Annotated in this window: 51 protein-coding genes, 1 pseudogene and 1 riboswitch (1 of these 53 cut by a window edge); of the genes and pseudogenes, 10 read left to right on the forward strand and 42 right to left on the reverse strand. The window is 62.9% G+C overall.

Going from position 1 to position 57671, the window contains the following annotated elements; genetic code table 11:
- On the forward strand, positions 1–1026 hold the 3' portion of the coding sequence (gene recQ, locus HFC70_RS06795) for a DNA helicase RecQ (protein WP_168472461.1). 849 nt of this gene lie to the left of the window's left edge; the window shows 1026 of its 1875 coding nt (coding positions 850–1875); its start codon lies beyond the left edge, outside the window; it ends in the stop codon at positions 1024–1026.
- A 123-nt stretch (positions 1027–1149) separates the two neighbouring features.
- Complete coding sequence (locus HFC70_RS06800) at positions 1150–2142, forward strand: substrate-binding domain-containing protein (RefSeq protein ID WP_168472462.1); 993 nt, start codon at positions 1150–1152, stop codon at positions 2140–2142.
- 62 nt (positions 2143–2204) lie between these two features.
- On the opposite strand, the gene HFC70_RS06805 is transcribed toward HFC70_RS06800, so the two are convergent.
- Genes HFC70_RS06805 through HFC70_RS06825 form a run of 5 tightly spaced genes read right to left on the reverse strand, consistent with a single transcriptional unit; the run spans position 2205 to position 7248 of the window.
- A complete protein-coding gene (locus HFC70_RS06805) occupies positions 2205–3473 on the reverse strand; it encodes an ABC transporter substrate-binding protein (RefSeq protein WP_168472463.1) in 1269 nt (422 codons plus the stop codon).
- A 41-nt stretch (positions 3474–3514) separates the two neighbouring features.
- Complete coding sequence (locus tag HFC70_RS06810) at positions 3515–4351, reverse strand: carbohydrate ABC transporter permease (protein ID WP_168472464.1); 837 nt, start codon at positions 4349–4351, stop codon at positions 3515–3517.
- On the reverse strand, positions 4348–5262 hold the full coding sequence (locus HFC70_RS06815) for a carbohydrate ABC transporter permease (protein WP_168472465.1): 915 nt from the start codon (positions 5260–5262) through the stop codon (positions 4348–4350). The genes HFC70_RS06810 and HFC70_RS06815 overlap by 4 nt, the downstream gene beginning before the upstream one ends.
- Positions 5255–6415: an ABC transporter ATP-binding protein gene (locus HFC70_RS06820; protein ID WP_168472466.1), complete on the reverse strand. Its 1161-nt coding sequence runs from the start codon at positions 6413–6415 to the stop codon at positions 5255–5257. Before HFC70_RS06820 ends, HFC70_RS06815 begins: the two co-directional genes overlap by 8 nt.
- Positions 6412–7248: a metallophosphoesterase gene (locus HFC70_RS06825; protein ID WP_168472467.1), complete on the reverse strand. Its 837-nt coding sequence runs from the start codon at positions 7246–7248 to the stop codon at positions 6412–6414. The genes HFC70_RS06820 and HFC70_RS06825 overlap by 4 nt, the downstream gene beginning before the upstream one ends.
- Before the next feature lie 739 nt (positions 7249–7987).
- On the opposite strand from HFC70_RS06825, the gene HFC70_RS06830 reads away from it, so the two are divergent.
- Entirely contained in the window at positions 7988–8365 is a 378-nt protein-coding gene (locus HFC70_RS06830; protein WP_168472468.1) for a hypothetical protein, read from the forward strand.
- Positions 8366–8410: 45 nt separating this feature from the next.
- Here HFC70_RS06830 and HFC70_RS06835 read toward each other — a convergent pair whose 3' ends face one another.
- The 3 genes from HFC70_RS06835 to HFC70_RS06845 are packed head-to-tail and all read right to left on the reverse strand — an operon-like array spanning position 8411 to position 11570.
- Entirely contained in the window at positions 8411–9121 is a 711-nt protein-coding gene (locus tag HFC70_RS06835; RefSeq protein ID WP_168472469.1) for an ABC transporter ATP-binding protein, read from the reverse strand.
- On the reverse strand, positions 9118–10281 hold the full coding sequence (locus HFC70_RS06840; protein ID WP_168472470.1) for an ABC transporter permease: 1164 nt from the start codon (positions 10279–10281) through the stop codon (positions 9118–9120). The genes HFC70_RS06835 and HFC70_RS06840 overlap by 4 nt, the downstream gene beginning before the upstream one ends.
- Entirely contained in the window at positions 10278–11570 is a 1293-nt protein-coding gene (locus HFC70_RS06845; RefSeq protein ID WP_168472471.1) for an efflux RND transporter periplasmic adaptor subunit, read from the reverse strand. Before HFC70_RS06845 ends, HFC70_RS06840 begins: the two co-directional genes overlap by 4 nt.
- Before the next feature lie 951 nt (positions 11571–12521).
- Between HFC70_RS06845 and HFC70_RS06850 the strand changes: the two genes are divergently transcribed.
- From HFC70_RS06850 to HFC70_RS06870, 5 genes are all read left to right on the forward strand, one after another.
- Complete coding sequence (locus tag HFC70_RS06850) at positions 12522–14069, forward strand: ABC transporter substrate-binding protein (RefSeq protein ID WP_246735675.1); 1548 nt, start codon at positions 12522–12524, stop codon at positions 14067–14069.
- A gap of 160 nt (positions 14070–14229) precedes the next feature.
- A complete protein-coding gene (locus HFC70_RS06855) occupies positions 14230–15234 on the forward strand; it encodes an ABC transporter permease subunit (protein WP_168472473.1) in 1005 nt (334 codons plus the stop codon).
- Between the two features lie 13 nt (positions 15235–15247).
- Entirely contained in the window at positions 15248–16168 is a 921-nt protein-coding gene (locus tag HFC70_RS06860) for an ABC transporter permease subunit (RefSeq protein WP_168472474.1), read from the forward strand.
- A 1-nt stretch (position 16169) separates the two neighbouring features.
- On the forward strand, positions 16170–17021 hold the full coding sequence (locus HFC70_RS06865; RefSeq protein ID WP_168472475.1) for an ABC transporter ATP-binding protein: 852 nt from the start codon (positions 16170–16172) through the stop codon (positions 17019–17021).
- Positions 17018–17884 (forward strand): dipeptide ABC transporter ATP-binding protein, encoded by an 867-nt coding sequence (locus HFC70_RS06870; protein WP_210259158.1) that lies wholly within the window; start codon positions 17018–17020, stop codon positions 17882–17884. The genes HFC70_RS06865 and HFC70_RS06870 overlap by 4 nt, the downstream gene beginning before the upstream one ends.
- A gap of 10 nt (positions 17885–17894) precedes the next feature.
- Here the strand turns inward: HFC70_RS06870 and HFC70_RS06875 are convergent, their stop codons facing one another.
- The 6 genes from HFC70_RS06875 to HFC70_RS06900 form a co-directional block, all read right to left on the reverse strand.
- Positions 17895–18521 (reverse strand): thiamine phosphate synthase, encoded by a 627-nt coding sequence (locus HFC70_RS06875; RefSeq protein WP_168472476.1) that lies wholly within the window; start codon positions 18519–18521, stop codon positions 17895–17897.
- Positions 18518–19291: a thiazole synthase gene (locus HFC70_RS06880; RefSeq protein WP_168472477.1), complete on the reverse strand. Its 774-nt coding sequence runs from the start codon at positions 19289–19291 to the stop codon at positions 18518–18520. The genes HFC70_RS06875 and HFC70_RS06880 overlap by 4 nt, the downstream gene beginning before the upstream one ends.
- Positions 19292–19293: 2 nt before the next feature.
- Positions 19294–19491: a sulfur carrier protein ThiS gene (gene thiS / locus HFC70_RS06885; protein WP_168472478.1), complete on the reverse strand. Its 198-nt coding sequence runs from the start codon at positions 19489–19491 to the stop codon at positions 19294–19296.
- Positions 19488–20474 carry a glycine oxidase ThiO gene (thiO, locus tag HFC70_RS06890; protein WP_168472479.1) on the reverse strand — a complete coding sequence of 329 codons (987 nt, stop codon included), beginning with the start codon at positions 20472–20474 and terminating at the stop codon, positions 19488–19490. The genes thiS and thiO overlap by 4 nt, the downstream gene beginning before the upstream one ends.
- Before the next feature lies 1 nt (position 20475).
- Positions 20476–22311, reverse strand: a complete 1836-nt coding sequence (gene thiC, locus HFC70_RS06895) for a phosphomethylpyrimidine synthase ThiC (RefSeq protein WP_168472480.1) — start codon at positions 22309–22311, stop codon at positions 20476–20478.
- Between the two features lie 96 nt (positions 22312–22407).
- Positions 22408–22548, reverse strand: a riboswitch (TPP riboswitch).
- 109 nt (positions 22549–22657) lie between these two features.
- Entirely contained in the window at positions 22658–24859 is a 2202-nt protein-coding gene (locus HFC70_RS06900; RefSeq protein WP_246735669.1) for an EAL domain-containing protein, read from the reverse strand.
- A 291-nt stretch (positions 24860–25150) separates the two neighbouring features.
- Between HFC70_RS06900 and HFC70_RS06905 the strand changes: the two genes are divergently transcribed.
- The gene (locus HFC70_RS06905) at positions 25151–27580 is read left to right on the forward strand and encodes a methyl-accepting chemotaxis protein (protein ID WP_168472481.1); all 2430 of its coding nucleotides are present in this window, start codon (positions 25151–25153) and stop codon (positions 27578–27580) included.
- 364 nt (positions 27581–27944) lie between these two features.
- Here the strand turns inward: HFC70_RS06905 and HFC70_RS06910 are convergent, their stop codons facing one another.
- The 9 genes and pseudogenes from HFC70_RS06910 to HFC70_RS06950 all read right to left on the reverse strand — a co-directional run bounded on the left by HFC70_RS06910 (position 27945) and on the right by HFC70_RS06950 (position 37744).
- Positions 27945–28082 (reverse strand): DUF1127 domain-containing protein, encoded by a 138-nt coding sequence (locus HFC70_RS06910; protein WP_168472482.1) that lies wholly within the window; start codon positions 28080–28082, stop codon positions 27945–27947.
- Positions 28083–28242: 160 nt separating this feature from the next.
- The gene (locus HFC70_RS06915) at positions 28243–28998 is read right to left on the reverse strand and encodes an SDR family NAD(P)-dependent oxidoreductase (RefSeq protein ID WP_168472483.1); all 756 of its coding nucleotides are present in this window, start codon (positions 28996–28998) and stop codon (positions 28243–28245) included.
- Positions 28995–29744, reverse strand: a complete 750-nt coding sequence (locus HFC70_RS27255; protein WP_368669565.1) for a DUF296 domain-containing protein — start codon at positions 29742–29744, stop codon at positions 28995–28997. Before HFC70_RS27255 ends, HFC70_RS06915 begins: the two co-directional genes overlap by 4 nt.
- 141 nt (positions 29745–29885) lie before the next feature.
- Positions 29886–31508 (reverse strand): annotated as a pseudogene (locus HFC70_RS26935) (acyl-CoA synthetase); the annotation flags it as partial.
- A gap of 5 nt (positions 31509–31513) precedes the next feature.
- The gene (locus HFC70_RS06930) at positions 31514–32683 is read right to left on the reverse strand and encodes an acetyl-CoA acetyltransferase (protein WP_168472484.1); all 1170 of its coding nucleotides are present in this window, start codon (positions 32681–32683) and stop codon (positions 31514–31516) included.
- Between the two features lie 38 nt (positions 32684–32721).
- Complete coding sequence (locus HFC70_RS06935; protein ID WP_246735670.1) at positions 32722–33600, reverse strand: IclR family transcriptional regulator; 879 nt, start codon at positions 33598–33600, stop codon at positions 32722–32724.
- Positions 33601–33625: 25 nt separating this feature from the next.
- Entirely contained in the window at positions 33626–34645 is a 1020-nt protein-coding gene (locus HFC70_RS06940) for a TRAP transporter substrate-binding protein (RefSeq protein ID WP_168472485.1), read from the reverse strand.
- Positions 34646–34702: 57 nt separating this feature from the next.
- Complete coding sequence (locus HFC70_RS06945) at positions 34703–36541, reverse strand: TRAP transporter large permease subunit (RefSeq protein WP_246735676.1); 1839 nt, start codon at positions 36539–36541, stop codon at positions 34703–34705.
- A 396-nt stretch (positions 36542–36937) separates the two neighbouring features.
- Entirely contained in the window at positions 36938–37744 is an 807-nt protein-coding gene (locus HFC70_RS06950) for an SDR family NAD(P)-dependent oxidoreductase (RefSeq protein WP_168472486.1), read from the reverse strand.
- A gap of 163 nt (positions 37745–37907) precedes the next feature.
- Here HFC70_RS06950 and HFC70_RS06955 point away from each other — a divergent pair, with 163 nt between their 5' ends.
- A complete protein-coding gene (locus tag HFC70_RS06955; RefSeq protein WP_168472487.1) occupies positions 37908–38606 on the forward strand; it encodes an FCD domain-containing protein in 699 nt (232 codons plus the stop codon).
- Positions 38607–38631: 25 nt separating this feature from the next.
- On the opposite strand, the gene HFC70_RS06960 is transcribed toward HFC70_RS06955, so the two are convergent.
- The 19 genes from HFC70_RS06960 to HFC70_RS07050 form a co-directional block, all read right to left on the reverse strand.
- The gene (locus HFC70_RS06960; protein ID WP_168472488.1) at positions 38632–40059 is read right to left on the reverse strand and encodes a hypothetical protein; all 1428 of its coding nucleotides are present in this window, start codon (positions 40057–40059) and stop codon (positions 38632–38634) included.
- 2 nt (positions 40060–40061) lie between these two features.
- On the reverse strand, positions 40062–41663 hold the full coding sequence (locus HFC70_RS06965) for a GMC family oxidoreductase (RefSeq protein WP_168472489.1): 1602 nt from the start codon (positions 41661–41663) through the stop codon (positions 40062–40064).
- Positions 41663–42115 carry a hypothetical protein gene (locus tag HFC70_RS06970; RefSeq protein ID WP_168472490.1) on the reverse strand — a complete coding sequence of 151 codons (453 nt, stop codon included), beginning with the start codon at positions 42113–42115 and terminating at the stop codon, positions 41663–41665. Before HFC70_RS06970 ends, HFC70_RS06965 begins: the two co-directional genes overlap by 1 nt.
- Complete coding sequence (locus HFC70_RS06975) at positions 42112–42807, reverse strand: phytochelatin synthase family protein (protein ID WP_168472491.1); 696 nt, start codon at positions 42805–42807, stop codon at positions 42112–42114. The genes HFC70_RS06970 and HFC70_RS06975 overlap by 4 nt, the downstream gene beginning before the upstream one ends.
- Positions 42804–43109: a c-type cytochrome gene (locus HFC70_RS06980; protein ID WP_210259160.1), complete on the reverse strand. Its 306-nt coding sequence runs from the start codon at positions 43107–43109 to the stop codon at positions 42804–42806. The genes HFC70_RS06975 and HFC70_RS06980 overlap by 4 nt, the downstream gene beginning before the upstream one ends.
- 8 nt (positions 43110–43117) lie before the next feature.
- Positions 43118–44668, reverse strand: a complete 1551-nt coding sequence (locus HFC70_RS06985) for a multicopper oxidase domain-containing protein (protein ID WP_210259161.1) — start codon at positions 44666–44668, stop codon at positions 43118–43120.
- 324 nt (positions 44669–44992) lie between these two features.
- A complete protein-coding gene (locus HFC70_RS06990) occupies positions 44993–45907 on the reverse strand; it encodes a dihydrodipicolinate synthase family protein (protein ID WP_168472494.1) in 915 nt (304 codons plus the stop codon).
- Between the two features lie 128 nt (positions 45908–46035).
- Positions 46036–47178, reverse strand: coding sequence for a Xaa-Pro peptidase family protein (locus HFC70_RS06995; protein ID WP_168472495.1), 1143 nt, complete (start codon positions 47176–47178; stop codon positions 46036–46038).
- 54 nt (positions 47179–47232) lie between these two features.
- On the reverse strand, positions 47233–48486 hold the full coding sequence (locus HFC70_RS07000; protein ID WP_168472496.1) for an FAD-binding oxidoreductase: 1254 nt from the start codon (positions 48484–48486) through the stop codon (positions 47233–47235).
- A gap of 47 nt (positions 48487–48533) precedes the next feature.
- The gene (locus tag HFC70_RS07005; protein WP_168472497.1) at positions 48534–49250 is read right to left on the reverse strand and encodes a GntR family transcriptional regulator; all 717 of its coding nucleotides are present in this window, start codon (positions 49248–49250) and stop codon (positions 48534–48536) included.
- A 184-nt stretch (positions 49251–49434) separates the two neighbouring features.
- A complete protein-coding gene (locus HFC70_RS07010; RefSeq protein WP_168472498.1) occupies positions 49435–51648 on the reverse strand; it encodes a bifunctional diguanylate cyclase/phosphodiesterase in 2214 nt (737 codons plus the stop codon).
- Between the two features lie 242 nt (positions 51649–51890).
- Entirely contained in the window at positions 51891–52595 is a 705-nt protein-coding gene (locus HFC70_RS07015) for a cytochrome c3 family protein (protein ID WP_168472499.1), read from the reverse strand.
- A 3-nt stretch (positions 52596–52598) separates the two neighbouring features.
- The gene (locus tag HFC70_RS07020; RefSeq protein WP_168472500.1) at positions 52599–53090 is read right to left on the reverse strand and encodes a nitrate reductase cytochrome c-type subunit; all 492 of its coding nucleotides are present in this window, start codon (positions 53088–53090) and stop codon (positions 52599–52601) included.
- Entirely contained in the window at positions 53060–55564 is a 2505-nt protein-coding gene (gene napA / locus HFC70_RS07025; protein ID WP_168472501.1) for a periplasmic nitrate reductase subunit alpha, read from the reverse strand. The genes HFC70_RS07020 and napA overlap by 31 nt, the downstream gene beginning before the upstream one ends.
- Complete coding sequence (locus HFC70_RS07030) at positions 55539–55826, reverse strand: chaperone NapD (protein ID WP_168472502.1); 288 nt, start codon at positions 55824–55826, stop codon at positions 55539–55541. Before HFC70_RS07030 ends, napA begins: the two co-directional genes overlap by 26 nt.
- Positions 55819–56298 carry a ferredoxin-type protein NapF gene (gene napF / locus HFC70_RS07035; protein WP_246735678.1) on the reverse strand — a complete coding sequence of 160 codons (480 nt, stop codon included), beginning with the start codon at positions 56296–56298 and terminating at the stop codon, positions 55819–55821. Before napF ends, HFC70_RS07030 begins: the two co-directional genes overlap by 8 nt.
- A 28-nt stretch (positions 56299–56326) precedes the next feature.
- Positions 56327–56518 (reverse strand): periplasmic nitrate reductase, NapE protein, encoded by a 192-nt coding sequence (napE, locus tag HFC70_RS07040; protein WP_168472504.1) that lies wholly within the window; start codon positions 56516–56518, stop codon positions 56327–56329.
- Positions 56519–56744: 226 nt separating this feature from the next.
- Entirely contained in the window at positions 56745–57413 is a 669-nt protein-coding gene (gene ric / locus HFC70_RS07045) for an iron-sulfur cluster repair di-iron protein (protein ID WP_168472505.1), read from the reverse strand.
- A 43-nt stretch (positions 57414–57456) separates the two neighbouring features.
- The gene (locus HFC70_RS07050; protein WP_168472506.1) at positions 57457–57666 is read right to left on the reverse strand and encodes a hypothetical protein; all 210 of its coding nucleotides are present in this window, start codon (positions 57664–57666) and stop codon (positions 57457–57459) included.
- Between the last annotated feature and the right edge of the window lie 5 nt (positions 57667–57671).

Raw genomic sequence — 57671 nt, forward strand, 5'->3', positions numbered from 1 at the left:
CGCGCCGTGCGTGACGCCAACCAGGATGCCTTTCTTAAGGAAGAGGATCTCTGCCTGGTGGCCACCGTCGCCTTTGGCATGGGCATCGACAAGCCGAACGTGCGTTACGTCGCCCATCTCGACCTGCCGGGCTCGGTCGAGGCCTATTATCAGGAAACCGGACGCGCCGGGCGCGACGGGCTGCCGTCGGATGTCTGGATGGCCTATGGCATGGCCGATGTCATCCAGCGCGGCCGGATGATCGACCAGGGCACGTCGGGCGACGATATCAAGCGTGTCGAACGGGCCAAGCTCAATGCACTGCTGGCGATCTGCGAGACCCCCGGCTGCCGGCGCCAGGCGATTCTTGCCCATTTCGGCGAGGCGCATGGCGGTTCGTGCGGCAATTGCGACACCTGCCTGAAACCCGTCGAGACCTGGGACGGAACCGATGCGGCGATCAAGGCTTTGGCGGCGATCTACCGGACCGGCGAACGCTTCGGCACTGGCCATCTGATCGACGTGCTGCTCGGACTTGAAAACGAAAAGACCGCCCGCTTCGGCCATGTCGACATGCCGGTCTTCGGGGTCGGCAAGGACATTCCCTCCAAGACCTGGCAGTCGGTCTATCGCCAACTCTTGGCTGCCGGTCTCGTCAGCGTCGATCACGACGCCTTCGGGGCGCTGAAGCTGGAGCCGGACGCGCGGGCCGTCTTCAAGCGCGAACGGGAAGTTCGCTTCCGCAAGGACCGGCCGACCACCGGCAAGGCCTCGCGGACCGCATCGGCGAGTTCGACGAATGCCAAAGCCGGGCTGGAAGGATCGGATCTCGAACTTTTCGAGGCGCTCCGCGGTGCCCGCATGGCGATCGCCAAGGAGCTTGCCGTGCCGCCCTATGTCGTTTTCCCGGACACGACGCTGGTTGCGTTTGCCACCGAGCGCCCGACCAGCCGCGACGCGCTGCTTGGTATTTCGGGCGTCGGCCAGTCTAAGCTGGAGCGTTATGGCGATGCCTTCCTGAAGGTGATCCGGGCACATCAGAGATAGGTTGGCAGGAGCCTGTTCACGCTGCGCAAGTCAGGGGCGCTTGAAGGACTTCGGCAAAGAGCCGTTGATAAAATGGTCCTGCCGTGTTTTGTCTCGATCGCCCTTCAATGACGGACCCTTGTGATGATCACCCTCCAGCAGGTTGCCTCCCGCGCCGGCTGCTCGATTGCAACCGTATCGCGCGTCTTGAACCGTACAGGACCGGTCAGCGATGACATGGTCCGCAGGGTCCGCCGTGCGGCGGCCGAACTTGGCTATCGCCCGGCGGGCGGCGCATCGGGCTCGCCGCGACGGCGTCCGGTGGTCGGCGTGCTCATCCCGAGCATCACCAATCCCGTTTTTGCCGCCTCCCTGTCCAGCATTCAGAACCGCATGCTGGTGGCCGGCCATGGCGTTTTGATCGCCCAGTCGGATTATGACCCGGCCCGCGAGCTGGACGCGGTCGCGGCCCTGCTCAACGAACAGCCGACCGGATTGATCCTCACCGTCTGCGATGCGGAGACCAGCAAGGCATTGTCCGACGATCTGCCGCCGACGGTACTTCTGGGCAATGCGCCGACGGGTCGGTTTCCCGCAGCCGTCAGCGCCGACAATCGCCAGGCCAGCCGCGATATCACCGAGCATCTTCTCGCGCTCGGCCATAAGCAGATCCTCTTCGTCTCCGGCCACTTTGCCGCCTCCGATCGGGCAAGGCTGCGCTACAGCGGGTATTGCGATGCCATGGCGGCCGCCGATCTGCCCGGGCTTGAGGCGTTGCAGATCCCCTTTGTCGACGGCTTCGATGCGCTCGATCTGTCCGACGCGCTGTCCCGCTTCGCGCCCTCGGCGATCATCGCCTCCAACGATCTCCTGGCGCTGGGCGTTATTGCGGCACTCAGGCGTCAGGGTCTTTCGGTGCCGGGGGATATCTCCGTTGCAGGCTTCGACGGCATTGCCATCGGCCGGCTGACCCATCCCATACTGACCACCGTCGAGATGCCGGATGCGACCATGGGGGCAGCTGCCGCCTCGCTGCTCCTCGACATGGCCGAAAATGCGGTGGCGCCGCGCCATCTGCAGGTGGCGCACCGCCTGCGTTCCGGGGGCTCGGTGCGCGATGTCCGCAGCGAGGCCTGAGGGTCTGCAACGCAAAACGGCCGCCCCGAAGAGGCGGCCGCTGATTGTCTTCAGGTTTTAGATCAGCTGCGCGGCAGCAGGCTTTCGACTTCGGCGGCTGCGTCGTCGAGGGCTTCCTTCGGCGTGGCCGACTGCTCGATGATGCGCGACATGTTCTCGACGATCGCCTGGGTGACCTTGACGCCGTTGCTGCCCGGGAAGGCGTACCAAGGCTGCATCAGCGGCATCTGCTCGAGACCGGCTCGGAACAGCGGATTTTCCTGGTAGAAGGTGCCGAGATAATCCGGCGACTTGGCGGCCAGTTCGTTGTTCGGGACATAGCCGGTGCCGGGGACCACAACCGAGGCGCCATAGGGGCCGGCGGCGAACTTGGCGAATTTCCAGGCGGCAGCCTGCTTCTCGGCATCCTTGGTGAGGATGACGACGGCATTGCCGCCGGTCGGCAGACGGCCGTTTTCGGGATCGATCAGCGGAATATGCGCGGTGCGCAGGTCGAACTTGCCGCCGACATTCTTGATGGTGTTGCGCAGTGCGCCGGTGGTCTGGAAGGCAAAGCCGATCTTGCCTGCCGTGAACGCCTGCTCGCCGGCCTGCTTGGTCAGAACCGGCAGACCGCCTTCCTTGACCATGCGGTCGAGCACTTCGACGGCCTTCTGGCCTTCGGGACCGTTGAAGGCGACCTTACTTTCGTCGTCACTCAGCATCTGGCCGCCGGCGCCGAACAGCAGCGCGGAGAACATCCAGTCGTCGCCCTGCCAGCGGAAGTCGATGCCTTCATTGCCGTCGCCGAGCGCCTTGATCTTGGCGCCGAGTTCGATCACTTCGTCCCAGGTCTTCGGCGGAACGTCGGGATTGCCGCCGGCAGCCTTCACCAGGTCGGCATTGTAATACATGATCGGGTTGGACGTGGCGAAGGCGAGGCCCACCTGCTTGCCCTTGACCTGGGCGAGCTTCAGAATGTTGTCCGAAAAGCCCTTTTCGGCCATATCGCCCTCGGCGGCGACCAGCGGCGTCAGGTCGACGGGGATGTCGCGTTCGTTGAGCATGCGCAGGCGGTTGAGGCCGATGAAGGTGACGTCGGGCATTTCGGCGGTGCCGGCCTGACGCATGATGGTCTGGATGCCTTCCTCATAGGTGGCCGAAGGATTGGCGAAGGCGATCTTGATGTCCGGATTTTCTTCCATGAACTTCTTGGAGATCGTGTCCATCACGTCCTTGAAGAAGCCGGGCATGGGGTAATGGATGGTCAGCGTCGTTTCGGCATGGGCCGGGATCGAGATGGCCATCAACACCGCGGCTGCGGCGGCGAGGGTCTGCTTGATGCGTTTCATGGCAGGGGTCTCCTTGGGTTGCGACTTGGAATGGCGACCGGTCAGCCTTTGAGGCCGGTCATGGTGATGCCCTCGACGAACCGTCGCTGCGCGAGCAGGAAGGCGACGACAAGGGGAAGGGTGATGATGAGCGTTGCGGCCATCAGCGCGCCGTAATCGTCTCCGGCCTCGGCGGCGCGGAAGTAGAGCAGTCCGAGCGGCGGCGTGGCATAGGTCTGGTTGGTGACGACGATCAGCGGCCAGAACAGGTCGTTCCAGTGGGCGACCACCGAGAAGATCGCAAAGGCGGTCACCGCCGGCCAGGCGTTCGGCACGATGACCCGCGCCACGATGCCGCCTTCCGACATGCCGTCGAGGCGGGCGGCGTGGATCAGGTCGTCCGGCATGGCGCGGAAGAACTGCAGGAACAGGAAGATGGCAAAGACTGAGATCGAAAACGGCGCGACCAGCGCCAGGTAGCTGTTGAGGATCGACATCCGGTCGAAGGCCACATAGAGCGGCAGGGCGGTCGCATGGATCGGCACCAGCAGACCGAGCATGACCAGCGCCATCATGAAACGGGCGGCGCGGAATTTCAGCTTGGCCATGGCATAGGCGCAGGGCACGGCGACCAGGACCTGGATCACCAGGATCAGCCCGCAGACGATGACGCCGTTGAGGAGCAGCGTCTGCATCGAAACCCGCGTCATGGCCTTGGTGAAATTCTCGACATAGGCCCATTTCTCGGGGATCAGCGACAGCGACGACGAGAAGATCTCGCTCTGGCCCTTGCCGGCGGTCGAGATCATGAAGATGTAGGGCGCCAGGAAGATCAGCGCGCCGAGCGACAGCAGCATGAGGCGAAACAGCCGCCCGAAGGTCATGGTTTGCGTCATCATGTGTAATGCACCTGCTTGTCGAGGAAGCGGTATTGCAGGACCATCAGCACCACGAGGATGGCGAGGAACACCACGGTCATCGCTGAGGCGTAGCCGACCTTCAGATAGACGAAGCCCTCGTGATAGATGGTGAAGAGCAGCATTTCGGAGGCCTTGTTCGGGCCACCTTCGGTCAGCGTTTTCACCGTCTCGAACACCTTGACCGAATTGATGACGCTGATCGTCGTCACAAACAGCGTGGTCGGCCCCAGCATCGGCCAGGTGACCAGCCGGAAGCGGTCCAGGGCGGATTTCGCACCATCCACTTCGGCTGCGGCATAGAGTTCGCGCGGGATGGCGGTGAGGCCGGCCAGAAACAGCACCATGTTGAAGCCGACCGACTGCCAGATGCCGATGACCGAGAGGCCGTAGAGAACCGTCGAGGAGGCGCCGAGCCAATTGGGACCGGGAATGCCGACGAGTGCGAGTAGGGCATTGATCGGTCCGATGCTCGGATGGAACAGATATTGCCAGACGGTCGCCATGGCGACCAGCAGCGAGGCGACGGGCAGGAAATAGACGGTGCGGAAGAAATCCCGGCCGCGCGGTTCCGATTCGATCAGCAGCGCCACGCCGAGGCCGAGTGCTATCGACACCGGGGTGACGATGGCGGTGTAGACCGTGGTGTTCCACAGCGAACGGCGGAATGTCCGGTCATGAAAGAGTTCGGCGTAGTTTTCGAAACCGATGAAGCGGAAGCTGCCATAGCCAAGCTCGAAATCGGTAAAGCCGAGCACGATGACGGCAAGCGTCGGCAGGACGATGAACACCAGCATCAGGACGATGGCCGGAGAGGCCAGCAGCCAGGCGGTCCTGGCTTCACGTCGGCCGGCCGCCTCGATCGGCGTGAAATGGGCGACGGCCTCAGCCATGGACCATCTCCCGAGCGGTGCTGAGCGGCTGCGCCGCAAGCCGCCTGCCGTCTTCGGCAAACAGCATGACGCGGGCCGGATCGAAGTCGAGATTGATTGGCTGGCCGGCGACAAGGCCACGGGCCTCTGCCGGCGCCACCTTGGCCAGCACGATGTCGCCGATGGCCGAGAGCCTGGCAAAGACGATGACCTCAGAGCCGAGGAATTCCAGCCGCTCGACCTTTGCCGCCATGGCGCCCTGGCCGTCGGCGCGCAGATGCACGAATTCCGGCCGGACGCCGAGTGTGACGGTCGCGCCCGCCGCCATCGGCTGAGACGAGGCCAGACGCAGCCCGCCGAACTGCACCACGCCTTGTTCGTCGCTCTGGCCGGTCAGAAGGTTGATGCGCGGCTGGCCGATGAAGCGGGCGACCTCGATATGGCTCGGATCGTCGTAGATGACTTGCGGCGAGGCCAATTGCAGCAGGCTGCCGCCGATCATCACGGCGACGCGGTCGGCCATGGACAAGGCCTCGGACTGGTCGTGCGTGACATAAAGCGTCGGCACGCCGGCGCGGCGGTGCAGGTCGACGATCTCGCCGCGGGCATGGACGCGCAGGTTGGCGTCGAGATTGGAGAGCGGCTCATCCATCAGGAAGACGCTTGGATTGCGCACCATGGCGCGGGCAAGCGCGACGCGCTGGCGCTGGCCGCCGGACATCTGGCCGGGCTTGCGGTCGAGCAGGTGGTCGATCTTGAGCGATGCGGCCATGGTCTGGACGCGCGCCTGAATATCGGCACAGATCTGGCGCTGGCCGGGCAGAAGCCCGCCGATGACGGGCAGGCGCTGGGCGGCGGTCAGGTTGCGCATGGCGAGCGGCACGGCAATGTTCTGGCCGGCGGTCAGATGCGGATAAAGGGCATAGGACTGGAACACCATGGCGATGTTGCGGTCGGCGGCGGCCAGATGAGAGACTTCTGCACCGTTGATCTGGATGGCGCCGGTATCGGCATGGTCGAGGCCGGCGACAATGCGCAGAAGCGTGCTCTTGCCGCAGCCGGAGGGACCGACCAGCGCGATGAATTCACCGGCCTCTGCCTCCAGCGACACGCCCTTCAGGATCGCGTTGCCGCCGAAGGACTTGGTGACGTCACGCAGCGAGAAGGCGCTCATTCGGCAGCCTCCGGCGCGTGCTTCGGTTTCGCCTGCGGGTAGACCTCGTGGATAATCTCGTCGATCACATGGGCGGTCAGCTCGGGCAGGGTGACGATCTCGCTGGTCACACCTTCGCCCAGCGTGTGGATGACCGCTCCGACCAGCCGCTCGCCGGGCATTTCGCGCTCCAGCGTGTCGATGATGAAGGCCGAGGAGGGCCCCCAGACCAGCGTGGTGTTGTCGAACTGGCCCTTCCAGGCCCAGTGCAGATGGCCGCTGGCAAACAGCGCGACATCATGAGCGGCGATCAGGTCGTAGAGCCGCTGGCGCGGCGCCGGGCGGATGCTCCAGTAACCGGTATCGCCTTCCTGGGGATCATCGACGAACAGCGGCTTGTGGGTGAAGATCGCCACGCGCCGGCCGTCGCGCCCGCCCAGCACCTGTTCCAGCCATACAAACTGTTCTGCTTCTTCCGCATCGTCAAAGCCGAACAGCAGGCCGTTCAGGCCGATCAGCAGCCAGCCGTCAACCGCTTTTGCCCAGCGATCAGCGCCGACGGCCTCGCGCCAGCGGGCCAGTCGTTCGGCATCGACCGGCTGGTGAGAGCCGGGCAGGTGGCCGACATCATGATTGCCCGGAACGAGCAGCATCGGCGCGGTGACATCGGCCATAAGGCCCATGCAGAAGGTCAGGTCTTCCACGAGATCGGCACCATCGACGCTCAGATCACCGGTATGGATGACAAGATCGGCGTTCTGCGCATTGACCCAGCGGGCCAGCGGCTCCCAATTGCCGTTGAAATGCGGCTTGCTGGGGCTGAGATGGGTATCGGTGATCTGGACGATCTTCATGGGCTTTGGCTCCGCATCGGCTGTGCAAGGGGGACGGATCAATGTCCGACCGCTTTCGCAGCGTCTTTAGTGCCCACATATGTCAGTGGATTGACGGGGGTTTTCAGTCCGTTTTCAGCTTTGTCGCATAAGTGTCAGCATCCGCCCGGCTCCGGGCCTGGACATTAATCACCGCGTCCTTGAGCTGTGTGTCTTGCGCATAGCTGCACTGCAACATTCTGCCTATGAAAACGCCATTCCTCGTTTATACTCAGTTTCATCGAAGCAATGCACCTCCTCCCGCAGAGCTTCGTATCGCAGACGACCCGCTCCTCCTCCCAGGGAAGTCTGCAGGAACGACGCCCTCCTCCCATTAGCGTCGTTCGGTTCTTTTTGGAAAAGCCTGCCGCACCTCCTCCCGCGGCAGGCTTTTTCGTTTGGGCCATGGCGATCCGGTCGAGGACGCCCTTCAGCAACACATCAATTCCGAGTACCGCATGCCCTCGTACGGCCTTGTCGACGCATTTTCGCGCCGGACCAAGTGGCGGCGACGTTTACATATTGATACAAATTTATACACGAAAATACAAAGTACATATAAATAAATAATTGTATTGATTCGAAAAATGTCAATGACGACTTGTCATATATGAGTAATAACTTTGACTGATCTTGAGAATCTTTTTAGATATTGCCCGTCGCGTATTGCTGTCTCGATTATTATGCGGTTTTCCAGATAAAAGATCAGGAGAGTGCTTTCATGACCAATATATCTTCTATTTCCGGTGGGGCCTATCAAAGCCAGAACACCTTTTCCCGGACAGACAAGGACGGCAATGGAAAGGTCACGGAGGAAGAGTTCGTCTCGGCCCGTCCGAAAGCGATGAACGAGACCCAGTCCTCCAAGCTTTACGACAAACTCTCCGGTGGCTCGGAGGAGGGCCTCACCGAAGAGCAGTTGAAGGAGTCCATCGAATCGCTTCGCCCGAGCGCGGCCGACAAGTTCGGCGGCGAGATCGCGGCACGGATGCTGGCATTGCAGCAGGACGCATCCGGCTCGACGGGCAACGAACAGTCGGCGCCGGTCGACTACCTGATGGACTCGCTGGATGCGGTCGCCTCCGACGACGAGGAATGATCATCCCCGCTGGTGGCACGACGACACCAGCGGGACCTTTCCTTGTTACATCGCGCCCGAGCGCCCATTCTCGTAGGCGATCTTGCCGTCGATGAGTTCGATTGTCCGGTCGAACTGGTCGAGGGCCCGGGGATCGTGGGTGACCACCGCCACCGCCGCATTGCGGGTTTGGGCGATGGTCCTAAAGAGATCGATCACCTGGCGGCTGCGCACGCTGTCGAGTGCGGCGGTCGGCTCATCGGCCAGTACCAAGCTTGGATCATTGGCCAGCGCCCTGGCAATCGCAACCCGTTGCTGTTCGCCGCCGGAAAGGCCGGAGGGATGGTTGCCTGTTCGGTGGCCGAGATCGAGACCCTCCAGCAGGTAAACGGCATAGTCGTGGGCCTCGCGCGCCTGGACATCGTCGATCTCCAGCGCCAGCGCCACGTTTTCCGCCGCCGTCAGGAACGGTATCAGGTTGGCCTTCTGGAACACGAAACCGATATTCTTCCGGCGAAAATCACGCAACTTGTCGAGATCGATGCCCGGCGCTGAAACGCGAGTTCCGCGGATGAAGACTTCGCCGTTGGTCGGCGGCTCGAGAAGCCCGGCGATCAGCAGCAGCGTGCTTTTCCCGGATCCGCTCGGCCCGAGAATGCCGACGACCTCGCCCGGACGCACATCAAGCGAAACGCCATCCAGCGCGCGCACGACCGTGTCGCCACTCTCGTAGTGGCGCGCCGCCTGGCGCACGCTCAACACCGGTTCCATTGTCATGAAAGAACCTCCTGGGCGCGCACCTTCAACGCTCGTGAAATGCCAAACAGGCTTGCCGAGGCACAGATGATCGCGATGGCGATGGCAAATCCGGCGACATCAAGCGCCTCGATCACCACACGGCGAGGGAAATAGGGAAAGATCAGATAGGACAGCAGCAGGCCGAGCACGAAGCCACCGGCGCCGATCAGGGCGGATTGCTGGGCGATCATCGCGACGATCACCAAATTGCGCGCTCCGATCAGCTTCAACATGGCAATCTGATGCAGCTTCTCGATGGTCAGCGTGTAGATAATCATCGAAATGACGATGGTCATGACGATCAGCAGCACGCCCGTGAAAGCCAGGATCTGGATGCGCAGGCGCCAGAGTCGCTGGTCGAGCAGAAGGGAGCGCTGTTCGGCGCGGTCGAGGACATTGGCGTCGCCCCAGTCCAGGATCGCGGATCGGACCGCGGCCGGGTCGGCGCCCGGGTCGAGATCGGCCAGAACGGCCGAAATCTTGCTGTCCTGCTGCACCGAACTGGATGAGTCGGAGCTGGGAATGGCCTCACCATTGGCCTGGCGGGCCAGCAGGATCTCCTCGCTTTCGCGTTTTGTGGCGATCGCGGTCGCGTCGTTGATGGTCACGAAGAGCAGCCCGTCGCCGGTGGAATCGACCATGCCACGCGTCAGGCCGACGATGGTGTATTCATCGAGCCCGAGGCAGATCCTGTCGCCCAGTGCAAGCCCGATGCTCTGGTCGGCAATCGCCTGAAAATGGCCGGAGTTCAGGTACGTGCCGGAATGCAGGCTGAGCCATTCACCTTTGTCCTTGGGATAGTCGAGACCGGTGATTGCAGCCCGCCGTTCGGTGCCCTGAAACGAGAATTGCTGGCTGATCTGAATGAAGCGACGGATTCGCGTGACGCCGGGCAGGCCTTCGGCGCGGCGATCCATGGACGAGGAGATCGATGAACTCTCGGCAAACGGCCCCGCCCGCCCGCCTTGCACGATCCATAGATCGGCCCCGATATTGTCGATGATCAGCAGCGCATCGCTGACGATGCCGCGGTAAAGCCCGACCATGCCGATCGAGGCCGTGACCAGGAAGCCGACGCCGGCTGCCGTCAGGAGGAAACGCCCGAAATTGAACCGGATGTCCTTGATCGCCAGGTTCATGTCGGGCTCCCGGGTGTCACCTTCATGCCGGCATAGGCGCCTTGCGGTGCGGTGAGGACGATGTCTCCGCTCTGCGCGCCGCCCGTCACTTCGACACGAGTTCCACCGATCCGGCCAAGTGTGACGGAGCGCCAGAAGGCCCGCCCGCCGGCCACGACCCAGAGTCCGGCGACGCCATCCTTGCGGCTGATGGCGGAAGACGGCACGGAAAGGGCCGCCGCCCGGCTATCGATCGTAATGCGCGCCGAACCGCGCTGACCGATCGCCCAATTGTCGGGCAGTTCGTCGAGCGTGATGTCCACGGTGAATTCGCGGGTTTCCGGATCGACCTCGCGACTGAGACGCAGCACCTGGCCGGAAATCGGACGGTCGGGCTGCGATGTGAAGGTCATGACCGCGCCCTGCTTCTTGCGCACAGAAGCGATCGCACTCTCGTCGAAGCGCACGGTCAGCACGATCGTCGCGGGGTCGGCGATCTGCACGATCTGAGACCCGGGCGTCACCACATCGCCGGGATTGTGATTGCGGGCAATCACCATGCCGTCAAAAGGCGCGCGGATGATCGCGTCCTGCAGCTTCGAGCGGTTGAATGCGGCTGTGGCGCTTGCCGATGCCGCCTGCGCCCTGGACTGTTCGACAGTCGCCGCTGCACGCCGCAGATCTGATTCCGCGGCCTTGAAGTCGGACAATGCCGAATCATAGGTCGACTGCGCTGTGTTTCCCTGCGGCAGGAGCGCCTTTTGTCTCTCCAGCGTCGTGGTAGCATGGGTCAACCCGGCCGCCGCTCGGTCGTGATCGGCCTGTGCGGCTTCCACGGCCCGATCGGCGGCGTCGCGCGATGCTTCGGCCGACGTCAACTGGCTTTCCAGGTCGTCCGAGGCAATTTCTGCGATGACTTGTCCCGATGTCACCCTGTCATTGCGATCGACTGCGACCGTGACCAGCAGTCCCTGGATCCTGGAACTGACCGAACTGCTGTTGATGGCCGACAGCGTCCCCGGCCCGCTGAGGTCGACCGTGAAGGGGCCGGGCGTAAGGGTGGTCAGCGGGACGTCATGCGGCATGAGATAGCGAAAGCCGACAAAGAGGGCGGCGGCGGCCAGCAGTGCGAGGCCGGCGCGAAGCACGGTCTTCGAAGTGTTCCTCGGCCGTGACTGAGGTCGCTGCCGCGCAAGCGGCGGGCTGAGGCCCTCCACGGCCCGGCTGGGGCCATGGGCAACCAAGGGCCTTGCCGAGCGCGCGTCTGCCGATCCCTGCTCGGTCTTGCTCGATTGAATCTCCAGGGCCATTGTCCTGTTGTCCGCTTGATCCGTTGGTCGTTTTTGTCTGGAGAAATTCACGAAACCTTTGCCTTGCCGATGGCCGCTTCCTGGAGAAGTAAAGGCTTGCCGCAGCCGTTGCGCGTCATGTCGTGCTCCCCGTTGGGTGTGGGCTTTGTCTGTTGACCTGACCGTTAGTGCTGCCGCTCTTGCCGCGCGGCCGCCGGGTCAGGTGCCTTGTGGGGCGATGGCAAAGTTGGGCCGTGTTTGTCTTGGCCGGATGGGCGGCCGGTTGCATTTTGTAATGTTACGTTTGCGCGTGTAACGGTTTTTGATGTTCGGATTCGATCCTCCGGACACTTGGGCATATTTTTGTCGTGTTATGGGTAGCGCGAAGACAGCGTCGATCTGCAGACGGGGATGCTGATCCGCATGATCGTCGATTCGTCTTTCTCAACGGGAGGGGGGTGGCGACGATTTCGCCGGACGACCAGGGTCTGTCCGGGGCGGGCAGGATCGTTGCGGTCTCACGATTGAAGCCGCCCTTGACGGCGAAAACCAAGGAAATTGCGGCGGTTCACCCTGTCCTTGGCACCGAAGGCCGGCCGCTGACGGCACGAAATAGGGCTAGAATTGTTCCAATTTAGCCAATTCTGTCGAATTATCGGCTAATTCACAGCGAAATTCGGGCATAAAATCTCTTTACAAGCAATTCTATGCAGGTAAGACGAAAGGAGTGTACCGGCCGGAGAGCTGGGCAGGGGATGACGTCTTGCAATCTGTTTCCTCAGTTTCTCCTCGTTGGTGCCGGGTGCGCTCCTTAAGGCGGCGGACCGGAACTTGCTTATTGCGCGTTTTCACACGCGTAGCGGACTTTTTAAGAAAAACCGGCGGGGCCTCGTTGTACGGGATCCACGCCATCGGGAGAACAACATGAAGTACAAACTTGGGTTTGCCGCAGCTTTGCTCGCGGCCACGTTCATGTCGAGCGCCGTCAGCGCGAAGACTTTCGTATATTGCTCGGAAGCCTCGCCGGAAGGTTTCGATCCTGGCCTCTACACCGGCGGCCAGACATTCGACGCCGCTGCCCATACCGTCTACAGCACGCTTCTCGAATTCGAACCCGGCACGACCAACCCTGTCGCCGGTCTCGCCGAGAGCTGGGAAATCTCGGAAGACGGCACCGTCTACACCTTCAAGCTCCGTCCGGGCGTGAAGTTCCATACCACCGAATTCTTCACGCCGTCGCGCGAACTGAACGCTGACGACGTCGTCTTCTCGATCGATCGCCAGATCAACAAGAACAATGCCTGGAACCAGTATGTTGCTGGCGCCTCCTGGGAATATGCCGCCGGCATGGGCTTCCCGGAACTGATCAAGTCGGTCGAAAAGGTCGACGACCTGACGGTCAAGTTCACGCTGAACCGTTCGGAAGCGCCGTTCCTGGCCAACCTTGCCATGCCGTTCGCCTCGATCATGTCGAAGGAATACACCGACAAGCTCGCTACCGACGGCAAGATGGAACAGCTGAACCAGATGCCGGTCGGCACCGGTCCGTTCACCTTCGTCGGCTACCAGCAGGATGCCGTCATCCGCTACAAGAAGAATGCCGATTACTGGGGTGGCGCGCCGAAGATCGACGATCTCGTCTTCGCGATCACCACGGATGCCGCCGTTCGTTACCAGAAGCTCAAGGCCGGCGAATGCCACCTGATGCCATACCCGAACGCGGCCGACGTTGAAGCCATGAAGGCCGACCCGGCTCTGACCGTCGTCGAGCAGGAAGGCCTGAACGTCGCCTATCTCGCCTACAACACCACCCAGGCACCGTTCGACAAGCCGGAAGTGCGCAAGGCACTCAACAAGGCGATCAACAAGGCAGCGATCGTCGACGCCGTGTTCCAGGGCATGGCAACGCCTGCCAAGAACCCGATCCCGCCGACGATGTGGTCCTACAACGAAGCCACTGTCGACGATGCCTACGATCTCGACGCTGCCAAGAAGGAACTTGAAGCCGCCGGCGTCAAGGATCTGTCGATGAAGATCTGGGCTATGCCCGTCTCGCGTCCCTACATGCTGAACGCTCGCCGTGCGGCCGAAATCATGCAGGACGATTTTGCCAAGATCGGCGTCAAGGTCGAGATCGTATCCTACGAATGGGCCGAATATCTCGACCGTTCGAAGGCCAAGGATCGCGACGGTGCGGCCATGCTCGGCTGGACCGGCGACAATGGCGACCCGGACAACTTCCTCGACACGCTGCTCGGCTGCGAAGCGGTGGGCGGTAACAACCGCGCGCAGTGGTGCAACAAGGAGTTCGACGCGCTCGTCAAGAAGGCCAAGATCACGTCCGACAAGGCCGAGCGCACCAAGCTCTACGAAGAAGCCCAGATCGTCTTCAAGCGCGAAGCGCCTTGGGCAACCCTGGACCATTCCCTCGCCGTCGTTCCGATGCGCAAGGAAGTGACCGGCTTCGTTCAGAGCCCGCTGGGTGACTTCACGTTCGAAAACGTGGATATCGCCGAATAATAGTACTTTTTATCGGTGGCTTGCCGCGGAGTACGTTGCGTATTCCGCGGCAAGTGCTTTATGAAGCGCCGCAAATGAAGTGAATGCACTTCTCCGGGCCACGGTCTGGCCAGCGCCGGTTTCGGGCGAAACAGACCCTATTGAATTGAGCAGGTCCTCCATGTTTGGCTTTTTCTTGCGGCGTCTGGCCGTCATGATCCCGACATTTGTCGGGGTATCGATCATCGCCTTCGCCTTTATCAGGCTGTTGCCGGGCGATCCCGTTGCACTGCTGTCCGGCGAACGGGTCATGTCGCCTGAGCGCCACGCCGAGATCAGCGCGCATCTCGGCCTCGACCGGCCTTTGGTCATTCAATATTTCGATTATCTGGGTGGCGTGCTGACCGGCGATTTCGGGTCGTCGATCGTCTCCAAGAGCCCCATTCTTGATCAGTTCCTGGCGCTGTTCCCGGCGACGGTCGAGCTGTCGCTCTGTGCCATCATCATCGCCATCCTGCTCGGCATTCCGGCCGGGGTGATTGCCGCCATCAAACGCGGCTCGTTCTTCGACCAGTCGATGATGGGTGTTGCCCTGGTCGGCTATTCCATGCCGATCTTCTGGTGGGGCCTGCTGCTGATCATCCTGTTTTCCGGCATCCTGCAGTGGACGCCGGTATCGGGCCGCATTTCGCTGATGTTCTACTTCCCGCCGGTCACCGGCTTCATGCTGATCGATTCGCTGCTGTCGGGCCAGAAGGGCGCCTTCAGCTCGGCGCTCAGCCATCTGGTGCTGCCGTCGATCGTGCTCGCCACCATTCCGCTGGCCGTGATTGCCCGCCAGACGCGTTCGGCCATGCTGGAAGTGCTGTCGGAAGACTATGTCCGCACGGCACGTGCCAAGGGCCTGTCGCCGTTCCGCGTTGTCGGCATCCATGCGCTGCGCAATGCAATGATCCCGGTCATTACCACGATCGGCCTGCAGATCGGCGTGATGCTGGCCGGCGCCATTCTGACCGAGACGATCTTCTCGTGGCCTGGCATCGGCAAATGGATGGTCGATAGCGTCTTCCGGCGCGACTATCCGGTGATCCAGGGCGGCCTGCTGCTGATCGCCGCGATCATCATGATCGTCAATCTCATCGTTGATCTGATGTATGGTCTGATCAATCCCCGTATCCGGCACTAGAAGGAAAGCCCCCATGGCCGATACACTCCCCACAAGCCAGCCCGCCGAAGCGGTATCGACGGCGGCGCTTCGCCGCCAGATGCTGGCAGAGTTCTGGTTCTATTTCTCCGAAAACCGCGGTGCCGTCATCGGCCTGTTCGTCTTCGTCGCCCTGGTCTTCGTTGCGGTCTTTGCGCCGTTCATCGCGCCCCATTCGCCGTTCGAGCAGTATCGCGAATTCGTGCTGCTGCCGCCGTCCTGGCTCGAAGGCGGCAACCTGAGCTACCCGCTCGGCACCGATCCGGTCGGCCGAGACATTCTCTCGCGCCTGATCTATGGCGCGCAATATTCGCTGTTCATCGGCGTGTTCGTTACCACCCTGTCGCTGACCACCGGCATCCTGATCGGCGTGATTGCTGGCTATTACCGCGGCTGGATCGATACGCTCATCATGCGTTTGATGGACATTATCCTGGCCTTCCCGTCACTGCTGCTGGCACTTGTGCTGGTCGCCATTCTCGGACCAAGCCTGACCAATGGCATGATCGCCATCGCGATCGTGCTGCAGCCGCATTTCGTGCGCCTGACCCGTGCCGCGGTGATGGTGGAAAAGACCCGCGACTACGTGACCGCGTCACGCCTTGCCGGCGCTGGCCCGTTGCGTCTGATGTTCCGCACCATCCTGCCGAACTGTACCGCACCGCTGATCGTTCAGGCGACCCTGTCCTTCTCCAACGCCATCCTCGATGCGGCAGCCCTCGGCTTTCTCGGCATGGGCGCCCAGCCGCCGGCACCTGAATGGGGCACGATGCTGGCCGAAGCGCGCGAGTTCATCCTGCGCGCCTGGTGGGTCGTCACTTTTCCCGGTCTTGCCATCCTGATCACCGTTCTCGCCATCAACCTGATGGGCGACGGCCTGCGCGATGCGCTCGATCCGAAACTCAAGAGGTCCTGACATGGCGCTTCTGCAAATCGACCACCTGACCGTCGAATTCGAAACCGCATCGGGCTGGTTCAAGGCCGTCGACGGCGTGTCGCTCTCGGTGGAGCCCGGCGAAGTGCTGGCCATCGTCGGCGAAAGCGGCTCGGGCAAATCCGTGGCGATGCTGGCGGTCATGGGCCTTCTGCCCTGGAACGCCAAGATCACCGCCGACCAGATGCTGTTCCAGGGCCAGGACATCCAAAACATCCCGGCCGCGGAACGGCGCAAGCTGATCGGCAAGGATATCGCGATGATCTTCCAGGAACCGGTCGCAAGCCTCAATCCGTGCTTCACCGTCGGCTTTCAGATCGAGGAAGTGCTGCGCATCCACATGGGCCTCGACAGGCAGGCGCGCCGGCAAAGGGCGATCGAACTGTTCAAACTGGTCGGCCTGCCCGATCCGGCCGAACGGCTCGGCCATTTCCCGCACCAGATGTCGGGCGGCCAGTGTCAGCGTGTGATGATCGCCATGGCGATCGCCTGCGATCCGAAGCTGTTGATCGCCGACGAACCGACCACGGCCCTCGACGTGACGATCCAGAAGCAGATCCTCGACCTGCTGATCTCGCTGCAGATGAAGACCGGCATGGGCCTGATCATGATCACCCATGACATGGGCGTGGTGGCCGAAACCGCCGACCGCGTCATCGTGCAGTACAAGGGCCGCAAGATGGAAGAGGCCGACGTGCTGTCGCTGTTCGAAGCGCCGAAGAGCGCCTATACCAAGGCGCTGCTGTCGGCCCTGCCGGAAAATGCGACCGGCGATCGTCTGACCACCGTCTCCGACTTCATGTCCAATGCGCAGGCTGCGGGAGAAAACGCATGAGCGACACCCTGTCGAACGGCGCCAAGCCGATGCTCGAAATCCGCAACATCACCCGCGACTATCATGTGTCGAACGGTCTCTTCAAACCGGAAAAGGTCGTGCATGCCGTCAAGGGTGTGTCGTTCAAGCTGGAAGCCGGCAAGACGCTGGCGATCGTCGGCGAAAGCGGCTGCGGCAAGTCGACGCTTGCCCGCATCCTGACCTTCATCGATCCGCCAACGTCAGGCGACCTGCTGATCGACGGCAACCTGGTCGATACCCGTCCGGGCCATCTGGCCGCCGAAATGCGCCAGAAGGTGCAGATCGTCTTCCAGAACCCCTATGGCTCGCTCAATCCGCGCCAGAAGATCGGCGACGTGCTGGGCGAACCGCTGGCGATCAACACGTCGCTGTCGTCGGCCGAGCGTCGCGAAAAGGCGACCGAGATGCTGATCAAGGTCGGCCTCGGCCCTGAGCATTATAATCGCTATCCGCACATGTTTTCCGGCGGCCAGCGCCAGCGCATCGCCATTGCGCGCGCCCTGATGCTGAACCCGAAGCTGCTGGTGCTCGACGAGCCGGTTTCGGCACTCGATCTGTCAGTGCAGGCGCAGGTGCTGAACCTTCTGGCCGACCTGCAGGAAGAGTTCGGCCTGACCTATGTCTTCATCAGCCATGACCTGTCGGTGGTGCGCTATATCGCCGACGAGGTGATGGTGATGTATTACGGCGAAGCGGTCGAATACGGCAGCCAGGAAGCGGTCTTCTCTGCTCCCCAGCACGACTATACCAAGCTGTTGTTCTCGGCGACGCCGAAGGCCGACGCCCAGTCGATCCGCGCCCGCATGGCCGCCAAGGCCGAGCGACTGGCCAAGGCTGGCTGAGAACCGGGCTCTACGCTTCCGGGATCAATAACCGGCGCCGCGCTTCGGTGCGGCCCAGCCATTGCCGCGTGCGCTCCTCGGGATCGGCGTTCAGCGTGATGTCGGTGACGACGGCGGCGCTGTCGGCGCCGGCCTCGAACACGCCATCGAGACGCTCTGGATTGAGCCCGCCGATCGCCACAAGCGGCAAGGATCCCACCCTCTGCCGCCAGTCGGCAAGCCTTGGCAAACCCTGCGGTGCCCAGGGCATCTGCTTGAGGATCGTCGGATAGATCGGCCCGAGCGCGATATAGTCCGGCCCGGCGGCAAGAGCCACCTGCAGTTCCGCTTCATCATGGGTGGACAGGCCAAGCTTCAGCCCTGCCGCGCGGATGGCCGGCAGGTCTGCACCGGCCAGATCCTCCTGGCCGAGATGGACGAAATCGCAGCCCTCCTCGATGGCGATCCGCCAGTAATCGTTGATCACCAGCTGGCAGGCGTTTGCCGCGCAGACCACCTTGGCGCGGCGGATGTCGGCACGAATTTCAGCCTCGTCGCGATCCTTGATGCGCAATTGCACGAGCCGCACGCCAAGCGGCACCAGACGCTCGATCCAATCGGCGCTGTCGACGATGAGGTAGAAGGGGTCGAGGCTCATGAAAACACCGCCTTGCCGATCACGGGTGTCGAGGGTACTGCCATGTCGCGGGGTTCCAGCAGGCCGGCGCGATAAGCGTCGCGGCCGGCGGTGATGGCGTGGCCAAAGGCCTTAGCCATGGCGACCGGATCGCCGGCGCCGGCCACCGCCGTATTGAGCAGCACGGCGTCGAAGCCCAGTTCCATGACCTGGCAGGCATGGGAGGGGCGGCCGATCCCAGCGTCAACGATCAGCGGCACGTCTGGGAAGTGATGCCGCATGGTGCGCAACGCCGTGACGTTTTGCGGACCCGCGGCGCTGCCGATCGGCGCGCACCAGGGCATCAGCACCTCACATCCCGCGTCGATCAGCCTTTCCGCAACCACCAGATCGTCGGTCGTATAGGGAAAGACCTTGAAGCCGTCGTCGCTCAAGGCTCTAGCCGCCTCTACGAGCGCAAAAACATCCGGCTGCAGCGTGTCGTGGTGGCCGATCACCTCCAGCTTGATCCAGTCTGTGCAGAAGACCTCGCGCGCCATCTTCGCGGTCAGCACGGCCTCAGACGCGCTATGGCAGCCGGCGGTGTTGGGCAGGACCCGCACGCCAAGACTGCGGATCAGCTCGAAGAACGCCCCGCCCGATTTGCCGCCGGCCGTCTCGCGGCGCAGCGAGACGGTGACGATGTCCGTGCCGGAGGCTGACACGGCCTCAGCCAGGACGGCAGGCGAGGGGTAGCGCGATGTGCCGAGCAGCAGGCGCGATCGAACCGTCGTTCCATAAAGGTCTAGCATGATCAGCCTCCCTGCATCGGCGACAGGATCTCGATCCGGTCGTGGTGTCTGAGCGCATAAGTCGGGCGGTCTTCGCGGTGGATCAGTTCGCCGTTGACGGCGGTGGCCAGCCACTCGCCCTCGTATTCCAGGGCATGGAGCAGATCGGCGAGGGTCTTTGCCTGAACGGCCTGTTCTTCGCCATTGACGATGAAGGTCATGCGCAATGCCTTTCGCGGTTGGGGATGGAGTGGGTCAGGATTCCGGCCACTTGGCCTGCCATGGCCGGCGCCAGCAGGAAGCCGTGACGGTAGAAGCCGTTGACGCTGATGATGTCGCCGTCAACGGTGACGCGGGGCAGGTTGTCGGGATAGGCCGGTCTGACGCCAACGCCCATTTCCACCACCCGAGCCTCGCCGAAGGCCGGATGCAGGGCATAGGCGGTATTCAGCAATTCCATCAGCGAGCGGGCGGAGATCGGCCCGGCATCGTCGCTTTCGATCATCGTCGCCCCGACCATGAAGCGGTTGTCGCTGCGCGGTGCGATATAGAGCGGAATGCGCGGATGCAGCAGGCGCACCGGGCGGGACAGGCTGATCTCGGAGGTTTCGAGAAAAAGCATCTCGCCGCGCACGCCGCGAAGGCCTGCTGCCCGGCCTATCGCCGCGGCACCGGTGCAGTCGATGACCTTGTCGAAGCGGCCGGCCACGTCCTCGGGCTTACAGCCGAAATGAAAAGGCACACCGCGGTCGAGCAGAACCTGGTACAGGCCGACCAGCGCCTTGCGCGGGTCGAGATGGGCCTCGTCGCGGAAGAACAGGGCTTTGCGGAACCGCCCGGCAAGCGACGGCTCCAGGGCCTGGATGCCGGGGCCGTCGAGCCAGTCGCAGCCGCTGGTTCGCCCGGCAAAGCGTGTGAGTTCGCCCGTGTCGCGGCCGGCAGCGACCACCAGTGTACCGTGGCGGATCACCTGTCCGGGCAGGGCCTCCTCCCACCAGTCTGCCGCCGTCTTCCCCAGTGTCAGCACGGCTTCATCGGCGCTTTCACGCTCGCACCACGGCGCCAGCATGCCGCCGGCAAGGCCGGAGGCACCGGACGCCACGCTGTTTGCCGGTTCGACGATGTCGACCTCGATGCCGCGGCGCGCAAGCTCCAGGGCCACGGTGAGGCCGGCAACGCCGGCCCCCTTGATCAGCACCCGCATGTCACGCACCGCTCGGCTTGGTGTCGGTGGCACTGTCGAGCGGCATATAGAGCTGGCCGCCCTCGCGGAATTTTTCCGCCATGGCCGCCAGTCCCTCCTTCTGTGCTTCGGCCCGGATGTCGTGGGAAATCCGCATCGAGCAGAATTTCGGCCCGCACATCGAACAGAAATGCGCCACCTTGTGCGCATCCTTCGGCAGGGTCTCGTCATGCATCGAGCGGGCCGTCTCCGGATCGAGCGACAGGTTGAACTGGTCCTCCCAGCGGAATTCGAAACGGGCTCGCGACAGGGCATCGTCGCGCACCTGGGCGGCCGGATGGCCCTTGGCAAGGTCGGCGGCGTGGGCGGCGATCTTGTAGGTGATCACGCCCACCTTGACGTCGTTGCGATCGGGCAGGCCGAGATGTTCCTTCGGCGTGACGTAGCAGAGCATGGCCGTGCCGAACCAGCCGATCATTGCCGCACCGATGCCCGACGTGATGTGGTCATAACCGGGCGCGATGTCGGTGGTCAGCGGCCCGAGCGTATAGAAGGGCGCCTCGCCGCAGACCTTCAGCTGCTTGTCCATGTTCTCCTTGATCTTGTGCATCGGCACGTGGCCGGGGCCTTCGATCATCACCTGGCAATCCCGCCCCCAGGCGATCTGGGTGAGTTCGCCGAGCGTTTCCAGTTCGGCGAATTGCGCGGCATCGTTGGCATCGGCGATCGAGCCGGGCCGCAGGCCGTCGCCCAGCGAGAAGGAGACGTCGTAGGCGCGGCAGATGTCGCAAATCTCTTCGAAATGCTCGTAGAGAAAGCTCTCCCTGTGATGATGCAGACACCACTTGGCCATGATCGAGCCGCCGCGGCTGACGATGCCGGTCACGCGATTGACGGTGAGCGGAATATAGTGGAGCCGCACGCCGGCATGGATGGTGAAATAGTCGACGCCCTGTTCGGCCTGCTCGATCAGCGTGTCGCGATAGACCTCCCAGGTCAGGTCCTCGGCAATGCCGCCGACCTTTTCGAGCGCCTGGTAGAGCGGCACGGTGCCGATCGGCACGGGGGCGTTGCGGATGATCCAGTCGCGGATATTGTGGATGTTGCGGCCGGTCGACAGGTCCATGACGGTATCGGCGCCCCAGCGGATGGCCCAGACCATCTTGTCGACCTCCTCCTCCATCGACGAGGTGACGGCGGAATTGCCGATATTGGCATTGATCTTCACCAGGAAATTGCGGCCGATGATCATCGGCTCCAGTTCCGGATGGTTGATATTGGCGGGAATGATCGCTCGGCCGGCGGCGATTTCCTGGCGGACGAATTCGGGCGTGACATAGTCGGGGATATGGGCGCCAAAGCTCTCGCCGTCCCGCTTCAGCGCCTGTTCCGGCATCGCGCGGCCGATGTTTTCGCGGATGGCGACGAATTCCATTTCCGGCGTGATGATGCCGGCGCGCGCATAGGCAAGCTGGGTGACGGCCTTGCCATCGACAGCCCGGCAGGGCCGGTTGCGGGTCGGAAATTCCGGCGTCAGCCGGTCTCCGGTGGCAAAGCCGTTGTCCTCGGGCCTGAGATGGCGGCCGTCATAGGCCTCCACGTCGCCACGGTTGGCGAGCCAAGTCTCACGGATGCGCGGCAGGCCGCGTTCGATGCCGATCGTCTCCGCGGTTTCGGTATAGGGACCGGAGCTGTCGTAGACCGTGACCGGCGGCTCGCCGGAAGTGGGGTGAAGCGCGATTTCGCGCATCGGCACCCGGAGATCAGGGTGCAGGACGCCCTGACTGTAGACTTTGCTGGAGGCCGGCAACGGTCCGGTGGTGATGGTGGATGTGAGGTTTTTCGGGGCAATGTTCATCGTGAGGCTCCAAGTTTGCGGTTGGAGACCCAGTCATGTCAGCCGGAAAGATGGAAAGACGCCGACACGGTCCTCCCGTATCGAGAGATTCCGTGTGTCGCAGCGCTCGCACCGTCCCTACGCCAGTATGAACTGGATCAGGTTCAACGGGTCACTGCGCTGCTTGAAGGGCGGCTTTCGCCGCCAGACACGCCAGCAGAATCTCAGCCCCTTGTCGGGACCCCCCTGGTGAATGACCTATCTTGGAAGATAGCTTGCCCCTTTGTCAAGGCATCGGCTTGGTCAGGTCGCAGAGCTAAGGTCAGGCAGCTTTCGCCGAGAGGCGCATTGTCGGACAGGTTTCAGGTCAGCACGAAGAGCTGGCGTGCCGCTTCGCTTCGGTGGTTACTGCGGCATACAGGACCTTTTCCATGTCCGCGGCCGGCATCGGCTTGCCGTAGAGATAGCCCTGGCCGGCGCGACATCCCAATGCTCGCAGCGCTGCTTCCTGTGCCGGATTTTCGATGCCCTCGGCAATGGTCTCGAGTCCGAGATCCGTGCTCATCGTGATCAGCGCGCGGGTGATGGCCGCGTCGCGCGGCGTTGTGAGCATGTCCTGCACGAAACCGCGATCGATCTTCAGCGTCGTCAGGGGATAGCGCTGCAGCGAACTGAGCGAGGCATAGCCTGTGCCGAAATCGTCGAATGCGATGCCGAACCCGAGATTGCGCAGGGTGGTCAGCACCTCGAGCGAGCGGCTGTCGTCGTTGAGGGCGACGGTTTCGGTGATCTCAAGCTCCAATTGGGACGGATGCAGCCCATGGCGCTTGACGGCTTCAAGCACCTTTTGGCAGATGTTCGGTGACCGGAGCTGCACGGGAAAGAGGTTTACGCTCATCTTGATGTCGCAATGGCCTGCATCGCGCCATTCGGCACTTTGGCGGCAGGCCTCTTCGAGCACCCACCAGCCGACTTCGAGCGCCAGCGAGCTTTGTTCGAGAGACGGAAGAAAGGTCGACGGCAGCAGCAGGCCGCGCTCGGGATGCTGCCAGCGGATCAATGCCTCGGCGCCAAAGACCCGGCCGCTGTCCAGGTAGATCTGCGGTTGGTAGTGCAGCACCAACTCGTTGTTGCGCAAGGCCTTGAGCAATTCGTCGCGCTGCGCCCGGCGTGCCAGCGTCTCGTTGCGCATGGAGGGTTCGAACATTCGGCATGTCCTGCCGCCCGCCTGCTTGGCGCGGTAGAGCGCGAAGTCGGCACTGGCCACCAGTTCCTCTTCGTCGGCGCCATGCATGGGGGCAAGGGCAAAGCCCATGCTGACCCCGAGATCCAGCACATGGCCACCGATTTCGAAGCTCTTTCCGAAGGCCTCGATCATCGCCGCAGCCTCCCGTCCTGCTTCCAGGGGATCGGCGGTGCCGGGCAGCAGCACGGCAAACTCGTCGCCGCCGAACCGGGCAAGCGTCGCCTTTTCGCTCAGCGCGTAATTGAGCCGAATGCCGATGGCTTGCAGCAAGGCGTCTCCGACGCCATGGCCATGGGTATCGTTGACTTCCTTGAAGCCGTCCAGATCGAGCAGGATCACGGTAGCCAGTGCGCCACGGCTGTACTCCGCCTTCAGCAGGTCGTTGAACTTGTGGCGATTGCACAACCCGGTCAGCGTATCCTGACTTGCCAGCCGCAGAAGCTTGGTGTCGCGCTCCCGGCGCTCGGAAATGTCCTTGATGATGGCGCCGGCGCCCAGCCCGCGTTGGTCGCGCCAGATCGACAGGGCAACTTCGATGGGGAATTCGCTGCCATCCTTTTTCAAGGCAAGCACCTCGACCGTCTTGCCTTTCAGCTTGGGCTCGGCGCCTTGGGCAACGCGTGCGAGACCCATGCCATGGGCGTGCCGCAGGCGTTCCGGGATAATGATGTCGATGGGGTTGCCGATCATCTCGCTGGCGTGGAACCCGAACATCGACAGGGCAGCAGGGTTGGCAAACTCGATCAGCCCCTGCGCGTTGATGGATATCAGGGCAAGGTCGGTTGCATTGGCGAAATTCGCCGAGATCGTTTTCAGGAAATCCGCGCGGCGAAGTTCCATCTGCTCCATGACGAGCCTTGAGAGTTCGGCAAGGTTGTCGCGATCTTCCTGCGAGAACTGCGGCCGCGGTGTCCTATCGGCGATGCACATCGCGCCGATGCGGTAGCCATTGGCGGTAATCAGCGGCGCTCCGGCATAAAAGCGGATATGCGGCGGGCCGATCACGATCGACATATCGGCGAAAATGGGATCCTTGAGGCTGTCATGGATGACAAGAACCTCGTTCGAGGCAATGGTATGGGTACAGAAGGATTCTGAGCGCGGGGTTCGCTCGATGTCGAGGCCGGCACAGGCTTTGAACGACTGATGTTCTTCGGCGACCAGCGTGATGAACGCCATCTCCGTCGCAAACAGTCTCTTGGCCAGGTCGACGAACCGCGTGAAGCGTGGCTCCGGCGGCGTGTCGGCGATCCAGAAACTGGCGAGTTCTTTGATCCGGGCTTTTTCTTCCTGACCCGGCATTTCATCTTGTCTGACGCGCATCACATACCCATGGCTCCACTGGCCCTGATGACGCAACCTATAGAAGAACCGTTAGGAAAAGCTGAAATATCATGCGCGAATATTGACAAATGAGCGGTTTTCGGACGATGCGGCGCAGTAATTGCCTAATGTCAATATTTCGGATTAGACTTTAGGCATATATGTGGAAACTTTCGCCATTGCTGAATAAGCATTTCGGAATTAATTAACATTTAGAACCTCTTATCGGCGTGTCGTCGCTCGTCCCAAAAGCGCGCACCGGCCGGTCAACACTGTCTAATAGAGGTCAAAATGCGTTTCCGCTCCATTCAATTGAAGATCGCCGTGCTGTCCGGTGTTTGTGTTCTCGCCGCCACGGGAGCACTGGTCGGCTACGGCATCATCGCTGCCGCCAACAGCCAGTCCTTCGTCGGCGACAAGGTCAGCAGTCTTATCGAAACCAAGACGCGGGAAAGCCTGCAGACGCTGGCGACCACCCAGGCGGGCGCCATCCGGTCATCCCTGGACAATGCCTTCGATGCCGCCCGCAATACGGCACGCATCTTCGAGGTCGCTGCCGCGTCGGATGCTGCCGCAACGCCGTCCGGCGCGCGCCGGGAACAGTTCAACGCCATTCTGCTCAATCTCCTCAAGGACAACGAGCGGTTCAACGGCACCTACAGCGCCTGGGAGCCAGACGCTCTGGACGGAAAGGACAGCGAGTTCCGCAACCGCGCGGATGTCGGCTCCGATGCGACGGGCCGCTTCCTGCCCTACTGGACCCGCGACGCGCAGGGCAAGATCGCCGTGCAGCCCCTGGTCGAATACGACAGCAGCGCGCTGCATCCCAACGGCGTCATGAAAGGCGGCTGGTATATCGGCCCGCAGAATGGCGGCGGCGAAAGCATTCTCGATCCGCTGCCCTATGTCGTTCAGGGCAAGAACGTCTATCTCGCCACCATGTCCGTGCCGATCACCATCGACGGTAAGTTTCGCGGCGTGGCCGGCGCCGACTTCGACCTTTCGTTCGTCCAAAAGCTTGCCGAGCAGGTGAAGTCGTCGATCTATGACGGCAAGGCGCAGGTCGAAATCGTCAGCTATAAAGGCCTGATCGTTGCCTCAAGCCAGGATGCCGGCATGATCGGCCGGCCGTTCGACGAAGGCAATTCGGGTCTGACGCCGTATCTTGCGACCATCCAGGGCGGCAAGGCGGAGGTTCAGGCAAGCGAAGACTCTTTCAAGGCCTTCGCTCCCATTATCATCGGCCGGACGACGACGCCCTGGTCCGTCATGATCGACGTGCCGCGTTCTGTCGCCATGGCGCAGGCCACGGAGCTGGATGTTGCCTTGGCAGACCGCAATGGCAGCGACACGCTCTACCAGATCCTGGTCGCCGCCGTGGTTGCCGTCGGCGGCATTGCGGCGATGTGGGTTGTTGCGCGCAGCATTTCCGGCCCGATCTCTGCCATGACGGTCAGCATGCGCCGGCTTGCAGACGGCGATACCACAACGGAGATCCCTGGTGTCGGCCGCGTCGATGAGATTGGTGGCATGGCGGCGGCAGTCGAAGTGTTCCGCGACAATGCGGTGAACAATCTGCGGTTGGAACAGGAGGCCGATGCGCAACGCAATATGTCCGACGCGGAACGCCGCCGCAATGCCGAAGCCGAACGCGTCAAGGCTGAGGCCATGGCGCAGGCGACGTCAGGCCTGGCGCGCGGACTGAAGCAACTGGCGAGCGGCGACCTGGCCTTCCGGCTTGCCGATCCCTTCGCGGCGGAATTCGAGAGCCTGCGCTCCGACTTCAATTCTGCGGTCGGTCAGCTGGCGCACACGTTGGCTTCGGTTGCCAATGCCGCCCGCTCCATCGACAGCGGCTCGCGTGAAATCAGCGGGGGCGCCAATGACTTGGCCAAGCGTACGGAGCAACAGGCGGCCTCTCTGGAGGAGACCGCCGCAGCCTTGGACGAGATCACCGCAAATGTCTCCAACTCCTCCAAGCGGGCGGACGAGGCACGGGTCATCGCGATGCAGGCGAATGCCAGCGCCGCCCAGTCGGGAACTGTCGTGGCCAATGCCGTCAATGCCATGCAGCGCATCGAACAATCGTCGAACCAGATCGCCAACATCATCGGCGTGATCGACGAGATCGCCTTCCAGACCAATCTGCTGGCGCTGAATGCGGGCGTCGAGGCGGCGCGCGCCGGCGATGCCGGCAAGGGTTTCGCAGTCGTTGCCCAGGAAGTGCGCGAACTGGCGCAGCGCTCGGCCCAGGCGGCAAAGGAGATCAAGGATCTGATCCGCAATTCCAGCGCCGAGGTCGAAAGTGGCGTCAAACTGGTCAGCGAGACGGGCGAGGCCTTGAAGGTGATCGAAACCTATATCGTCACCGTCAACCAGCACATGGATTCGATTGCCACCTCGGCACGGGAACAGTCGCTCGGGCTGGCCGAGGTCAATACGGCGGTCAACCAGATGGACCAGGTGACCCAACAGAACGCCGCCATGGTCGAGGAAACCAATGCTGCCAGCGCAACGCTGGAGGCGGAAGCGATCCGGCTACGCGATCTCATCAGCGAGTTCCAGTTCGATCAGAACCAGACATCGCAGGTCGCAGCTCTTCGCGACACGGGCCGGGCCATGGCATCGCCGCGTGCCGCCGCTCCTGCCCGGTCCTATTCCGGCCGCGTCGTGTCCCACGGCAATGCCGCGGTAAAGCAGGAGGGGTGGTCTGAGTTCTAAAGCAAGTCTTTCTATAATAGCCTCACCATAGAAGACGGGGGCATGGGCCGTGAAGCCATGCCTCCGTTGCCCTGTCGGGCTCATCGAGACTTGGTGTTGCGCTTCGATTATGCTGCCGCCATCATCGGCGTCAGCGCATCGAAGCAAGCTTGATCCAGCGTCTGCCGGTCAAGGGATGAATGTGGGCGTTGGGTGAGGCGCGGTATTGCTACAGGGAAAGTCTGGCTCAGTGCGGACGAAGTGCCTCCGGCTGGCCTCAAGCGAGCAGGGTGTTAATCCCGCTCTTCAGCGGCCGGACACTTGTCGACGGCCGCTCATCTCTTCTCACTGCATTGGACTGCCGGCATAATCGCCGCCAGTCGTCTTACTTGCCGGCGACGGCTGCCTGAATGCGCGAACGCGAAATGCCGAGGTCGCTGAGAGTGCGGTCATCGAGGGCGGAGAGTTCGCGGATTGCGCGGCGACGGGCGGCGAATGCTTGGATCTTCTGACGAATGTTCATTTTTCTGCTCCTTTGTTGATGCCCATAATATAGTCATTATGTCGCCTATTTAGGAGGCATAAGATTTCATTGCAGGCATGCGGAAACGCTGGCACGACATAGCTCGCCCATGCGGCAGGCACAGCCAATGGTGACTGTCTCAACCCGTTCAATCCGTTGCTCAGGCCATGATGCCGGCGGCCGTGAAGCCGCCGTCGACCGCCAGGATCTGGCCGGTCACGTAGGAGGACTGCCGGCCGTCGACCAGGAAGGCAATCGCCGAGGCGATCTCGTCCGGCGTTCCGTAGCGGCGCATCGGCACGGTCCGGTGCCATTCCTGCCGGGTGACGGCCGTATGAGTATCGGCGACCATCGGCGTTTCGACCGGGCCGGGGGCGATGGCATTGACGCGGATCAGGTCGTCGGCAAGTTCGACCGCCATGATCTTGGTCAGCGTCACAAGCGCCCCTTTGGATGCGCCGTAGGCAGAGCGCCCCATATTGCCCTTGAGCCCGGAGACCGACGCGATATGGACGATGGACCCGCCGCCGTTGTCGCGCAGGACCGGCGCCAGGGCCTGGGACAGCGCGAATGCGCCGATGACGTTGATCTCGTAGATCCGCCGCAGCATGTCCGGCGTGGTGTCGGCGAACCGTACGCTGGAGCCGATGCCGGCGCTGTTGACCAGTGCGAGCAGCGGCGCCGTCAGCGCCTGGCACTCCAAGGCAACCTTTGCCACCGCATCCGGGTCCGTGACATCCATGTGCCGCAAGATCAACCGGTCCGACTTGTTGTCCAGACGCTCGGCGAGCCTGTCGAGGGCTGCCTGATCGCGATCGGTGGCCAGCACATGCCATCCGGCCAACAACAGCAGTTCGGTGGTGGCAAGCCCGATGCCGGAGCCGGCGCCGGTGATGAGAACGCTGCGCTGGTTCATGAGGTGGCCTCCGGGTCGTTGCCGACGATCAGCAGTTCGAATGTTACGCCGACGGGATTGTCGCCGTGCTTCAATCGGCCGTGGAAGATCGCGCCGTCGACATCGACGACGGCCACGTCGAGAGTGGCACGAGGCCCATTGCCGGTCGTCTCGACGAGGCCGCTTTCGATCTCGATTTCGGTGGCGATGCAGGGTATCCGGCTTCCGTTTTCGAACACCGGCTCATAGATGCTGCCGATCCCGAAGATCCGGGCCTCCTTGATGGCATGGTGTCGGCAGGCGGTTTCGATGGTAGTGCAAATGTCCTCGTTCGGCCGCACCCGCAAAAACAGGCCGCCGCCTTCGACCGGATCTCCCTGGACCGAGAAGAGCGTGAAATTGGTTTCGGGATCCGGCAGGCCCTCGAACAGGGCCGTGGTGCTGCCGAAACCCGTCACCGCGATCGGCTGTTCGATCACGCAGTCGAACGGCAGCATGTGCCCCATGCGGACGCCGTCCTCGCCCGTGTCCCACAGGCCGTGGCAATGCAGGAACGGCGCCCCGTCGCGTCGGCCGACGATCGCGGTCGCCTTGATGATCGATGCGCCGTTCTTTGGCGCAAAGGTGTCGCTGTACCAGGCGGCATGATCCTTGTCGGAGGCAAGGGCGGGCAGAACATAGCGATAGGGAGAGCAGGAACCACCTTGCAACGACAGAACGCCGCCCACGCAGCCGGCCTCGGCAAACATCCGCGCCACGGCTGCCATGACGGTCTGGCCGGGCTGCAGGGATCCGGAGATCGGCTTGAGCCTGGTCGACACCGCCTCCCAACGCTCGGGCACTTCCGGGCCGGGATGGACGATGCGGCGGCCATCGAGACTGCCGGCCCGGCCTGCCGGTCTGGCACCCGCGTCATAGTCGCCCCGCTTTTCCACTTCCTCTCGGATCAGCTTCTTGGTGATTTTGCCATAGGCCGATTTGGGCAGGGCATCCCAGAACAGGTAGCGCTTCGGCAGTTTGTAGCGTGCCATCTTGCCGTCGAGATGGCCGGCCAGATCCGCCTCGCTGACCGCTGCGCCCGGCCTTGCGACGCAGACCGCCAGGCCGACTTCGCCCCAGAGCGGGTCCGGCATGCCAAGCACGGCCACTTCGCTGATGGCCGGATGGGTCAGGATCTTCTCCTCGATCTCGCGCGGATAGACGTTCGAGCCGCCGGAAATATACATGTCGGAAGCCCGGCCGGTGATGTAGAGATAACCCTCGTTATCGACATGACCGAGATCGCCGGTCCGGAACCAGCCGTTGCGGAACGCCTTGGCGTTGGCCTCCGGATTGTCGTAATAGCCGGCAAAGACGGCCGGACCGATGCAGCAGATTTCGCCGGTCTCGAACGGCTGAACCTCTTCGCCCGTATCGTTCTGGATGGAGATCTGGATGCCGGTGCGTGCCGGCCCACAGGTACCGATCTTCACGCCGTCGCCGTCTTCGGCCGAGTGCTGGGCCGGCGCGAGAACGGTGATATTGCCCGTCACCTCGCCAAGCCCGAAATATTGCACGATGACCGGCCCAAGCGTCCTCAGCGCCCGTTTCTGGTCTTCGCGATACATCGGCGCGCCGGCATAGATGACGTAGCGCAGCGAGGAGTGGTCGTATTGTTCGACGGCCGGATGCTCCACCAGCAGTTTCAGGATGGTCGGCACGGTGAACATGGTGGAGACCTGCCACCGTTCGATCAATTGCCAGGCGGCATCGATGTCGAAGCGTTCCGTCGGCAGCAGGATGGTCTTGACGCCCTTGGCCACCTGCGTGAGCTGGTGGACGCCGGCGCCATGGGACAGGGGCGCCACGACCAGGGCCGCATCACTCGAGGTCAGCCCCGGCATCAGGTCGCACAGGTGGTTGTTGATCACGAAGGCAAGCTGGCCATGGGTCAGCACGGAGGCCTTGGGGCGTCCTGTCGTGCCGGAGGTGAAGAAGAACCAGCAGGGATCGTCGCGCTCGACGTTGGCCTCGACCGTCCGCTGTCCGCGATGCTCCTCGACGATGGCATCGTAGGAGGGGCCGAACGGCGCATCGCCGATGGCGATTGCAAAGCCGACGCCGGGATTCATGTGCCTGACCGCCTCGGCATGGTCGGCAAAGGCGGCATTGCAGATCATGCCGGTCGCGCCGCTGGCCTTGGCAAGATAGGCCACTTCCTCCGGCGTCTGGCGGAAATTGGTCGGCACCCAAACGGCGCCGACCCTGAAGCAGGCAAACATCGATTCGAACATCTGGTTGCAGTTTTGCGACTGCACCAGGATGCGGTCGCCCTTGGCGACACCGAAACGGTCGCGCAGCGCCGAGGCCATCGCGTCGACGCGGGCTTCGAACTCGCGCCAGCTCCAGGTCCGCTCGGCCCATACCAGCGCCACCCCATCCGGATCGCGCCGGGCGGCCTGCGTCACGAAATGGGCGAGGTTCATGACCCGCGTCGATTGCGGGACAACGCCGCCCTTCGGATGCGCCGTTTCTTGTCCTACGGGTGTCATGGCATTCATTTCGCGCGCTCCAGGATGGACACGTAATTGGCGACGGCCGCGCCGCCCATGTTGAACACGCCGGCGATCGCGGCCTTGGGGATCTGCATGTCGCCGGCCTCGCCGCTGAGCTGCATCGCGGCCATCACATGCATCGAGACGCCGGTCGCGCCGATCGGATGGCCCTTGGACTTCAGGCCGCCCGACGGGTTGATCGGCAGGCGTCCATCCTTGCGCGCCAGTCCCTCGCGAACGACCTTGTAGCCTTCGCCGGGTCTGGCCAGGCCCATGGCCTCATATTCGATCAGTTCGGCGATGGTAAAGCAGTCGTGGGTCTCGACCAGGTCGAGATCGTTGAGCGACAGGCCGGCGCCCTGCAGGGCACCGCTCCATGCCCGCCGCGCGCCGTCGAAGGCCGTCGGATCGCGGCGCGACAGGGCGAGGATGTCGTTGACATGCTTGCGGGCGCGAAACGCGATGGCGCGCTGCATGCCGGCGGCCACCTCCGCGTCGGCAATGACAAGGCACGCGGCGCCGTCCGAGACGAGCGAGCAGTCGGTGCGTCGCAGGGGCGCTGCGACATAGGGGTTCTTGTCCGACACGGTGTTGCAGAACTCGACCGAGAAATCGCGCTGCATATGCGCGTAAGGGTTGGACATGCCGTTGTGGTGGTTTTTCGCGGCGATCATCGCCAATTCCTCGGAGCGATCTCCGTACCGCTGAAAATAGGTGCCGGCGATCCGGCCGAACAGGCCGGCAAACCCGCCTTCGACATTGGCCTCCTCCTGGCGGAACGACGCCGTCAGCAGGATATCGCCGGTCTGGCTGGTCGGCAGCGCCGTCATCTTCTCCGCGCCGACGACAAGGGCGATCCTGCCGCGCCCGGCGGCGATGAAGTCGAGGGCGGAATAAAGCGCCGCCGATCCCGTCGCGCAGGCGTTTTCCAGCCGCACGGCCGGGGTATGGTCGAAGCCGTCGGCGGCCATCGCCACCAGGGCGCCCTGGAAATCCTGCTTGGAGAAGCCGTTATTGTAGACGCCGACGAAAATGCCGTCGACATCCTGGGCGCGGATCCCGGCATGGGCGAGCGCCGGATTGATCACCTCAGCCATCAGTTCGCGTGTCGAGGGCGCTTCGGATTTTCCGAATTTCGAATGGGCCCAACCGACGATCTGTGCTTCTGCCATCCTATTTCTCCTTTGAGCGTGATGCTCCAAGTCCTGAGCTAACGTTGAGAAATGCGTGCGCCGCCTTCGGGCGGGGCAGGCCGCGCGGCAGCCCGTCCGGACTGGAAGAGCCGCTTCAACTTGATCTGCATGCGATCGACCTCCTGGCGCAGCAGGGCCGCGAGTTCGACCTGCCGGATAGGATCCATCCGGCTGTCGATCGCGGCGATCGACAGCGCGCCGGCCACCCGGCCGTCCGGCCAGAGAATGGCCATGCCGATGCCCCAGGAACTGGACAGCACGCGGCCGGGATTGAGCGCGTAGCCGGCCTGCCGGGTCCGGGCGATGTCCTCGCGGATGATCTCCGGGCTATAGCCCGGATAGTGTTCGGCAATCGGCGTCTCGATGCGGCCAATCACCATCTCCGCTTCTGCATCCGGCAGCGCCGCCAGCATCGCCAGCGATCCGGCGCCGACGCCGAGCGGGTTCTGGTCGCCGCTCTGGAGGGCATGGGTGCGCACCGGATGGGTTCCCTCCTCGCGATGCAGGCAGACGGCATAGTCGTCGCGCCGCATCGACAGGAAGCTGGTGTCGGCGGAAACCGCGGACAGCCGCCGCAGATGTTCGCCGGCGATCTCGAGCAGGCCGTGCCGCCGCGACGCCAGCATGCCGAGGACATAGAGATCGCCGCCGAGATAGTAGCGGCGGGACACCGGGTCCTGTTCCACCACGCGCGACCGCATCAGCGCCATCAGCAGGCGCCGGGCGGTCGGCTTGTTGAGGCCGCTGCTCTTCACCACCTCGCCGAGGGTCACGCCGCCTTCGGCGCTGCGCCCGACAATGGAAAGCAGACCGAGCGCCCGTTCGACGGCCTGAGCCCCGGAGCCGCCGGCGTTGCCCTCCTGCAAGGTCGACAATGTCTCGATCATCTGTTCCATGGTGATGAGGTCCCGGCTTTGCCGATCAGGTCAGCGACTTGCCGACGGCCTTTTCAAGGATGGCCCAGGCTTCGTCGCCATATTTGCCCTTCCAGTCCGAGTAGAAGTTGGCGCTGCGCAGCTTTTCCTGGAACGGCACCGGATCCGGCACGTTGAAGGTCATGCCATGGCCTTCCAGATCGCCGCGCAGGGACTGGTTGAGGGCCATGACATCCTTGCGCTCCAACTCGGCGGCGGCGTTGAAATTGCGCGACACGATGTCCTTCATGTCGTCCGGCAGCGCTTCCCAGGCACGGCGGTTGGCCAGGATCCAGAAACCGTCCCACATGTGATTGGTCATCGAGACGAATTTCTGCACCTCGTAGAGCTTGGCCGTCGACAAGATGGCGAGCGGATTTTCCTGTCCGTCGACCACGCCGGTCTGCAATGCCGTATAGGTCTCGGCGAAGTTGATGCTGGCGGGTGCGGCGCCGAAGGCGGAGAACATCGAGGTCCAGAGCGGGCTCACCGGTACGCGGATCTTGAAGCTCTTGAGGTCTGCCGGCGTGGCGATCGGGCCCTTGGAGGACGAGATCTGGCGGAAGCCGTTGTCCCAGATCTTGTCGAGCGTCACCAGGCCCTTCTTGGCGATCTCGCCGCGCACATAGGTTCCAAGGTCGCCGTCCATGGCGGGCCATACGGCATCGTAGTTTGGAAAGGCAAAACCGATGCCGCTCAGAGAAGCATTCGGAACGAGCGTCGACAGGATCAGCGGCGAAAGGCTGAAGAATTCGACGCCGCCGGAGCGCACCTGGCCCAGCATGTCGGTGTCGGCGCCGAGCTGGCTCGAGGGAAAGATGTTGATGGCGACGCGGCCGGAACTTTCCTCGAGGATCTTGGCGACCGCCTCCTTGGCCCGGACGTTCATCGGATGGGTCAGGGTCTGATTGTTGGCGAATTTATAGGTGAATTCGGCGGCGTGGGCCGGCCTGGTGCGGATGGCGAATTGCGTGGCGATGCCGGCTGTGGCTGCGCCGAGAAGTAGGGTTCTGCGATTGACCTTCATGGTTTTTCCTCCCGTTTCCGTTCGTGTCATCGGTCGTCCTGTGGTCTCGTGTGCCCTTCAGAGAAAGGCCGTCGAGAAGAAGGGCACGGCGGCGATCAGCACGAGGCCGACCATCAGCGCGCCGATATAGGGCCAGATCGCCCGCATCGCCTCGTCGGGCGACACGTTGCCGATCTTGCAGGCGATGTAGAAGCCGATACCGATCGGCGGCGTCATCAGGCCGATGTTCATGGCGGTGACCACGACCATCGAATAGTGGATGTCATTGATCCCGAGGCTTCTGGCGACCGGGAACATGATTGGCGCCATCAGCACCAGGGCCGGCAGGCCTTCCAGCACGCAGCCAAGCACCATGAAGATCAGGATGGTGACGCCCATGAAGGTGAACCATCCGCCGGGCAGGTCCTGGACCACTGTAACGAGTTGGGCTGCAAAGCCGGTCTGGGTCAGCGCCCAGGCCATGGCGGATGCGGTGCCGAGGATCATCAGGATGGCGCCGGACAGGGCGGCGGTTTCCACCAGCATGGCATAGAGGCGCTGACGCCTGATGCCGCCATAGAGAACGGCGCCGATGATCATGGCGTAGAGGACGGCAATGGTCGACACTTCGGTGGCAGTCGCCACGCCACGGGCCACGGCCGAGCGGATCAGGAAGGGCAGCACAAGCGCGGGCGCGGCAATCAGCGCCGTACGGTAGATGACGGCGAGCGACGGACGCCGCACGCCGTCCATCTTCTCGGACGATGCCTTCCAGCGCGCCAGAACGGCGAGCACCATCAGCAGGACCATGGCGATGACGAAGCCGGAGACGAACAGGCCGGCGATCGACACGCCCGCGGCCGAGCCGAGCACGATGAGAACGATCGACGGGGGCACGGTGTCGGCCATGGCAGCACCCGTCGCCAGCAGGGCGATCATCTCGGCGGGCTTGTGGCCGCGCCGCTTCATTTCCGGAAAGAGCGCCGGCGCCACGGTTGCCATGTCGGACACTTTCGAGCCGGAAATGCCCGAAACCAGGAACAGCGAGCCGAGCAGGACATAGGACATGCCGGCTTTGACATGGCCGAGCAGGGAGGCCAGGAACTCGACGATCGCCTTGCCCATTCCGGTCGCATCGAGAACGCAGCCGAGCAGCACGAAGATCGGCACCGAGAGCAGGATCAGGCTGGACATGCCCTCATCCATGCGGCCGATCATCACGATTGTCGGAACCGAGGTGCTGAAGGTCAGGAAGGCAAGGGCGCCGAGCCCGAAGCAGAACGCGATCGGCACGCCCAGGGCCAGGAACAGGGCGGCAAAGCCGACGAGGAAGATGGGAATATTCCAATTGCCGATCTCTTTCAGCGTGGGCGACAGCATCCACAGAAGCCCGCACACGACGGCGATCAGGACGACCGATCCGATCAGGCTCGCGAACCGCGCGCCACGCAGCGCATTGATCACGGCCAGCACCAGCATCAGAGCGATACCGGCCGGCAGGGCCGAGGCGCGCCAGCTCATGGGAATGTTGAGTGCGGCGGAGGTGATATAGGCTTCCTCCTGCGCATATTCGATGGCCGGACGCAGCATGGCGGCCAGGAACACCGCCATCAGCAGCAAGGCGAAGGTGTTGACCTGGCTTTGAAATCGGTGGGATATCAGATTGACGAAGATCGTCAGCCGCAAATGCTCGCTGCGATCCACCGCCATGGCGGCCCCCAGCATGGCGAGCCAGAGGAAGCACATCGATGCCACCTCATCGATCCAGATGACCGGCACGGAAAAAACGTAGCGGGAGACGACGCCGGTCAGAAGCAGGCCAATGATGACGACAAGCAGGCTGGCCGCGACGACCTCCACGGGCCGCATCCAGGGGGAGCCGGCCTGCGGCGACGCGCCTTCCAGCCCGGCGAGCAACGCGGCATCGTCCCCATGATCTTCTGCCAATGTCACGCGAGATCCTCCTCATCTGCGCAGGCCCGCTCACGCAGGCTTCAATCCTTGGTCGGCATGCGGGTTTGATCGCGAAGGACGCATTGCGCCCGTCAGCCTCGACTCCCGATTGCCTACGTTCTCAAAGCCCCGCGCATCCAGCCGCTTCTCCCTCGGCTTTGTGGTCCATGATATGGAGCTCTCCTCCAGAGAACTTTGTCGAGACTGATTATAAATAGCCCTTCTTGCAAGTCATAAATGCAAAGCTGGAAATTATAATCGCACAATGTTCCATTATATGGACCAACCATCGCTGATGAACCGAAGTCGAACCTGTGGAGACCGTGCCGAGCGAAATACTAGGCTCCGGCTGGATGCAGCCTAACTGGGCAGACTTCCCGACACCGTCGCATGCAAGCCGCCGTCGATCGGCAATTCGATGCCGTTGATGTATTTTGCTTCATCGGAGGCCAGGAAAACCGACGCCCATGCGATATCCCAGCCGTCACCCTGACGCTTCATCGGCGAGACCGCATCCCGTTTGGCGCGCATTTCCTCGGGCGACCCATAATAGCTGCTGATCTGTTTGTGGACATGGGGTGTGTCCATGACCCCAGGCAGAATGGCATTGGCGCGGATGTTGCGGCTGGCATATTCGATGGCGATCGCCCGGGTAAAATGATTGAGCGCCGCCTTCGATGCATAATATGAAACATAGGGATATCCGGTCCATCTGATGGACGCCAGCGACGAGATGTTGACGATCGCGCCGCCGCCTTGCGCAACCATGATCGGCAGGACCCGTCGGCAGGCGAGGAAGACGCTGGTCAGGTTGACGTCCATCACGAGCCGCCAGCTCTCTTCTGTGGCCTCCGCCGCGCCGCCGGGCAGGTTGATGCCGACATTGTTGTGCAGGGCGTCGATGCGGCCGAATTTGTCCATCGTTGCGGCAACCGCTGCATCGATGTCGGAGGCCTTGGTCACGTCGGTGCAAAGCGCCAGACCGGTACCGCCCTCCGATTGAATGACGTCGAGCGTGTTGCGGGCGGCTTCGATGTTGATGTCGACGCAGGAGACGCGTGCACCTTCGCGGGCGTAGGCAACCGCCGCCGCCTTGCCGTTGCCCCAGCCGGGGCCGATCGATCCGGCGCCGAACACCAGCACGACCTTGTCCTTCATGCGATCCATTGTCCGCCTCCCCGCGTCATATGGGATCTCTCGTCCGGCAGTGACCATGTCGCGCTGCCACTCCCCGGCCCCCGCTCCATCGACGGTAAAAGATGTATCGATCGACTATCTATCTGTCAACCTATCTGATAAGTTATAAATGTCGTTCCAGAAGAGGTTGGGCATGGGTTACAAGCCGTTGGACAGAAGGCGTCTTTCCGAGCAGGTGTGCGAGCAGCTGGAGGATATGATTGCCCGCGGGCAACTGGTTCCGGGCGACGTCATGCCCTCCGAGAAGGAGCTGGTGTCCCGTTTCGAGGTCAGCCGGTTGACCATCCGCGAGGCGCTGCTGGCGCTGCAGCAGAAGGGCCTGGTGGACATCCGCAACGGTGAACGCGTGCGCGTCACCGAGCCGAGCCTCGATCGCATGGTGGCCGCCCTGTCGGGGGCGGCACGGCTCTATCTGACGCACAATGCCGGTATTCGCGATTTCCAGAATCTGCGCCGCGTCATCGAGATCGCCGTCGTCCGCGAGGTTGCCGGCAACCATACGCCCGAAGACCTCTCGCTTATCGAGGCCTGTCTCGTTGCCAACCAGGCGGCCTTGACCGATCCGGTCCGATTCGCCGAAACGGATGTCGCCTTTCACGAAGCCATCGTAAAGGCGGCGAAAAGTCCGCTGCTGTCCGGGCTCAACCAGGCTTTGTCCGGGTGGCTGCGCGGGCAACGCGATGTCACCCTGGCCCATGAGGGCGTGGCCCAGGCGGCCTTTGACGGCCACGCGGCCATATTCGAGGCGATCGCGGCCGGCAACGCGAACGAGGCCTGCGATGCGATGGACAGGCATCTGAAGGCGATCGAGCGGTTCTTCTGGCAGCCTTGATCCGGTCGGATGCCGACCGACCGGTTTAGGGCGTCGGCAGGGAAGGATTGGTGCCGAGCCGACGCGTGGCGACATGGGTGCCAAGCCGCTGGATCAGCAATCCGAGCGCCAGCAGAACGGCGACGACCTGGGCCAGGAAGACCGCCTGATAGGCCGTGGTCTCGTCGAGGCCCGACAGCTTGGCGGATTGGAAGACGATTTCCAGGATCTCGATGCCGACCTCGGTGCCGAACATGATGATGAAGGCGGGGGCCAGCATGACGAATTTGTTGCCGCCGCTGGCGGCAATCACCGATCCGACGATCACCGTGGTCGCCATGCCCATACCGATCGCAGAGACGATCTTCGAGGTGTAGAAAAGACCGACCTCGGCGCCCTGGTAGCGATAGAAGACCGTTGCGACAGTGCCGGCCAGCAGCAGCGGCACCGAAAGCCCCAGCAGCGTCGGGCCAATCGAGGGCCGGCGCGCTAGCGCCGCACCCGTGGCGAAGACCGCAAGCACCTGGCAACCCGCCCCGATCGTGGCGCGATTGGTGATCAGCTCCGAGGAGCAGAGATGGCGCACCAGATAGGCCGTGTCGTAAAGCCCCGTCGTTGGGATCTGCAGGATGAACAGCACGATCAGCAGGAAGATCGCCGTGGAGGGCAGGGCGGTGCCTGGCGGGATCCATTTGCGCCGCTGCGACACCATATAGGCCGCGACAGCCACGAACAGCGCCATCAGCGACAGGCTGACCACGCTGTCGATCCCGGCAAAGGTATTGGCCGTGGTCCAGGCCTCAAAGGCGATGACGGCCAGGATGAAAACGACAACCGGCTTCCACGGCGTCGCGCCGGACTCGGTCACTGGCGGCTCGACGGGCTTGCCGTCGAAGACCAACGGCACGATGGCCAGGAAAATCAGCGGCAGGGCGGCCAGCAGCAGGAAGTAATTGCCGATGCCGATATCGAAGGCGACATAGCGCACCAGTTGCGGCGCGATCAGGAAGGCGATCGGCTGGGCCGCTGTCCACACCGTCATCAGCACGGCCCGCTTGCGCTCGCTGTCGGCCAGCGAAATCGACAGCTGGGCGAGCGGAGCAAAGAAGGCCACCGAAAAGCCGCCAAGCGCGAAGCTGGCGATCACCACGATCTCACGCAGATCGAGCGCCGGGTCGATATGCATGGTGATGCCGACAATGGCATAGCATAGCGATGCGAAACAGGCCGCCCAGACGGCGACCCGCCGCGCCGTTGTCACGGAAATCGCGAAGGGCGCCAGCGCGAGTGCAATCACCGCGCCGCCCAGCAGCACCTCGACCAGCACGTCCGTCTTCTCGACCGATATGTCGAGAAAACTGGCAAACTCGCCCTGGGACACCGAGACCGACATGGTGCCGATCGACCGGATGCCGTTGCCGAGCAGAACGAAGAGGGCCAGGATGAGCGTCTGGAGTACAAGGAACTGTTTCACGTCTAGTCCTGCAGGTTCGCCATGATCCGATCGGCGGCCCGGATGGCAAGGGCGGCGATCGTCAGGGAAGGGGCGTTGACTGGGGCGGTCACATGGCTGCTCGACCCGAGAATGTAGAGATTGCGGTGATCGTGGGACACCAGGTCGCGATCGACGACCGAGGTCTTCGGATCGATGCCCATGCGGGTGGTGCCGGCAATGATTGCGTTGGAGAGATAGGGATCGTTGGACTGGACCTGCGTTGCGCCCATGGCGGCAAAGATCTGCCGGTTGACCTCAAGGCCGGCCGCGATGCCGGCCTTGGTATAGTCGTCCATGCGGAAAGTGATCTTGGGCTTGGGGATACCGGCGCTGTCGCGGATATCGGCGAGCTCGATGCGGTTGTCGCGGTCGGGAAGCACTTCCGCCGAAGAGTTGAGGCGCAGATGCCGCGACACCGTGTCGTTGATGCGGCGCGACAGTTCCTGTCCGAACACGCCCTGCGCAATCAGCGTCTTGGCCAGGCTGGTGGCGTCCGAATTGCCCGACCAGCCGCTGTTCATGAAGGAGGTGCCGATCGCCGCCCGTTCCGTGCGGAACGGGCCGTCGCGCATCTCGATCAGGCCGCCGGTCTGCTGGGGGCCGCGATAGGGGAAGACCGGTTCCGGCGTCAGGCCCCAGCAATCCTGGTTGGCCTGGGTCAGCAGATAGCGGCCGACATCGCCGCTGGAATTGGCAACGCCGTTGGCAGCCCCTTCCTGTGCGGAATTGAGCAGCAGGCGCGGGTTCTCGATGGCATGGCAGCACAGCGCGAAGACATCGCCTTCGACCCAGAAGCTCTCGCCATCGGGGCGGCGCACCTTGACGCGTTTGACCTGGCTGTCCGGGCCGATCTCGATGAAGGTGACGAGCGCATCGGTGACGATGCGGGCGCCGGCCTGCTCGGCCTTCTCGGCATGCACGGAGGCGTCGTATTTGGCGCCGATCGGACAGATCGGCACGCAGGTATTGTTGCCGCAGCAGACCGCACGGTTGTCGAACAGCTCGGAATTGCGAGCGTGGGAAAACGGTCCGGCCGTCAGCCCGAGCGTGGTCAGCGCCTTCTCCACCTGGCGATCCATGTAGCTCATCGGGATCGGCGGCATCTGGTAGGCGCTGTCGCGCGGCGCGCCCCAGGTGAAATTGGGATCGCCGGATACGCCCCAGCGCTGTTCGGCCTGCTTGTAATAGGGGACGACCAGATCGTAGTCGATCGGCCAGTCCTCGGCCACGCCATAGGTCGACTTCATCTTGAAATCGACCGGACGCAGACGATCGGCAAATCCGGTCCAGTGCCAGCTCGTGCCGCCGTAGAGCCGCAGATAGGCACCGATGAAACGATCCGGTCCGGCCTGCACATAGAAATCGTCGTAGGTCTGGTCTTCCGGATGGGGTGCGGAAGCAACGCTTGGATAGGGCGATTGCGGACCCTTGACCGGATTGTCGTAGAAGGTCTTGAGATTGTCGGCGCGGCTGCGGCGCGGGCCGGCCTCCAGCACCAGGACATCGACGCCCTTCTGGGCAAGGCTGTAGGCCAGATGCGCGCCGGCCATTCCGGATCCGATGATGACGACCTTGGCGCGCATCACATCTGCCCCGGCAGTGGGGCGTTCTGCCAATGACCGAAGGCCGGCCCGCCGCACAGGCCCGGCGCCGTGGCAAATGTCAGCGATGCCCAGGCCAGACACCAGGGATAATAGGCAGTCGTCGTCACGCCGTCCCTGGTCACCTCGCCGGTGTAGAGCAGCTTGGCAACAAAGGCGACCTGACCCTTGATCTCATCGGATGCCGCAGCGACCCTTGCGTCCAGTGCCCCGCCGACCAGAGCGTGGGTGAAGGTTGCTTGCGCAGCCGTGCCGTAGGTCGCAACGAATTCCCGGTCGACCGCGGAAAGCAGATAGGACGAGACGTCGCCGACGCCGCCGATCTGCCGGACGACGTTATCGAAGGCGAGCGAGCCGGACCCCAGCCCATAGGCCTCGGCCGCGGTCGGTGCCAGCGGGATTGCGGCCAGAAAGGCGCGGCGCGACAGCTTCATTTGGTCACCACGACAATGCCGCGGGTCTTGTTCGATCCGCTGTCGATGGTGTTCATCGCCGCATGGAGATCGGCGACCGTCATCCAGACCGGCGGATATTTGTACTTGGCGACATCCAGCACCAGGACGCGGTCGGTCTCGACGTCATAGGCGGCGATCGGCGAAATATGGCCATCGCCGTTCTGGCCGATCGGCTTGCGGGAATAATTGGCGACCAGGCGCGTGTCGGGGGCAGCGAGCCCGGCCTTGATCAGCTCCCGCAGGGCGGCGACGTCAATGCTGTCGGCATGGTGGAGTTCGGCCTTGACGCCGAGATTGTTGAAGAACTGCACGAGTTGTTCGAGCACCAGCCCGTCGCGCTCGACCATGGGATAGGGTTTCACCGCCTGGTTTTCCGGCGTGAACACGGCGTCCTGGGTAAACAGGCCCCAGGGAAACAGCCGCTGCGGCACGGGACGGGGGATGTCGAGGCTGTTGAGCACGGCGGCGATGGTTGCCGGGCCGCAGAAGGTGAGGATCTGCTCGCTTTCGAGATAGGTCGCCAGCTTGAAATAGGGCGAGGTCTCGTCGGCCTCGGCAAACAGCGTTTCGCCTGCCGGGTCTGTGATGTAGATCAGCGTATCGGCGCGGGCGGGGGATACTGACGCCATCATCATGGCGGCCAAGGTGATCAAGGTCCGGGTTACAGTCATTGTTGGCCTCCGAACCACTGCGCCAGAGCTTCGATCTCAGCGTCTGTGGTGTTCTTGACGATTTCATGCATGACCATGGCCTGTCCCGCGGCACGCTTGCCGTCGCGATAGGCCTTCAGGGCATTAGCGAGATAAAGCGGCTGCTGGCCGGCGATGATCGGCAGGTCGGCCAGTGCCGGACGGCCATCCGATCCATGGCAGGACAGACATTGCGCGCCAAGCGGCGGCATTGCGTCATCGGCGATCGCCGGCGCGCCGACCCATCCCGCGGTCAGAATGGCTGCTAGCACCAAAGCGCGCATGGACATCCCTAAGCCTCGATGTTGACATTGATCATCATGCCGGTGTCCTCGTGCGGCAGGATGTGGCAGTGCATGACGTAGCGTCCGGCGAAATCGGTAAATCGCGTGCGGAAGCGGACCGTGCCGGACGCCGGCACCGCCACCGTGTCGAGCCACGGCTTGCGCGGGTCCGGGACGCCGTTGGAATCCATCAGCTGGAACGGATTGACGTGGATATGCAGCGGATGCGGATAGGGCGTGGTGTTGACCAGCGTCCATTCCTCGACCGCGCCGAGCTTGGCCGTCACGTCGTCGCGCCGCGGGTCGAAGGGCTGGCTGTTGATCGTGAACTCGGTGTCCTTGAAGAAACCCTTGACCTCCGACATGCCCAGCACGAACTTGCGCTGCATGGTGATCTCGCTGTCGGCGATGTCGGTGAGGATCCTGTTCTTCGGCAGGTCGCCGGCCGGAATGTCCCGTCCGAAGGGCTTGCCCGCCGCAACGCGGCTGTCATTGGCCGGAATGACGACGATATCGGCCAGCATGATCTCGTCCAGCGGCTGCTTGCCCTGGTTGAAGGCCGGCCGCAGCAGCTGGTAGGTGCCCGGCTTTGTCGCCTTGACCAGAAGATTGACGCGGTTGCCGGGCGCCAGGTCGACCGTGTCGACGATCTCGGCCCTCGGCAGCGGATTGCCGTCGCGGCCGATTTCATAGAGTTCCAGCCCTTCGGCCGTCAGCGGCAGGAACTGCGCATCGCCGGCATGCAGGACGCGCCAATGCTGGACCTCGCCCTCGCGCATGTAGATCCGCGGGCGATAGGCACCGTTGATCAGGAAATTGCGTTCGCCGTTGAGCGGCGGCCAGATCGGATCTTCGGTCGCCAGAACGCCATCGACGCCAGGGATCGGCGCCTGCAGGACCATGACGCGTTCGACCGCGGCGGCCACTTCGGGCACCGTGTCCAGCGCGCCGCCGATGATCGCCATGCCGGCGGCACCCGAGGCGACCTGTGCCGAGACCGAGCCGTGGCGGTGCGGATGGTACCAGTAGTTTCCGGCTGGGTGGTCTTCCGGGATGCGCACGACATAATTGAAGTGGTGGCCCGGTTCGATCTGCAGATAGACATTGTCGCTGTTGCCGCGCGGGCTGACGTGGAAGCCGTGATAGTGCACGTTGGTGGTGTTGAAGCGATTGGGGACGTTGAGCACCATGGCCGTGGTGTCCGGATTTTCCGGCATGCGGTTTTCGAAGGCGATCTCCAGCGTGTCGCCCGCTTTCAGCCGCAGGGTGGGGGCAGGCAGGCTCTCGTTGAAGATGCGCAGCTTGGCCGGTCCGCTCGGCAGAAGGACGTCGGCGATCGACATGAACAATCGGGTGCGCAGCCGTCCGTCGACCGAATGCACTTCACTCGGATTGGCAAGGTCATCGGCAATGCCGAGCGGAGAGGCGGCCGGCGTCGTCTTGGCCGTGGCGGCACCGGCCGTCGTCCAGGGACAGAGGACCAGCCCGCCGCCGATGGTGGCGGTGCCGATGGACTGTTTCAGGAAGTTCCGGCGCGACAGGTAAGAATGGGAAACCACGCTGCTTCTCCTCAAGCATGCCGCGCAAAAGTGCGTAAGCACGGCTGCTGACGGCATGCGTAAAATATCGACCTAAAGTGGAGTGCGAATCAGAACTATTCGCATTCAATTTAGCATATGGAGAAGACGGTAGTCTCTTTAATGTAAGAGGACGATTAACAGCAGACGAGTGAGATCTGCTTTTATTTGTGACAATCAAAAAAAGTCAGAACCGGCAAGGCGCACTATGGCGGCCTCACGCAATTCTTCGGTTGCTCGCAATAAAGCTGCGTCCCGCAAGGGCGGGGCGCAGAAAACCATACCTGAAGACTTGTGCCTGCCTTTTCAGGCTGCCCGGGCCTTGGTGAGCGAGGGCCGGGTTGCCGCGGCCTTTTCGACCATTGCCGTGACTTCGGCGCGGCGTGCGCCTGTCAATGGCATGCGCGGCATGCGGACCCGCTCCGAGCCGCGGCCCATGATCTGTTCGGCCAGCTTGATCGACTGGACGAGGTCGTGCTCGGCGTCGAGATGCAGCAGCGGCATGAACCAGCGGTAGATGCGGCGGGCTTCTTCCCAGTCGCCGCGGTCGGCGGCGGCAACCAGCTGCACGGATTCCTCGGGGAAGGCGCTGGTCAGGCCGGAGACCCAGCCCTTGGCACCCAGCATCAGGCCCTCAAGCGCCACGTCATCGAGACCGGCAAACAGCTCGAAGCGATCGCCGAAGACGTTGAAAAGGTCGGTGAAGCGACGTGGATCCGGCGCGCTTTCCTTGACGGCCTTGATATTGGCAACGCCTTCCAGGGCCTGCAGGACATCATAGCCAATGTTGACGCGGTAGGCCGGCGGGTTGTTGTAGAGCATGATCGGCAAAGACGTTGCCTCGGCAACGGACTTGAAATGCGCGATCAGTTCTTCGGGCTTCGGGACATAGACCATGGCCGGCAGAAGCATCAGGCCGTCGGCGCCGAGCTTTTCGGCGTCCTTGGCATAGGCGATGGCGCGGCGCGTGTCGAATTCCGAAACGCCTGTGATCACCGGGACGCGGCCGGCAACGACCTCGACGGCGGCCTTGAGGATCGTGCGTTTTTCCTCCGGATCCAGCGAATTGTTTTCGCCGCAGGTGCCCATGACGATCAGGCCGTTGACCCCATCCTTTACCAGCGCATCCTGAACACGCTGCGTATCGTCGATATCCACCGACATGTCTTCACGGAACTGCGTGGTAACTGCCGGGAAAACGCCGTGCCAACCTGTGCTCATCTCTTGCTCCTTTGATTGCATGAATTATTTAATATACAAACTGTCGACAGAAATCAAGAGCACATGAAGGCTCTGATCGATCCCCCATTTTCAAACGGCGGTGGTCCTGCTCAAGAGATCCGGATCGCTCAGGCAAAAGGCTCGGCGGGGCCCTTGGCTGGCTGCGTGAACCATGCCGCCCCGGTCTCAGTCATGTGGATGTGGTCCTCGAGTCGGATGCCGAAGCGGCCGGGATAGACCAGCATGGGTTCATTGGAAAAGCACATGCCTTGCGCCAGCGGCGTGGTATTGCCGCGCACGATATAGGGGTGTTCGTGGATCTCCAGCCCCAGGCCGTGGCCGGCGCGGTGCGGCAGGCCGGGAAGGCGGTAGTCGGGGCCAACCCCATGTCTGCCCAGCACATCGCGGGCGGCGTCATCAAGGCTGTGGCAGGGCGCACCCAAGATCGCAGCATCGAAAACCGCCTGCTGCGCAGTCCGCTCGATGGCCCAGGCGCGCGCAAAACCGGCTTCTGGCTCGTCGAGCACATAGGTCCTGGTCAGATCCGAATGATAGCCGTCGATGCGGGTGCCGGTGTCGACGAGGATGACATCGCCCGGCGCCAGGACCTGATCGCCGTCCGCGCCATGTGGCAGCGAAGTGGCCGTGCCGAAGGAAACGATGCAGAAGGTTGAACCCGCTTGCGCGCCGAGCGCAACGTGCTGCTCGTCGATATAACGCACGACGTCGGAAGCGCGGATGCCGGGTGTCATCAGGGCATGGGCGCGTTTCTGCACCTCCAGCGTCAGGTCCATCGCATACTGGATGATGGCGATCTCGGCTGGCGACTTGCGCTGCCGCAAGCTGCTGATCAGCGGCCCGCCATCGCGAAGCCGTTCCACACCGAAGGCTGATGCCAGCCGATGATAGAGGAACAGCGGCAGGGCGTCGTCAAGGGCAAGCGTGCCCCTTGGTCCAAGCAGTGATGCGACCAGCGCCGCCGGGTTCTCTTCCTCTTCCCAGGTGACGATCTCGCCGGCAAGATGCGGCAGGGTTTCGACGCGGCTCTGTTCAAACGCGGGCACGATATAGGTGAGCCCCGACGGCGTGATCAGCGCGCCGAGCAGGCGCTCGCTCTGGTGCCAGACAAGGCCGGTGAAATAGCGCAAGCTCTCCGACGATCCGAGCAGTACGCTCGCGCAGCCGTCAGCCTCCATGCCCGCCCGCAGGTGGGAGAGCCGAGACAGCCTTTCGGCATCGGTGATGAAAGCGGGCAAGGTCTTGAAGGGCATTGCGGGTGTCCTGAAGGTTGGGCGTCATGCGGATTGAAAGAATAGAAGTCCGGTTCAGGCAAAGCGTCCAGGTCGAAACGGCTCGACGGATATGGCCGGGCTGCGGCCGCAGACCAGATCGCTGACCAGCCGTCCGGTGGCTGCCGATTGGGTCAGCCCCAGATGGCCGTGACCGAAGGCGTAGACGACCGCGGCGCTTGCTTTGGACGATCCGATCACCGGCAGGCAATCGGGCATGGACGGGCGGAAGCCCATCCACTGGGTGCCGCCTTCGGTCTTCAGATCCGGCAGGAACCGGCTCGCCTTGGCGAGCAGCGCCTCCGAGCGGCGGTAATTGGGGGGCAGGTCGAGCCCGCCCAGTTCCACGGCGCCGCCCACCCGGATACCGCTCGACAGTGGCGTGGCGACGAAGCCATGGTCGTTGAAGTAGAGCTGCCGGGTGAGATTGAAGGACTGGCGCGGCAGGGTGGTGTTGTAGCCCCGCTCGGTTTCCAGCGGCAGGCGGTCGCCCAGACCGCTCGACAGCGTCTTCGACCAGGCGCCGCCGGCAATGACAACCCTGGCCGCGTCCAGCCTTTCGCCGCCGGAAAGCGTCACGATGGCGCCGTCACCGGCCGGCTCGACGCGAACCGCTTCGCCCTTGCGGATCTCGACACCGCGGCTGGCGGCAAGATCGGCGATTGCCTTGGTGAATTCGTAAGGGTCTGAGACCTGCAGACCGCCGGGCGTATACATGGCATGGCGAAACTGCGGGGCAAGGCCGGGCTGCAATTGCTCGATCTCGGCGCGACCGACGCGGGAAAACTGGAAGCCCGCCTTGGCCTTTTCCTGCCAGTCATGGCTTGCGGCGTTGAAACTGGCCTCGCTGTCGTAAAGGTCGAGCGTGCCGGTGTTCGAAATGAAGCCGGAAAGCTCCGGCATCTGCGCGATGCGCTGCATCTCGGCGGCCGCAAGCTGCATCATCGCGGTCTGGACCTTCAACCCATGCCGGAAGGCCTGCGGCGAGCTGGCGCGCCAGAACCGCCACAGCCAGGGCGCGATCCGCAAAGCGTAGGCTGGCGGAATGCTCAGCGGACCGAGCGGATCGATCAGCCAGCGTGGCGCCTTTTTCATGATGCCGGGGGCGGGGATCGGGATGATCTCAGGAAAGGCGAGAATGCCGGCATTGCCTTGGCTCGCGCCGCGCGCCACATCGCCGCGCTCCAGCAGGGTGACTGATCGGCCGTCCGCCTGAAGATAAAGCGCGGACATCGCGCCAATGATGCCGGCACCGATCACCACCACATCACATTTTCCGGCCACGCTCATCGTTTGCTCCTGGACATGACGTTTCTGCAGTTGAGTTCGAGGGGCAATCACAGCCCCGTCAGAAGAGCCGCCTTGTTGACGTCCCTTGCAATGTATTCCTGAATCTGGCGTACGATCTGCGCCGCGTGATCGATTGCCAGCCGGTCTGCCTTCTCGATGTCGCCGGCTTCGATGGCGGCGATCATTGCCTCATGCTCGTCGACATATTGCCGCGGCAGCCGGTCGTCGAACGTCGAATAATAGAGGCGCAGGATGCGTCGGCCCTCGTCGAGCAGGCGGGCAAAGAAGCTGGTATAATAGGGATTGCCGCCAAGTTCGGCGATCGACACGTGAAATTCGCGATTGGCTTCGATCATCGCATAGGCGTCCTGGGCTTCCACCGCGGCCGAGAAATCGCGCTGATGGCGCCGGATTTCTTCCATCTTGGCCGGATTCCGTCGCGACGCCGCAGCCCGCGTCGTCACGCGGTACATCAGTGTCAACGCGTCGAAATAGGGCGGCAGTTCGGCAAAGTCGATCGTGGAGACGATGGTATTGCGGTTCGGAAGCGTCGTCACGAGGCCTTCGGAGGCGAGCCGCAGCAAAGCCTCGCGGATCGGCGTGCGCGACATGCCGAAACGCTCGGACAGGCGGACCTCATCGAGCGGGCTGCCTGGATCGAGCGTCATCCCCAGAATTTCGCGCCGCAGCGCCGCATAGACACTCTGTGTCCCTGAACCGCGGGGCCGCCCGGCATCGCTCTTGTTGTCTTCACTGTGATCCATGGTCGAACCCTATCCTGTGATAGGGTGGTACAAAAATGCATGCAATATGTCGACAGGAATCTCTGATCTGCGACGGAAAGGCATACGAGGCCACTGGCCCATGAGCAAAGGCAAACCACCAAGTGTCGCTCATCCGGTGCAGGCGCAGCGAATGGAACCGGGTTTGCTGTCGTTGGTCGACCGGTCAGCCTCGAGCCGACTGCGGAACGGCTTTTCGAGACCTATGGAGGCTGGCCGGCTGCTCTCGGTCGACGAAATAGAGAGCGGTCACCTCTTGCGCGCTGATCGGTCGGCTGAACAGGAACCCCTGCAGCGCGTCGCAGCCGGACAACCGCACGGCCATTGCCTGTTCTTCCGTCTCGATGCCTTCCGCCGTGACGGGAATGTCGAATGCCACGGCCAGGGCGATGGTCGCCTGCAGCACAGCGCCGGCGTTCTGGTCGTGATCGAGGGCGACGATCAGCGATCGATCGACCTTCATGCGATCGAAACCGAATTGCCGCAGCGTTCCGATGCTGGCAAAACCCGCGCCGAAATCGTCAAGGGCGATCTTGATGCCCGCCGCCTTGAGGCCGTCGATGGCGCGGCGCGCCTGGTCGGGATTGGAAATCAGCACGCCTTCGGTCAACTCGATGCTGAGGCGACTGGGGTCGAACCCCGTTGCCTGAAGGACACTTTTCACCTGCGCCACGAAGCGCGGGTTCTTGAGTTGAAGCGGCGAGACATTGACGCCAAGCGTGATATCCGGCCACGCGACTGCCGCCTCCAGAGACTTCCTCAGGATCTGCAGGCCCAGAATGTCGATCAGGCCGGAGCGTTCGGCCACCGGGATGAAGACCTCGGGTGATATGGTGACGCCCGTTTCCGTCACCCACCGGGCCAGTGATTCCACGCCACTGATCGCCCCCGACTTCGCATCGACGAACGGCTGGAAGGAGACGTCGATACTGCCGTTCGACAAGGCAGCGCGCAATTTCACTTCCAGATCCGCCTGCCGGCTGGACTCGTCGTCGAAGCTGTCCTCGAACGCTACCGTGACGCCGCGGCCGAGATCCTTGGCGCGATAGAGCGCCACGTCGGCGCGCCGGATCAGTTCTCCGGTCTCCACCGAACCTGACGGGGACAAGGCCACGCCGACGCTGCCGCCGATCTCGATCGTGCGTCCGCTGATTTCGAAAACGCTGGCCAAGGCTGCCTGAATGTCCTGGCCGATGTCGGTTCTTTGCCTCTGGTGCGGGTCCTCGACGGTGACGACCGCAAATTCGTCGCCGCCGAGCCTTGCGCTGAAGGCATCCTCGGGCATGGTCTCCTTGAGGCGCCGGGCAACCTCGACAATCAGCTCGTCGCCGACCGCATGGCCCCAGGCGTCATTGACGCCCTTGAAGCCATCGAGATCGATGAAGTGGAGGACAACGGTCGAGCCGTTAGCCTTGGCCCTGGCCAAAGCACCGGTGACGCTTTCGATCAGACCGGCGCGATTGAGCAGGCCGGTCAGCGAATCGTGCAGGGAGCGATGACGCGCGCGACTTTCGCTGGCTTGCAGATTGCGAATGGTGACGCCTCCGACCAGACCGATTCCGCAAAGGAACAGGACCAAAATGATGCCGGCCATGCGCAGGTTCTTGTCGACCATTGCATAGCTCTTTGTGCCAGGTGCCTCGGACGGCCAGTTGAAAACCGCGACCTCCTTGCCGGACACGTCCTGCAATGCGGCAGAGAGGCGGCCGGGAACGGGAAGTGGATCGAGGCTGAGGCCGGCGATATTGAAGCTTTCCGACACCTCGGCAACGACATCCGGAGTGATGTGCTTGGCAAACACCAGCACGCCGAATGCATCCGGCTTCATGGCAGGATCGATCGTGCTGGGCTGGATCATCGCCGCGCCGATCAGCGCCGTGCCGGCCAGAGAGCGGACGAAATGCACCGGAACAGCATCGGCAGTGCTTGTCTGGCGGGCCGCTTTCAAGAGGGCGTCGAATCCATCGAAGAACTGGTCGGGAGAAATCTCCATGGGCTCGCCGTTGCGATAGGCGATGATCGGCTGATCGTGCCCGTCGACGACGATGGCCGTGTCGTAGAGCGGGTAGTCGGCGGAGGTCGAGCCCCAGTTTTCATAGGTCCATTCCACGCGCGCATCGGAACTGACTTGCGCGAACGCCTCGTCCCAATAGGCATTGTCGCGCACGGTGGCGCCGAGCTGCTTGCGAAGCGCTTGCAGGGCACTGGCGGCGGCATGGGTGGCACGCCTATCGTCGATCCTGTCGGCAGTCGAAGTGATCGTGCCGATCGACCCGGCCACCAGACCTGCCAATACGGATGCAACGGCAATAAAGACGATCGCGACGATTGCGACCAGCAACTGCCGGTGTCGGGCTGTCGATACAGCGCCTTTATGCATCGGTGGAATCCCCTCCCATCGAAATGATCTGTTCCAGGGCCGGGAACTGCAGGAAGTGATGATGTCCGCTAGGCACTGCTTGGAGGAATTGTAGCCCGGCTCATCTAATATATTATTAATATCTCAATTGTTTCGTCCCGCCGGACTTGCGTTGCGCGGTCCCGGGGGCGATCTAGGAGCGACGGCAATAAGCGAGGTCCTGTGACCTCTGCTCATTCGCAGAGGTCGCAGGACCTCGTTTTCTAAAGATCCATATCCACGCCGTAATGGACGTCGGCAACGGCACGCTTCAGGTCGTCGATCGCATTGGCCTGGGGCAGGGGCTCGCCTTCGAGGCCCGGCGGCACCTTCCAGCCGGGATCGATGCCCTGCATGTTCGGCAATTCATGGGCGATGCCCTTGTGGCAATCGATGCAGGTCGCCTGGCCGCTGACCAGATAGCGGCCGTGGATTTCCGCCGCCCGAACTGTCTGCTTTGAAAAATCCATGGCTGCCGAGGAATGGCAGTTGCGGCATTCCTGGCTGTCATTGGCTTTCAGTCTCGCCCATTCGTGCTGGGCGAGCTCGAGCCGCAGATCGAGGAACTTCTGCCGGGTGTCGATCGTGCCGAAGATCTTGCCCCAGACCTCTTTCGACGCCTGCATCTTGCGGGCAATCTTGTCGGTCCATTGGTGCGGAACGTGGCAGTCGGGGCAGGAGGCCCGCACGCCCGAACGGTTGGAGAAGTGCACGGTGCGGCTGAGTTCTTCGTAAACATTGGTCTTCATCTCGTGGCACGAGATGCAGAATGTTTCGGTGTTCGTCAGCTCGAGAGCGGTATTGAACGCGCCCCAGAACATGACGCCGCCGACGAAGCCGCCGAGTGTCAGGAAGCCGAGGCTGAGCGTAGCCGCCGGCGTGCTGAGGATCTTCCAGGCCCAGGAGAGCAAGCGCTTGATTCCGTCCATCGCCTATTTGCCTCCCACGTGCTCGACACCCATTTCGCTCATGTCGCGAAAGGTGTTGCCGACAAGCGGGCGCACATCAGCCTGCGGGACATGACAGGCGGTGCAGAAATAGCGGCGCGGCGAGACGTCGGCGAGCATCTGCCCTTCCCGCGTCATGTAATGGGTGACGCTGATCATCGGGGCACCCGACCCTTGCGTAAACTCGCGCTTGTGGCAGGAGAGACAGCGATTGGCGTTGACCGACAGCTGGTAACCCTCGATCGAATGGGGAATGACCGGCGGCTGGTCCGGATAGGCGCGCATCTTGCGGATGTCGTCGATGATCCATTTGGGCATCGGTTCCGCCTTCACCTCACCCATCTGGTCCGGCGGACCGGACAGATCGGGCACCATCTGCGCCACGGTCACCGAGCCTGCAAACAGCGCGATGCCGAGAGTGAGCACTATCCGGCCGTGATGCCGGCTCAGGCGACGGGAACGATCTTGACCGCGCATTTTTTGAAATCCGTCTGTTTGGAGATGGGATCGGTAGCGTCCAGCGTCACTTTGTTGATCAACTGGCTGGCGTCGAACCAGGGTACGAAGATCACGCCCGGCGGCATGCGGTTGCGGCCGCGGGTCTCGACCCGGGATCGTATTTCGCCGCGTCGCGAGACGATGCGGATCTCGGCACCCTGGTTGATGCCGCGTTTGCGGGCGTCGTCGGCATTCATGAAGCAGCGGGCGCCGGGAAAGGCCTTGTAGAGCTCCGGCACGCGCATGGTCATCGATCCGGAATGCCAGTGCTCCAGCACCCGGCCGGTCACCAGCCAGAAGTCATAGTCCTCATCAGGGCTCTCGGCCGGTGGCTCGTAAGGCACGGCCAGAATGACGGCCCGGCCATCGGGCTTGCCATAGAACTTCACGCCTTCGCCGGCCTTCACATAGGGGTCGTAGCCTTCGCGGTAGCGCCATTTGGTTTCCTTGCCGTCGACCACCGGCCAGCGCAGTCCGCGCTCCTGATGATAGCGGTCATAGGGTGCCAGGTCGTGGCCATGGCCTCGTCCGAAGGCGGCATATTCCTCGAACAGCCCCTTGTGAATATAGAAGCCGAAGGCCTTGGCTTCATCGTTCTCATAGCCCGGCTCCATCTCGCTCAGCGGGAAGCGGTCGACTTCGCCGTTCTTGAACAGCACCTCGAAAAGCGTCTTGCCGCGATAGGTCGGATTGGCGTCGAGCAATTCGGCCGGCCAGACCTCGTCGGTGGTGAAGCGCTTGGAAAACTCGACGAGCTGCCAGAGGTCCGAGCGGGCCTCGCCGGGCGCATCGACCAGTTGATGCCAGACATGGGTGCGCCGCTCGGCATTGCCATAGGCGCCTTCCTTCTCCACCCACATCGCTGCCGGCAGGATCAGGTCGGCGCTCATCGCCGTGATCGTCGGATAGGCATCCGACACGACGATGAAATTCTCCGGGTTGCGATAGCCCTGGTAGGTCTCGTTGCTGGTATTGGGGGCCGCCTGGATATTGTTGTTGCACTGGACCCAGTAGAAACTGAGCTTGCCGTCCTTCAACATGCGGTCCTGCTGAACGGCGTGGTAACCGGGCTTTTCCGGCAGCAGGCCGTGGGGCAGCTTCCAGATCTCCTCGGCATGCTCGCGATGCTTGGGATTGGTCACCACCATGTCGGCCGGCAGCCGGTGCGCGAACGTGCCGACTTCGCGGGCCGTTCCGCAGGCGGATGGTTGGCCGGTCAGCGAGAAGGGGCTGTTGCCGGGTTCTGAAATCTTGCCGGTCAAAAGGTGCAGGTTATAGACCATCTGGTTGGCCCAGACGCCGCGCACATGCTGGTTGAAGCCCATGGTCCACAGCGACATGACCTTGCGGTTCGGATCGGCATAGAGCTCGGCCAGCTGTTCGAGGAAGCCGGGATCGGCACCCGTCAGTTCGGCGGTCTTCTCCAGCGTGTATTCGGAGACGAGTGCCTTGAAGGTCTCGAAGTCGCTCGGCTCCATCTTGGCCGGATCTGCGGAATTGGCGGCGCCGGTTTCCAGGGGATGTTCCGGCCGCAGGCCGTAGCCGATATCGGTGACACCGGTCATGAACGTCGTGTGGTTCTTGACGAATTCCTCGTTCACCCGGCCGGTCGTGATGATGTGGTTGGCGATGTAGTTGAGGATCGCCAGGTCCGTGCCCGGCTTGAAGATGATCGGAACATCGGCCAGGTCCATGCTGCGATGGGTAAATGTCGACAGCACGGCAACCTTGACATGCTCGTGGCCGAGCCGCCGGTCGGCCAGCCGGGTCCACAGGATCGGGTGCATCTCGGCCATGTTCGAACCCCAGAGCACGAAGGCGTCCGCATGCTCGAAGTCGTCGTAACAGCCCATCGGCTCATCCATGCCGAAGGTGCGCATGAAGGCATAGGCCGCCGATGCCATGCAGTGGCGCGCATTGGGATCGAGATTGTTGGAACGGAAGCCGGCCCGCAGCAGCTTGGTGGCCGCATAACCCTCGAAAATCGTCCACTGGCCGGAGCCGAACATGCCGACGGCGGTCGGTCCCTTCTCCTTCAGCACCTTCTTGGCCTGGGTGGCCATCACGTCGAAGGCCTCGTCCCAGGAGACCGGCTCGAATTCGCCGTCCTTGGCATAGGCGCCGTTGCGCTTGCGCAGCAGCGGCGTGGTCAGCCGATCCTCGCCATACATGATCTTGGAGAGGAAATAGCCTTTGATGCAGTTGAGGCCGCGGTTGACCTCTGCCTGCATGTCGCCATGGGTGGCCACGACCTGGCCTTCCTTGACGCCGACCATGACGCCGCAGCCCGTGCCGCAGAACCGACAGGGCGCCTTCGACCACTTGATCTCCAGGGCGCTGACGCCGCCCGGCACCGGTTGCGCCGTCGCCGGCAGGGCGATGCCGGCCGTGGCCGCCGCTATGCCGGCGGCATGGGCCTTCAGCAGCTCACGCCGCGTCAGAGTGTCCGTCATGGCCTGTCGCCTCCTCTGTTTCCATATGTTCAAACACCATGTTGGCCGCCATGACGCCGTCCAGAACCGAGATCTGGGCCAGCCGGTCGCCGAGCATTCCGCTGCTGGCGCCCTCGATCACCACGACGATCTTGCCGCCCACGGCCGCATGCACTTCCACGCCGTCCATGCCGGCAATCAGCGCGGCAACGCCGTCCATGGCTGCCGGCCTGGTCAGCACGACGGCGCTGGAGATGTAATGTCGGGACGGTGCGTCACGCATGGGCGACCTCCAGGCTTGGCTGGCGGATGTCGATGGCCGAGACCGGACAGATCGCAATGCAGGCACCGCAGCCATTGCAGGCGGAGGCATCGAGATCGGGGGTGAACGGGCCGCCGAGCCTTGGCCGGAAACGGATGGCGGCGGTCGGACAGACGTCACCGCAGGATTGGCAGGAAACCGCATTTTGCGCCAGACAGTGGCTGCCGATCGCGGCCACATGGGCGAAATGCCGCTCGCCGGTAAAGACGGGCTCAGGACAGGCATCGGCACATTTGCCGCAGAACAGGCATTCGCCGGCCGAAAAGTCGAGAGACGGGCGGCGGTCGACAAGCCTGATGATGCCGGTGGGACAGTGCTCGGCGCAGGCGCCGCAGCCGGAACAACTGGCAAGGCCCAACGGGGTCGCGCCCGGAGGCGCGATGGGACAGTGCTCCTCGGCTCTCGCCCCGACCAGAAAACGGCGCCTCGACATGACGGTATCCATGGTCATCTCGTCCTCCTTAGTGGCCCGGAGGACCGGGAGGCCCGAAAACGATCTGGTACATCCAGACCATGAAACCATAGCTGCCGACAACGCCGACGGCGACCACGGGCCAGATGCCGAAGGCCAGCACCAGAAAGGCCAGCATTTCGGAGCGCCGTCTGGATTTGGGGGCCTGCGCAGGCAGATTTTCCGTCGAGAATTCAGTCATGGTGTCCGACTTCGAGCTGGTGTTCCGATGGAACCTCTCGTGAGAGGGAGGCAATGCGGCCAATGTGCCGGGATGTCGCTGAAAATGCACTGTTGTGTTGTCGTCAGAGCGACACTGTCCATCATCGCCTGACGAAACACAAGTCTAATTTCGTCCTGGACGACAGCTTGCAAACTTCACGGTTGTGGCGTTGGCAGGCCGCTTCAGGCGCCTCCCTGGCAATCCGTCACGCTCGCCCTGCCGCGTCGAAGCGCGGAAATAGAACGCTGTTTTCCAGGTACATGTGGGTTACCAGGTCGTCGACGAATTTGCGCAGCCCCGTGTAAAGCGCCGTCCAGGATCCGCAGGCGCCTTCCGGCAGCGACAGGCTGTGGGTGACGTGCTCGACGGATTTCAGCAATCGCGCCGCACCGTCGTGTTCATGGCGCATCTGCTGGATCGGATGGGCGATCATCTCGGTGCCGCCGCGCCGCATCATGGGAAACAGAACCTGTTCTTCCCGTGCCATATGACCGGTCAACTCGTCGCGCAAGGCAATCAGCGTATCGCTGAGGCCAGCCGGCGCCATGTCGTGGCCGCCATGCACCCGCTCCACCTTCTGGGCCAGCGGGATCAGCCATTCCAGTTCGGCGCGATGGGTGTCGTGGTAGCGGAACAGGATGTGATCGATCAGCGCCGCGGTGTCTTCTGGCGCGTCCCGTCCCGCGGCGTTGGCCAGTTCCTGCAGGTCGCCAAGCAGGCTATCGGGAAGGAGGCCGGCGGCAAGAGCCGCCTCTGCCAGCCGCACATGGCCGTCGCAACAGAAATTGATGCCCGCCCGGCGGAAAAGCTCGGCAGCACCCGGCAGGTCTGCGGCAATGGTGCGAACGGTCATGTCGAGGGAAATCGGCATCAAGGGAGGTCCTTTCTGGGTCGGCGGTCTGAAGTGACGATCGCGATCATCCAAGGTCGACTGTTCTGAGCGGCCCGATCCGGCCGGAATGGTGGTCTCGCCGAGGCTCCGTTGCCAGCCTTGGCAAAATGCTCTGCACCCGTGTGCCATGCACCAGGAATTCCATGGTCTGGCATAGATCATCGGGCAGGCCGGCCTGCGCGGTCAGCATTTCCATCAGGACATTACGGTAGTGTCGTGCTCTGTCGTCGCCCATGGGGA

The organism is Agrobacterium sp. a22-2, assembly GCF_012276985.1.
In the GTDB taxonomy this organism is placed as follows: domain Bacteria; phylum Pseudomonadota; class Alphaproteobacteria; order Rhizobiales; family Rhizobiaceae; genus Allorhizobium.

What these genes read in the sequence shown, in the direction of transcription:
- HFC70_RS06975 (WP_168472491.1), bottom strand. Translation starts at nt 42,807, where the DNA reads ATGACTGTAACCCGGACCTTGATCACCTTGGCCGCCATGATGATGGCG.
- HFC70_RS06950 (WP_168472486.1), bottom strand. Translation starts at nt 37,744, where the DNA reads ATGGATCGCATGAAGGACAAGGTCGTGCTGGTGTTCGGCGCCGGATCG.
- HFC70_RS06870 (WP_210259158.1), top strand. Translation starts at nt 17,018, where the DNA reads ATGAGCGACACCCTGTCGAACGGCGCCAAGCCGATGCTCGAAATCCGC.
- napE (WP_168472504.1), bottom strand. Translation starts at nt 56,518, where the DNA reads ATGACTGAATTCTCGACGGAAAATCTGCCTGCGCAGGCCCCCAAATCC.
- HFC70_RS06850 (WP_246735675.1), top strand. Translation starts at nt 12,522, where the DNA reads ATGTCGAGCGCCGTCAGCGCGAAGACTTTCGTATATTGCTCGGAAGCC.
- HFC70_RS06835 (WP_168472469.1), bottom strand. Translation starts at nt 9,121, where the DNA reads ATGACAATGGAACCGGTGTTGAGCGTGCGCCAGGCGGCGCGCCACTAC.
- HFC70_RS06880 (WP_168472477.1), bottom strand. Translation starts at nt 19,291, where the DNA reads ATGCTAGACCTTTATGGAACGACGGTTCGATCGCGCCTGCTGCTCGGC.
- HFC70_RS06860 (WP_168472474.1), top strand. Translation starts at nt 15,248, where the DNA reads ATGGCCGATACACTCCCCACAAGCCAGCCCGCCGAAGCGGTATCGACG.
- napA (WP_168472501.1), bottom strand. Translation starts at nt 55,564, where the DNA reads ATGACGGACACTCTGACGCGGCGTGAGCTGCTGAAGGCCCATGCCGCC.
- HFC70_RS06970 (WP_168472490.1), bottom strand. Translation starts at nt 42,115, where the DNA reads ATGAAGCTGTCGCGCCGCGCCTTTCTGGCCGCAATCCCGCTGGCACCG.
- HFC70_RS06815 (WP_168472465.1), bottom strand. Translation starts at nt 5,262, where the DNA reads ATGGCTGAGGCCGTCGCCCATTTCACGCCGATCGAGGCGGCCGGCCGA.
- napF (WP_246735678.1), bottom strand. Translation starts at nt 56,298, where the DNA reads ATGTCGAGGCGCCGTTTTCTGGTCGGGGCGAGAGCCGAGGAGCACTGT.
- thiS (WP_168472478.1), bottom strand. Translation starts at nt 19,491, where the DNA reads ATGACCTTCATCGTCAATGGCGAAGAACAGGCCGTTCAGGCAAAGACC.
- HFC70_RS06910 (WP_168472482.1), bottom strand. Translation starts at nt 28,082, where the DNA reads ATGAACATTCGTCAGAAGATCCAAGCATTCGCCGCCCGTCGCCGCGCA.
- HFC70_RS07010 (WP_168472498.1), bottom strand. Translation starts at nt 51,648, where the DNA reads ATGCATAAAGGCGCTGTATCGACAGCCCGACACCGGCAGTTGCTGGTC.
- HFC70_RS07015 (WP_168472499.1), bottom strand. Translation starts at nt 52,595, where the DNA reads ATGGACGGAATCAAGCGCTTGCTCTCCTGGGCCTGGAAGATCCTCAGC.
- HFC70_RS06875 (WP_168472476.1), bottom strand. Translation starts at nt 18,521, where the DNA reads ATGAGCCTCGACCCCTTCTACCTCATCGTCGACAGCGCCGATTGGATC.
- HFC70_RS06830 (WP_168472468.1), top strand. Translation starts at nt 7,988, where the DNA reads ATGACCAATATATCTTCTATTTCCGGTGGGGCCTATCAAAGCCAGAAC.
- HFC70_RS06995 (WP_168472495.1), bottom strand. Translation starts at nt 47,178, where the DNA reads ATGCCCTTCAAGACCTTGCCCGCTTTCATCACCGATGCCGAAAGGCTG.
- HFC70_RS06915 (WP_168472483.1), bottom strand. Translation starts at nt 28,998, where the DNA reads ATGAACCAGCGCAGCGTTCTCATCACCGGCGCCGGCTCCGGCATCGGG.
- HFC70_RS06810 (WP_168472464.1), bottom strand. Translation starts at nt 4,351, where the DNA reads ATGATGACGCAAACCATGACCTTCGGGCGGCTGTTTCGCCTCATGCTG.
- HFC70_RS06900 (WP_246735669.1), bottom strand. Translation starts at nt 24,859, where the DNA reads ATGCGCGTCAGACAAGATGAAATGCCGGGTCAGGAAGAAAAAGCCCGG.
- HFC70_RS06940 (WP_168472485.1), bottom strand. Translation starts at nt 34,645, where the DNA reads ATGAAGGTCAATCGCAGAACCCTACTTCTCGGCGCAGCCACAGCCGGC.
- HFC70_RS06845 (WP_168472471.1), bottom strand. Translation starts at nt 11,570, where the DNA reads ATGGCCCTGGAGATTCAATCGAGCAAGACCGAGCAGGGATCGGCAGAC.
- HFC70_RS06825 (WP_168472467.1), bottom strand. Translation starts at nt 7,248, where the DNA reads ATGAAGATCGTCCAGATCACCGATACCCATCTCAGCCCCAGCAAGCCG.
- HFC70_RS06855 (WP_168472473.1), top strand. Translation starts at nt 14,230, where the DNA reads ATGTTTGGCTTTTTCTTGCGGCGTCTGGCCGTCATGATCCCGACATTT.
- HFC70_RS27255 (WP_368669565.1), bottom strand. Translation starts at nt 29,744, where the DNA reads ATGGCAGCCGTGGCGCGGATGTTTGCCGAGGCCGGCTGCGTGGGCGGC.
- HFC70_RS07050 (WP_168472506.1), bottom strand. Translation starts at nt 57,666, where the DNA reads ATGGGCGACGACAGAGCACGACACTACCGTAATGTCCTGATGGAAATG.
- HFC70_RS07030 (WP_168472502.1), bottom strand. Translation starts at nt 55,826, where the DNA reads ATGCGTGACGCACCGTCCCGACATTACATCTCCAGCGCCGTCGTGCTG.
- thiO (WP_168472479.1), bottom strand. Translation starts at nt 20,474, where the DNA reads ATGCGGGTGCTGATCAAGGGGGCCGGCGTTGCCGGCCTCACCGTGGCC.
- HFC70_RS06935 (WP_246735670.1), bottom strand. Translation starts at nt 33,600, where the DNA reads ATGGAACAGATGATCGAGACATTGTCGACCTTGCAGGAGGGCAACGCC.
- HFC70_RS07000 (WP_168472496.1), bottom strand. Translation starts at nt 48,486, where the DNA reads ATGAGCGTGGCCGGAAAATGTGATGTGGTGGTGATCGGTGCCGGCATC.
- HFC70_RS06840 (WP_168472470.1), bottom strand. Translation starts at nt 10,281, where the DNA reads ATGAACCTGGCGATCAAGGACATCCGGTTCAATTTCGGGCGTTTCCTC.
- HFC70_RS06905 (WP_168472481.1), top strand. Translation starts at nt 25,151, where the DNA reads ATGCGTTTCCGCTCCATTCAATTGAAGATCGCCGTGCTGTCCGGTGTT.
- HFC70_RS06930 (WP_168472484.1), bottom strand. Translation starts at nt 32,683, where the DNA reads ATGGCAGAAGCACAGATCGTCGGTTGGGCCCATTCGAAATTCGGAAAA.
- HFC70_RS06865 (WP_168472475.1), top strand. Translation starts at nt 16,170, where the DNA reads ATGGCGCTTCTGCAAATCGACCACCTGACCGTCGAATTCGAAACCGCA.
- HFC70_RS06965 (WP_168472489.1), bottom strand. Translation starts at nt 41,663, where the DNA reads ATGCGCGCCAAGGTCGTCATCATCGGATCCGGAATGGCCGGCGCGCAT.
- thiC (WP_168472480.1), bottom strand. Translation starts at nt 22,311, where the DNA reads ATGAACATTGCCCCGAAAAACCTCACATCCACCATCACCACCGGACCG.
- HFC70_RS06805 (WP_168472463.1), bottom strand. Translation starts at nt 3,473, where the DNA reads ATGAAACGCATCAAGCAGACCCTCGCCGCCGCAGCCGCGGTGTTGATG.
- HFC70_RS06980 (WP_210259160.1), bottom strand. Translation starts at nt 43,109, where the DNA reads ATGCGCGCTTTGGTGCTAGCAGCCATTCTGACCGCGGGATGGGTCGGC.
- HFC70_RS06955 (WP_168472487.1), top strand. Translation starts at nt 37,908, where the DNA reads ATGGGTTACAAGCCGTTGGACAGAAGGCGTCTTTCCGAGCAGGTGTGC.
- HFC70_RS06800 (WP_168472462.1), top strand. Translation starts at nt 1,150, where the DNA reads ATGATCACCCTCCAGCAGGTTGCCTCCCGCGCCGGCTGCTCGATTGCA.
- HFC70_RS06990 (WP_168472494.1), bottom strand. Translation starts at nt 45,907, where the DNA reads ATGAGCACAGGTTGGCACGGCGTTTTCCCGGCAGTTACCACGCAGTTC.
- HFC70_RS07020 (WP_168472500.1), bottom strand. Translation starts at nt 53,090, where the DNA reads ATGCGCGGTCAAGATCGTTCCCGTCGCCTGAGCCGGCATCACGGCCGG.
- HFC70_RS07005 (WP_168472497.1), bottom strand. Translation starts at nt 49,250, where the DNA reads ATGGATCACAGTGAAGACAACAAGAGCGATGCCGGGCGGCCCCGCGGT.
- HFC70_RS06820 (WP_168472466.1), bottom strand. Translation starts at nt 6,415, where the DNA reads ATGAGCGCCTTCTCGCTGCGTGACGTCACCAAGTCCTTCGGCGGCAAC.